Raw genomic sequence first — 57,671 nt, 5'->3', positions numbered from 1 at the left:
CAGCATCTTTTGTCCCGACATATTGTAAATCTCGTATTTCTCCAATCCTTCTTTCATCTTGATTGTTACAGAATTTGCGGTAGGATTTGGATATATTGTAACAAGAGTCGATGCCTCTTTAGAAACTTCAATGGTTGAAAGGCTCTCAGGCTGAATATTTAAAGTATAATCCTCTGCCTGACCGATAAACCAATCTGAAGGACACGGAAGATTCTTCAAAGCTCCCATCCATGAATTGGATTCATAGGCTTTTACCAGTCTGAAACGGGTTTCTCCCAACTGTGCTCCTGCCGGAATGGTGATATTACCTATTGTAACCCCGGATTGGTGACCGGAAACCGGATTGGAATTATCCAGATAGCCCAGATTAAATTGCTCATCAGCGTCAAACTGATTATTATGGTTAAAATCAATATAAGCATAAGCAGATACGGTAGTCTGCCCGTGTGTGCCTCCTGTTACACTTATTGGATAGCTATTTCCACGATTCACATTGAAAACGGTTGCTGTAAAGTTTTCAAGAACATCAGAATTCCCGTCAAGTGCACTGTTTCTAACAACTCCGGCAAATTCTACCGTACTGATCTCACTCACGGTTGAGCTTGTAATATTTTCAGTACCGCAATAAGGAGCCGGGAAACTCGCTGTATTTCCTATGATATTAACCGTGTAATCTTCCGTCTGCCCTGCTCTTAAACTGCTGTCACAAGCTGAACTTATAGAATTAGCAGCTGCCGGATTGGAATAGGCCTGAACATTGGTATTTTTAAGAACCCTCATTCTTGTGCTTCCACTGGCAGCATTGGCAGGAATCATGATGGTATTGTTGATGGTAAAAGCATTGGCAGGATTAGCCGCTTCAAGCCTTCCGATATAAAAACTTTCTCCTGCATCATCAAAATTACCATTCTGATTAAAGTCTATAAAAACGACTACATCACTTGGAAATGTGCTGGACGGGCCTTTCACCGAAATTGGGTAAGAACTTCCCGACTGCAGATCTGTAGATATTGTCGTAAAGTTCTCATAAATTTGTGCATTTGAGGACTGAACTGGTGATGAATTATTAATCGTTCCGAAAGTTACATGACTGATCATGTTGCTGTCGGCTCCATACTGAAAGGTTGGCATACAATATTGCAGCTGCGCATTCATCAGCGATGCAAGTACAATACCAGAAAGAGTAGTTATTTTTTTCATTTTCTTTGTTAAATTTCTTGAGACAAATTTATATTTATTTAGAATGAATAAAAATAACAATGCAATGATATTTGTCAGTTTAACAAAAATAGAGCATTTACCTTTCGTTTGTACTCATTGAATATTCTGTTTGATCAATGGATAATCAATCTGTTACCAACGCAAAAGATCTTTCTCAAATTTAACTTTAAGAAAGATCTTTTTTTATATAATAATTGAAATCTAAGGTAATTTATCCCTTTTAGCCTATATTTTCGATAAGAACTGCGGAAGCGCCTCCTCCTCCATTACAGATGGCAGCAATTCCATACTTCCCTTTTTCCTGGTGTAAAACATTCACTAAAGTGTTTATAATTCTTGCTCCCGAAGCACCGATCGGATGTCCTAATGCTACTGCTCCTCCATAAACATTTACTTTGCTGATATCATAATCCAGGATTTTCTTATTGGATAAGATGACTGAAGAATACGCTTCATTAATCTCGAAAAAGTCGATATCAGAAAGACTAAGACCGGTTTGTTTCAACAGTTTCTGAATTGCGATGGAAGGTGAAGTGGTAAACCATTCCGGTGCCTGAGCGGCATCTGCATAGGCAATTATTTTTGCCATTGGTTTTAAATTGTGCAGCTCTATCGCCTCAGAGGATGCTAATAATAAGGCAGCAGCACCATCATTCAGATTGCTGGAGTTGGCTGCTGTAAGTGTTCCGTCTGCTTCAAATGCAGGTTTCAACAGGGAAATTTTCTCCGGGATCAGTTTATCAATATCTTCGTCTTTACCAACGATTGTAGTTCCCTTTTTACTTTCAATCGATATTGGGACCAGTTCACTAACAAACTTACCATTTTGGGCTGCTTCCTGCGCCCTCTGATAGGAAAACAACGCATATTCATCAAGCTCCTGTCTGGTAAGTCCATATTTTTTCACACCCAATTCGGCTGCACTTCCCATGTGAAAATCATTGTAAACATCCCATAGTCCATCTTTGATCAATCCATCAGTAAGATTCATATCTCCCAGTTTTGTTCCCTGACGGATTTTAACATAATGCGGAACATTACTCATGCTTTCCATTCCTCCTGTCATAACAATATGATCTAATCCAAGCTGAATCTGCTGAGCCCCAATCATTGCCGCTTTCATTCCGGATGCACAGACTTTATTAACTGTTGTTGCATCCTTATCAACAGGAATTTTAGCAAAAATTGACGACTGCCTTGCAGGAGACTGTCCCAATCCGGCACTTAGTACATTTCCCATATACACACTATCAATGTGCTCAGGAGAAAGCCCAATACTTTCATAAGCATTCTGAATGGCAAGAGCTCCCAATTGAGGCGCTGTAAATCCGGACAGGCTTCCCATAAAACCTCCTACCGGAGTTCGTTTTGCTGCTACTATAAATACTTCTTTCATAGATTTTATTTTTGCAATATACCGATCAGTATATTTTTAATTAAAAAAATCCCTTTTTATATTGACAAAGGAATCTCACAAAGATAATCAAAATATACCAATCGGTATATTAATAAGATAAAAAAAATCTTACTGCTCTGGTAAGATTCTATTGTTTATGCTCTGCTTAGCTGATCAAGTTTTTTTAGCAGTGTGGGCATTCTGTAATCGCCATGCATCTGTTCTACTTTTAATTGAACTTCATCTACATCTATTCCTTTCGCTGTTACAAAAAGTGGCGTTTTACTTTCTCCACGGAAAACACTTCTTCGCTGGGAATCCGGTGTTGTAAATTCATTTTTTGCAATCCCAACAATAGGATACTTTTCTTCCAGTTCTTCGTAAAGGTGTCCGCCCAAACCAATTTTTCCATCATTATCCAAAGTGACATATCCATCGACAATGATAATGTCTTCTGGTCTTAATGTTATTTTCTTCAACAGACTCAAAATACAGGGCAATTCTCTTTTGTAAAAGGCTCCGCTTTCATATTCTGAACTTACGGGAATCTGTTCTATAAAGACTTCTACTTCTTTTTCAGAGGTCCAGTCTTCAAATGCAATACATACGGTATTGGCATAATCCTCATAATAATAGGTATCAAATGCGTAGATCATATTTCTCTCTTCCTTAAAAAAACTCACCGAAATGCCACAATATCCCAGACGGATCGTGAACAAAACATTCTTTACCCCAATCCATTGTTCTTACAGGAGTGAGTCTTACATTTTCATATTTGTTCGTAAGCCCCAAAGAAAGAAGTTCTTTCCAGAATTCATCTGTATTGGCAACTTCCATAAAGATCATGGTATTATCCACCCAATCTTTTGCGTAATAATCCTGAAGATAAAAACCAATTTCTTCACGTATAAAAAGTGATAATTGGGGCTCCAGAACCACTTCTTCAAAACCCAGATCTTTGTAAAAATTTCTGCTGATCTCAAAGCTTTGTGCTCCGATAAAAGGTCTGATGGATTTTAGTTTTGGGGTCATAGTTTTTCTATTTTTCCAGTTTTCATAAGTCATTTCAAACCTGATTTCCCCGTTTCCATGAGTTCCAGCTTCCTTCCAGCCAGATTTTCTGTAGAAGATCTCAGCTCTTGTTCCTGATGAAGTCCCAAGCCATACGGAATCTTTGTTTTGTTCAAAATACCAGTTGAGCATGATATCATGAAGTTTTCTACCCACTCTCTGGTTTTCAAAATCCGGATGTACAAAAAGTGCCCAGATATTGTTCTCTTTCAGATCTGCAATGGAAAAACCAACGATCTGATCTTCCACCTCACAAACCCAACCTTTTCCTCTTTGGAACAGAAACTCTTCACAGTCTTTATCTGTAACCAATCCAGGATCTGACAGCATGTTTTCTTTCACAAAGTTTCTCACAATCTGTATGTGTGGAATATCTTCTGGCTTTGCTTCCCGGATTATGGTTTTCATGGTAATGTTTTTGTTGGCAAGTTTATGGGAATGATTTTTTTTTAACCCTTGTCAAGGTTTTAAACCTTGACAAGGGTTAGAATCAATCCGAATTAAAATTGGTGATTATTTTCTGTCAACGACAATTCTTTCTTCTCTGTTGGCAATATCCCAGGCTGTGGTAAAAATAAGCTGAGTTCTTTTTTCCAACAACTGATAATCAATTTTTTCAGGATCATCACCCGGCTTGTGATAATCTTCATGAATACCATCAAAGAAAAATGCGACAGGAATATTATGTTTGGCAAAATTATAGTGGTCTGAACGGTAATACAATTGTTCAGGATCATTCAAGTCATCATATTTGTAATTCAGTTCCAGGTTATTGGTTCTTTTGTTCGCCGCTTCGTTGATTACTTTAAGCTGAGAACTTAACATTTCAGAGCCAATCACATAGACATATTGTTTTCCTCTGTTGGCAGGATCATCACGTCCGATCATATCAATATTAAGATCAACAACAGTATTGGCTAAAGGGAAAACCGGATTCTCTGAATAATATTCTGAACCAAACAGCCCATGTTCCTCTCCTGTAACATGAAGAAACAGAATGGATCTTTTAGGTCCTTTACCTGCTTTTTTAGCCTGCTGGAATGCTTTAGCAATTTCCATTACGGCTACAGTTCCACTTCCGTCATCGTCTGCTCCATTGTATACCACTCCATTTTTGGTTCCTACGTGATCATAATGAGCAGAAACAACTACAATTTCCTCCGGCTTTTCACTTCCTTCAATAAAAGCTAAAATATTTTCAGAATCAGGAAGGTTTCCCCCTCCTCTTTTTTTCATGAATTCAGAAGGTACTTTCTGATAGTAAGAGCCTAATGCTTTAGGAGCTGAAATACCTAGATTCTTATAATAATTAATCATATACTCACCCGCTTTTTTCTGTCCTTTGCTTCCGGTGTCACGCCCTTCCATATCGTCTGCTGCAATGACGTACAGGTTTTTCTTTAAATCCTCTGCATTAATCTCTTTATAGGCATTGTTAAATGCTTTGTTATGTTTTGTTGAAACAGGATGTGAAGCATTCCCGTCAGATATTTTTGCCGTTCCACAACTGGTCACTACAGCCATTGCCAATAACGGAATAAGTATTTTTCTCATAAAAGATAAATTTCTTAAAAATAATAATTTTTATTGAATCCCGGCATCAATAATCACCAGGACAAAATAATATGCAATTCATTACAAATCTACTAACATATGGAGTTTAAGTATAATTTTGATATTAAAATTTTATTATATTTGATTAAAATACAAAATAGGTGGATAAAATTTACGGATTTACTCATTATTCCTTTTTTACGGAAATGTCCGAGCTGGCAACCAGGCACGGAAGCTTTGATCTTTCTCTGGGACTTCCCGATTTTGATATTGATGAACGCCTGAAAATATTTTTAAAAGAAGCTGCTGAACACAATACGCATCACTATGAACCTCTTGCCGGCAATCCTCTTCTGATAGAAAGCATTATTCGTTTCAATGCAAAAAGAACGCATAAAATCTCTGTTACAAACAAAGAAGTCACCATTATTCCGTGTGCAACCTTTGCTTTATATACTTCTCTTAAATCTATTCTGAATCAAGGTGATGAAGTCATCATTATTCAACCTTCATACTACACTTATGGACCAGCTGTTGTTATGAATGGAGGAATTCCTGTTTATTATGATCTTGATGGAGATTTTACCATCAATTGGAATTTGTTTAAGGATTGTATTACTGAAAAGACAAAAGCAGTCATTGTCAACTCTCCCCAGAATCCCACCGGAAAAGTATGGAAAAAAGAAGACTGGCATCAGCTCTATGAACTGATTAAAGACCGTGATATTTATTTAATTTCAGAAGAAATATATGATACTTACTGTTATGATGAAACCGAACATTATAGCTCTTTCATCCATCCTGGACTCAGGGAAAAGACTTTCTGCATTTTTTCTTTTGGTAAAATGTTTCATACTTCGGGATGGAAAGTGAGTTATATGCTCGCTTCAGAAGCTTTAACAGCAAGATTCCAGTGCCACCAGCAGTATATTTCTTACAGTGCGAATGCTCCCGCACAATATGCTATTGCAAAATATCTCGATGTATTTGATCCGGATATCAATAAAAAACTTATGCAGAAGAAAAGAGATATTTTTAATGAAATGATGAAGGAAACACCATTTCAGATTGAAAAACAAGCGGAAGGAAGTGTTTTTCAAGTAGTTAACTTCAGGACTATTTCTAAAAGCATGACGGATGTGGAATTTTCCAAGTGGCTAACGATTGAGAAGAAGGTTTCCTGCCTTCCACTTTCTGCTTTCTATAATTCAAGACAAAATTCTGATTATATAAGGTTTAGTTTTGCTAAAAAAGATGAATTGATCATTCAGGCTCTGGAGCATTTGAAAAGGAATCTTTGATGTTGCTGCAGTTGTTTTTCCGACAGATCGCACAGATGCTTTTTTTAACCACGGATTGCGCAGATTTTCACAGATGATTGTAGATATTTATTTGTGTGAGTTTTCGTTTTATAATCTAAAAAAGCACCGCCATTGCGATGCTTTTGTACTATTTCTACATTGATTTTAAAGAGCCAATACTCTTACATCAATTCTTCTGTTTTTTGCTTTGCATTCATCAGTATCATTAGCTTCACATACAGGATGTTGTGATCCATAGCCTTCTGCTTCTATTCTGTCTGCTGAAATACCTAACTCAAGCAGTTTAAGTTTGGCTGTCTGTGCTCTCAGATTGGATAGCTTAAGATTACTATCCTCATTACCGCTATTGTCTGTATATCCGCCCAGTTTTATTTTCAGATCCGGATAAGCATTTAAAATTTCTGACAAAGTAATTAATTGAAGTGCGGATTCTGCTTTCAGATCACTTGAACCTGTTTCAAAATAAAGATTTTCAATCGTGTACCACTTATTTGGATCTAAAGCTGATTTATCTTTTTGTTTCACCACATTATAAAGTTGGTAAAGCTGGCTTCCATCACCCAGGGCAATTGTTTTCCCTCCATCCAGTTTTATTTTCTGAATATTTCCTGTTTCATATACAAAGTCTCCGTTTTCATTAAGGTGCCCTTTAATTTCTCCCGGAATGACCGTAATGATTTTAGAATCTCCATTTACAGTAGGTGCAGAACTGGAAATTCCTGTAAGACTTTCAATTTTTGCTTTTCTGTTGGCTTCAATTTTATCTTTATGCAAAACAGCCAAAGTAGGTGCAATTACCAAAGAAACGATTGACATTAATTTAATCAGGATGTTCATCGAAGGTCCTGATGTATCTTTAAACGGATCTCCCACTGTATCACCTGTTACAGATGCTTTGTGCGGTTCTGAACCTTTATAATACGTCTGCCCATTGATATCAACTCCTTTTTCGAAGGATTTTTTTGCATTGTCCCAGGCACCTCCAGCGTTGTTCTGAAACATTCCCATTAAGACACCACACACTGTAGCACCAGCCAGAAATCCTCCCAATACCTCAGGACCAAAAATAAATCCTATTAACAAAGGAGAAACGATGGCGATCGCACCAGGAAGCATCATTTTTCTGATGGATGCATCTGTAGAAATGGCAACGCATTTTTCATATTCCGGCTGCGCTTTCCCTTCCAGAATTCCCGGAATTTCACGGAACTGTCTTCTTACTTCCTCTACCATGGCCATCGCTGCCTGTCCTACTGCGGTAATCGCCAATGAGGAGAAGATAAACGGAATCATCCCTCCCACAAAAAGTCCGGCAAGAACATCTGCCCTATAAATATCAATACCGTCAATTCCTGCAATACCTACAAAAGCAGCAAATAAAGCCAGTGCTGTCAAAGCTGCTGAAGCAATGGCAAATCCTTTTCCTGTAGCAGCGGTTGTATTTCCTACGGCATCAAGAATATCTGTTTTCTCTCTTACTTCTTTCGGCAGTTCACTCATCTCAGCAATACCTCCGGCATTATCTGCGATAGGTCCAAAAGCGTCAATAGCAAGCTGCATGGCTGTTGTAGCCATCATTCCAGCTGCAGCAATGGCCACTCCGTAAAGTCCGGCACACAGATAAGAACCATAAATTCCTCCTGCCAGTACAATAATCGGAAGTAAAGTGGATTCCATTCCAACGGAAAGCCCGCCGATAATATTGGTTGCATGCCCTGTAGAAGACTGTCTCACAATACTGGAAACCGGTCTTTTACCCATAGCAGTATAATATTCTGTAATAATACTCATTAAAGTTCCTACGACCAGACCTACCATGATAGCTCCAAAAACGCCCATTTTCGTAAACTCATGACCTCTGAGAACCATTTTTTCAGGAAGGATATAGGTTACTAGAAAATAAGAAGCAATGGCGGTAATCACAATACTTCCCCAGTTTCCAAGGTTTAATGCATTCTGTACACTGGAAGTAGACGAACCGTCATTATCATTGATTTTTACAAATAAAGTTCCGATCATTGAAAATATAATTCCTGTTCCTGCAATCAGCATCGGCAAAAGAATCGGGGCAAAACCTCCGAAAGCATCATCAGAAACAGTTTCTCTACCTAATACCATCGTGGCAAGAACTGTCGCCACATACGATCCGAAAAGGTCTGCTCCCATTCCGGCAACGTCTCCTACGTTATCTCCTACGTTATCTGCAATAGTCGCTGGATTTCGGGGATCATCTTCAGGAATTCCGGCTTCTACTTTTCCTACAAGGTCTGCACCTACGTCTGCAGCTTTTGTATAAATACCACCTCCTACTCTTGCAAAAAGGGCAATAGATTCAGCGCCAAGAGAAAATCCTGTAAGAATTTCAATAGTTTTTTCCATTTCATGAGAGTCTACTGTGGCTTCAGGGGCAAAAATCTGTTTAATAATCAGAAATAACGCTCCCAGGCCTAGAACAGCCAGTCCGGCAACTCCCATTCCCATTACAGAGCCTCCTGTAAAAGATACTTTAAGGGCTTTTGACAGTGAAGTTCTTGCAGCTTCTGCCGTTCTCACATTCGCTTTGGTAGCGATTTTCATTCCTATAAACCCTGCTGAAGCGGAGAATACAGCTCCTACGGCAAAAGCAATTCCGATACTCCAGTGTGAATTGGCATTACTGGACCCCATTACTGCCAATAGAATGGCAACTACTACAACAAAGTACGTTAAGATTTTGTATTCAGCCTTTAGAAAAGCCATTGCACCGTCTGCAATATGGCCGCTGATTGTTTTCATTTTTTCATTTCCTGCATTCTGTTTATTGACCCAGTTGCTCTGAAGAAATGTATAAAGCAAAGCTATGACACCAAAAATTGGCACTAACACAAATAGATCCATAGTTTATTATTTTATATTAAAAAATTGAGATTAGTCTTATAAATATAATGAAATTATAAACACATAATAAAATTCACTAATAATTATCTATTATTTCGTAAATTTGTTTCTCACCGTGATTTGAATTAATTATTTATGAAAAGGATATTATACACTATTTTTTTATCTGCAGGTATAAGCAGCTGTCAAAATAAGATTCCACAGGAAAAAGCCGAGATACTTTACTTCGGAGGTCCTATTATCACAATGGAGGATTCTTCTCCACAAGTTGAAGCTGTAGCAATAAAAAACGGGAAAATACTTTTTGCGGGAACAAAATCGGATGCAGAACGTTTTTCAGAGCCAGCGACTAAAATGATTAATCTTAATGGAAACACTCTTCTTCCCGGGTTTATAGATGTTCATGGACATCTTACTTCAAGAGCCGGTATGATGGATGTTGTAGATTTATCTCCTGAACCTTATGGCACTGTAAATTCAATTAAAGATTTACAGACTACAATTAAAAACTATATCAAAGACAAAAAAATTACAGGTCAACAACCCATTATCGGAAATGGTTATGATGATGCAATTATGACAGAACACCGTCATCCTACAAAAGCTGAACTGGATGTCATTAGTACAACCAATCCTATTATTGTTATTCATGCCTCAGGTCATGCCAGCGTAGCAAACAGTGCCATGTTAGAACTTCTGGGAATAACAGAATCCTCAAAAGATCCCGAAGGAGGTCACCTAGGAAGAGACAAAAAAACAGGAAAACTGAATGGAAAATTAGAAGAGAATGCAAGTTTCACCGCTTTATTGACATTAACAGAAAAAATGAATAAGGGAAAAGATACCCAGGCTCATACCATGGAAAATCTGATGAAAGCCCAGAATGAATGGCTCAGCTATGGACAGACTACTATTTGTGACGGGAGAACAATGGGAGAAAGTGTTGCTCTGTTAGAAAAGGCGGCGTCTCAAAACCTTTTTAAGGCTGATATTGTTTACTTCCCTGATTATGAATATTTCAAAAAGGATTTCAACAGTTTCAAACCAAAGTATATGAAATATGAAAATCATCTGAAATTAGCCGGATTCAAATTTTCTGATGACGGTTCTCCACAAGGTAAAACGGCCTGGCTCACTCAGCCTTATTTAGTTCCTCCAGAAGGTCAGTCTAAGGATTATAAAGGATTTCCTATTTTTACGGATGAAACCTTATATAACGACCTAAAAGTCCTTTTCCAAAATCACATTACTGCCCAGCTTCATGTAAACGGAGATGCCGCAATTGATCAGGCCATCCGTGTTATTCAAAGGTTGAAAGATGAAAACATTTACAAACCGGAATTGCGGGCAACATTAATTCATGTACAGAACAGCCGCCCCGATCATATTCAAAAAATAAAAGAATTAGGGGTTATCCCTTCTTATTTTTCTACGCATGCTTATTTATGGGGAGATTGGCATTATTCGAGTGTTTTCGGCCCTGAAAGAGCTGCTTTTATCAGTCCGGCCAATTCAGCATTAAAAGCAGGAATTATTTTTACCATTCATCATGATGCTCCGGTTACACCACCCGATCTGATTACAGCCGTATACGCAGCAGTGAATAGAAAAACGCGATCTGGAATGATTTTAGGTCCTGATGAAAGAATCTCTCCACTTGAAGCGTTAAAAGCGATTACCATTAACGGAGCTTATCAATTGCAGGAAGAAAACAGAAAAGGGTCTATTAAAGCTGGTAAAATAGCTGACTTTGTTATTCTTGATCAGAATCCTTTAACCATAGCTCCTGAAAACCTCAGAAACATTAAAGTTCTGGAAACGATAAAAGAGGGAAAATCAGTGTATAAAAGAAATTAACCTGCTGATACAGAATAAAATATTCACAAAAAAAGCAGATGAAAAATCATCTGCTTTTTTATTATTCTAGGGAAGGACATCTTATCCTCCGAATTTATCTGCATAGTCTGTTTGAGAAGCTTTGATCACTTTTCTTGCGTGTTCAGCTCCGTAAACTTCCTGGATTCTGCATTTTGCAGGCTCATCCGGTAAGTTTTTATATGTCAGGAAGTAGTGCATCAATCTTTTTACTTCTGCTTCCGGTAATTCAGAAATATCTCTGAAGTGTCCGAAAGCGTGGTCATTGATCATTACGGCAACAATTTTATCATCTGCTTCACCTCCGTCGATCATTTTGAAACCTCCGATTGGAATAGCTTCCATCAACAAACCTCCCGCATGGATATTGTGAGAACTTAAAACACAGATATCAAGTGGGTCATGATCACCCATAGTAACGTCAGTAGCACCTGATTCTACAGCAAGTCTCATCACTTCCTTATCACAGTATGTTCTTGGAACAAAACCATATAAAGCCGGGATAATGTTAGAGAATTTCTGTGGCCTGTCTACCTTTAAGTATCCTGTTTCTTTATCTACTTCATATTTAATAGTATCTGAAGGAACAATTTCCACAAATACGTTGACAACATTTGGCGCATCTTCTCCTGCAGAAATTCCGTGCCATGGATGTGCTTTAAAATTTGGAATCATTATTTATCTGTTATTTTTTAAGTTATTATTAAAATTTCTTTTCTTAAATCTTCTATGGTTTCAGCAATATAGTCGTTGCTTTCCATATAATTCATGATGAAAATCGTTTTGAATTCATCCAGCTGAACTTCTCCTTTTAATCCATCATAGGTTTTGTGAAGCAGTTCTATAATTGCATTCTTTGAGTCTACGATATTCTTCCATGAATTTTTTGCGATATATAACTGTTGTGAAGAGTTATACTCAAATTCTTCATTGATTGCCTTTTCAGTCAGGAAAATAAATTCATGAACCGCCAGTCCCCTGTCGAACCTCTGGATAAGATTGGAGGGTTTCATTCTGTCCAGAAACAAGGTCATTCTTTCATAAGAATGTGCTTTATTCTCTGAATTTGATTTCACGGTAAGCAGTTTGATTTCCTGGTTCTTAAGCGTAATGTATGAGTGTACAAATTGTCTGAGCAAAACCAGAAAAGGAATTGCAATAATCAATGCAAATGCATAGGGTAAATATCCTGATAGACTCGTCATAATTTTAGACTGCAAAATTACTAATTATTTTCCGTCTTCTAAAGAGTTTTTAAAGATATCCACTTTAGAAATTTGTATATAGACCAATGCAAGCATGATTATCAGATAAAAGCCAAGCATCATCCTGTTTACGAGAGACGGAAAAACCAAAAATCTCAACAAAACAGTTCCATAAATAATTGCAAAAAACAAGGCCTGGGACTGGTTCTTTTTATTATGAAATGAAAAACGATTCGCCAGAATGACTACAATAAAAATCAACAGGCCTGGAAAATAGGAAGTATTGAACTCCAGCATGATATTACTTTTAATAAAACGAAAATAATCTGCAAAGGAAAATGGATCAGGCTGCGATACAGGATAAATCTGAACTTTCGTAAACTGATTCATAAAAAGCGTAGACCACGAAACCTGATTGAAAGCCTGTATCAAAAAGAAGGATAGAAATATATACCCGTATGATATCAATAATGAACCTGTTTTAACATGAAGGCTATCTCTATAAAAATAAATAACGGCGTACAGGAATGAATAAAAAATAAAATACTCAGGTCTTGTAAGCACACAAAGCATAGCCAATATGCCTGCGAAGAAGAAATTTTTTCTCAGTAAAAACACATAAAAGCTCAAAAGAAGCAGTAAACATGATAACGAATCTGCTGAAACGTGCCGGGCCGCCTCTGGTAAAGGTTTAAATAGTGAAATTAAAATTGTAAGGACAAAGGCAAGAGGATAATTTCTCAGAATTTTTATCAAAAAGCTGAAAATCAGGATAAGAATTAGTGCGTAAGAAATAGCTGAAATCAAAGAGATGGAAGCAGAAGCACTGAAACCAAGCTTAAACAATGACCAGCCGATAAAATTATAAAAAGGTTTTACCACAAAAAGTTGTAGCTCTTCTTCGTAGGCTTTGGGATTTTGTGAGATGATTTTATAATAAGTACTCTCCCCTTTTGCTACTTCCTCAACCATAGGATCAACGGGGCCAAGGCCTGCAAAATCGGGATTCTTTTCCCTCAGTTCGTCATATACCTTCTGATGAATTTCTTCAATTTTCATTTCAGGATATTCCGTTTTATAAATCAGCCCCATATACGCTTCCATATCAGTGTTGTAATAATGATGGGTATACAGGTAGTATGACATCATGCATACATAGATTGAAAATATAAAAACAAGAATATTCTTCTTTTTTTCCATACACTGATATTATAAGAATACAAATGTAAAAAAACTATCTTTTTAAATCTGTATTTCTATAAAAAGCTTTACGAAGGGGAATCTTTTGTCTTAAAGTTCAAACAGTGCCGGCCTCTGGGTTACTTCATGGTAGCATACACTGTTTTCATCGAAGAAATGGTAAACAAGACTTTTTCTCGTTCTGTTTTTATCCGTGTGAGGTTCTCCGCCGTGCAGAATATTGGCATGCCAGATTAATAGATCACCTTTTTTGGCTTTAAAGATTTCTTTCTTCAAGCCTAATTCTTTTACTTTATCCTCCAGGAAAGTTTCATAAGCTCTGTAGCTTTTCTTACCAATTTTCAAAGCTGTCCCTTCATTATCATAATCAGAATTCAGGAAATAAGGCAGTTTATGGCTTTTAGGAATATAATGAAGTGCTCCGTTATTCTCATCTACATCTTCCAGGGCAATCCATACACCTAATAAACCGCCTAATGGATAGGTGGTCATGTGAATACTGTCAGAATGGGTTTTCTGCTGGCTGCCATTGATAAAATTGATGCTTTGGAAAAGTTTGGATTTTCCATCCAGCAGAACAGATAAAAAGTCTAACAGTTCCGGATCACTCCCAATATTTTTAATGATTTCTGAATGATGGATTGCAAACATCAGCTTTCCTCCGTATATGAACTTCAAAGTCCCATCTTTCATCAGTTTATCAATTTCAGTATTGATTTGATCCGCTGTTTCCGGAGTTATGAAATTTCTCAGAATCATATAGCCATTCTCATCATACTGAAGAGCACTTTCTTTATTTTCGTCAGAAAGCTTCTTAAAAAAAGGACTTTCCCTAAGTTTTGTATCATCCAGTATTCTTTCGCTAGCCGGAAGGTGTGCAAAATCTTTACTTGAAATACTTGAAAAATAGTTCTTATTGATTCCGTATTTTTTATATAAAGGAATATTATGCTTTAATTTATTCTTTTTAAACAAGTTATAAAGCATGTATGATAATTTGTACTGACGAATCTGTTGTAACATAACTGTTTTACTAAGGATTTTATAAAGTTACGGAATATTACTTAATTAGAACCGGTCTAAACAATGCTTTTCATCATAAAAAAGACTTTCCTCTTAATACAAGATATCCTAACTTTTTGAAAAGGTTCTTTTTTGAATTTTCAATAATTCCATAGGGTCTCAGCTCTGGACGAAATCCCCTGAAAAATTCTTCAATATTAGGTAATTCTCCTCCTTCAAAATCAAAAATATGAGTTTCTATATTTTCTTTAATAAGATGATCAATCAATACGGATGCTCCTGATAATCTGACATAATCTTTATCATTAAAATTTCCTAAAAGCGCTATCATATTACCATCAGAATACGTAGCAATCACATTAACAATATTTTGCTGATAATAAAAAGCTGTGAATTTCAGATATCCGGACTTATAAAAACTTTCAAAAATTCTCATGAATTCAAACAGATCATGGTCTTTATTCAATCCTATTGTATTGGATTCAATGAAAGCTTTCGCTTTCTCATAAGGGATTACTTTGATTTCTGATTCTTTTAAAACAGCTTCATCTAACCGAAGTTTTCTTTTTCTTTTAGGTGAATATTTCGAATAGACTTTCTCATAAACCTCAGGATATAATAAAAAGTTCTTTTTGATTCTGATCTTTGTACGAAGCTGATTGACATCATTGAAAGGATATGCCCTGATCATATAATTTTTTTCCAGATATTCTAAAAATGCCTCATTAAGATCAACATCATCTTTGCCGGAAAAAACACCAAGCTGCTGACAAAGCTTAGGATTATGTACAATTTTCATCCCGTATTTTCTTACGAAAGGAACAGGCATTACTGCTTCGTAATCTTTGTAAACAAGAATTTCCCAGGGCATTGTAGAAGTTGTGTCTAAAAAATGTTTTGCAGCAGAATATTTTCTTTGTTCGGAATTTTCTAAACATTGAGCATATTTTACAAAATCAATTTCATGGTATTTCAATCTTCTAATCATAATAATCCTGCGTCTGAAAAACTAAAATACGAATCCTGCGTGACAATAATATGGTCCAAAACCTGAATACTTAATGTATTTCCCGCTTCTTTTATTTTCTGTGTGATATTGATATCTTCCCGACTTGGTTTTAAACTTCCGGAAGGGTGATTGTGGGCTATAATAATGCCAGTTGAAAAATGATCCAATGCTGCCTTATAGAGCGTTCTCACATCTACAATAGACTGACTGATCCCTCCCTGCGTGAGTTGAGAAACATGAATCACTTTATTGCTATTATTAAGGAAAATTGCCCAGAATTCTTCTGTTCTGAGATCAGAGAGCTGGTTTCTGAGAATCGCATAAGCGTCGTGACTGTTTCCAATAATTGTTTTTTCAGGAATTTCCTGTACCGCTCTCCTTTTTCCGATTTCTAAAGCTGAAATAATGGAAATGGCCTTTGATTCTCCAATACCTTTGAATTTCATCAGATCTTTGGCGGAAAGCAAGCTCAAGTCATGCCAGTTGTTATTCACAGAGGCTAAAATTTTTCTTGCTAATTCCAACGCATCTTCTTCTCTATTTCCACTTCCCATAATAATTGCCAGAAGTTCGGAATCAGAAAGTGAGCTTTTGCCTTTCTGCAAAAACTTTTCTCTGGGTCTGTCATCTTCGGCAAGGAGTTTTATGGCCATGGAAAAAAATTATAGATGAATATGATCAATTAATAGAAAGCATATAAAATGACAGGTTTTGTAGACTTATCAATATATTTTGCTGTTTCTTTTAGTGCATTGACGGAAAGCATAGGGCATCCTAAGCTCAGACATGCAGGAGATTTTGATTCTGCATCAGGAATACATCCATAAGAATGAAGAACTATTGCTCTTTGCATGGCATTGCTATTGGTTGCATCCAGTCCTGCAAGGCGGTACGCTTTACCAAACTTCCCTATATAACTTTCTCCAATAATATATTTTCCAAGTGATGACTGATAAGATCCTTCAATATTACTGAATTTCAAAGCATCCGATTTTGGAATCACAGAACCTGAACCATGAGAAACTACAGCCTGCTGAAGAATTGTATTATTTTTCAGGTTATAAATAAAATAACGATACTTCCCGGAATGAATTTTAAAGTTGATGAAAACAGCCAGTTCCTGATTGTACTCTTTTCCTTTAATATAATTTTTAATCTCCGAAATTCTTGTCTGAGGAATAGCCAATGAGCTCAACTGCTGGGATTCAGCTTTTGAACATGAGATTACAATTAAAAAAAGAAAAATAAAGTGTTTCATCATCCGGTTTTCTATACTACTCTATGATCATTCCGTCTTTCATAACGAGCTTTCGGTCTGTAATTTCGGCCAGATTCGGGTTATGCGTTACAATCACAAAAGTTTGGTTGTATTTATCTCTAAGATCAAAAAACAAGCGGTGAAGATCATCCGCATTCTTAGAATCCAAATTCCCTGTAGGCTCATCTGCAAAAATGATTTTCGGAGAATTGATTAAAGCTCTTGCTACAGCTACCCTTTGTGCTTCTCCACCTGAAAGCTGGTTGGGTTTATGATTCAGTCTCTGTTCGATCTTCAGATCCTCAAATAAAGCATAAGCCTTTTCAAGAGCTTCTCTTTCGTTGGCTCCTGCTATTTTTGTCGGAAGCAAGACATTTTCCAGCGCTGTAAACTCCGGAAGAAGCTGATGAAACTGAAATACAAAACCTATATTCTGATTTCTGAATTTTGACAGCTGCTTATCATTCATATTAATAAATGATTCTCCTGCAATTTCAATTTCAGTATCATATTTATTAGATTGACTAGGGTGATCCAAGGTTCCCAGAATCTGCAGCAATGTAGATTTACCAGCTCCTGATTCTCCTACAATAGAAACCACTTCTCCCGTTTTGATTTGAATATCAACTCCTTTCAGTACTTCTAAATTCCCATAAGATTTATGGATATTTCTTGCTTTAATCATGACTCAAAAGTAGTGAATTGCCTGCAAATAAAAAACCGCTTTTTGAAGCGGTTTATATTTTATTTTAGATTTATCTGAATTAGATTTCTCTGATCTATTCATATAGGTCTTTTCCATTAATTTTTTTAATTATTACTGTCTTATTTTTTTGTAAAAATTTTTGTAATATACACTTTTTTCTAAACCTATAAGGTTTTTGAAACCTTATAGGTTTTGTTAGCTATCTCCATTTCCATTTCAATTTCCATTTACTGAAGAAACAAAAAAACCTCCCGATTTGGGAGGTTTCCATATTTTCAATTCAGAAAATTACAGTAACAAAGTTAATGGACTTTCTAAATAAGTTCTTAATGTCTGTAGGAACTGAGCCCCTGTAGCACCGTCTACCACTCTGTGGTCACAAGCCAATGAAAGTTTCATCGTGTTTCCAACTACAATCTGACCATCTTTAACGATTGGTTTCTCGATAATGGCTCCTACTGAAAGGATTGCAGAGTTTGGCTGGTTAATGATACTTGTAAATGTTTCGATTCCGAACATTCCTAAGTTTGAAATAGAGAATGTAGATCCTTCCATTTCATTAGCTTTAAGACCTTTACTCTTAGCTCTTGAAGCCATATCTTTTACAGATGCAGAAATCTGAGTATACGTCATCTGATCTGTATTTTTCAATACCGGAACTACCAGTCCGTCTGGAATAGCTACTGCCACACCAATATTGATATTTCCTCTGTGGATGATCTTATCACCTGCCCAGCTTGAATTTACCTGAGGGTGTTTTCTTAAAGCAATTGCAGTCGCTTTAATAATCATATCATTGAAAGAGATCTTAGTATCAGGTAAAGAATTGATTTCTTTTCTAGCCTCAATCGCTTTATCCATATTGATCTCCACCATCAGATAATAGTGAGGTGCAGAGAATTTACTTTCAGAAAGACGTTTTGCAATAATATTTCTTACCTGAGAGTTTGGAGTCTCTGTATCTTCACCCTGTACGAAGCTTACTGCAACAGGAGCAGCGCTTGCTGCAGGAGCTGAAGCAGCTGGTTTTGCAGATGGCTGATAATTTTCAATATCTTTTTTAACGATTCTTCCGTTTTCACCAGAACCCTGAACACTGTTGATATCCACCCCTTTATCCTGAGCCATTTTCTTAGCCAACGGAGAGATTGCTACTCTGTCAGAAGATGAAGAGCTCGCAACCGGAGCAGCTTTTTCTTCTGTTTTAGCTTCTGCTTTTTGTTCAGCTGGTTTTTCAGTTGACTGACCGGCAGCTTTTGGAGCTCCTACAGCGGAAACATCTGTTCCTGCAGGGCCAATGATTGCCAATACGGAATCAACCGGAGCAGCACCTCCTTCTTCTACACCTTGCTTCAATAATACACCATTGAATTCAGATTCGAAATCCTGTACCGCTTTATCTGTTTCGATCTCAGCAAGGAGATCTCCTTCTTTTACTGTATCGCCTACGTTTTTGTGCCATTTAGCAACCTTACCTTCTGTCATTGTATCAGAAAGTCTTGGCATTGTAATAATTTCTACTCCTGCCGGAACTTCTGCAGCAGCTGGCGCAGCAGTTTCTGCTTTAGGCTGATCTTCTGATTTTTTTTCTTCAGTTGCCGCAGCGGGAGCAGCCGCTCCACCTGTTAATCCTGAAATATCTTCTCCTTCATTCCCGATAATAGCTAAAACAGAGTCTACAGCAGCAGCACTTCCTTCTTCTACACCTACGTATAAAAGGGTACCTTCTATTTCAGATTCGAAATCCTGAACTGCTTTATCAGTTTCAATTTCAGCTAAAATATCTCCTTCTTTTACTTTATCACCTACTTTTTTATGCCATTTTGCCACCTTACCTTCCGTCATTGTGTCGGACAGGCGGGGCATCGTAATTACTTCTGCCATAATCTATATTGATTTGAGATTCGAGATTTGAGATTTGAGATTTCAGAAATTTCAAACTTCAAATTTCAAATAAATTTTTATTTTTTAGTTTTCTAATTTGTCTAGGAATGGATAATCTTCCTGAGCATATACATACTCATAGATTTTTTCTGCATCCGGATACGGAGAGTTTTCCATAAATTCGATACACTCTTCAACAAAGTCTCTGGATTTGTTATCCATAGCTTCCAATTCTGCTTCTGTAGCCCATCCGTTTTCTAAAATTCTGTGTTTTATCAATTCGATTGGGTCATCATTTTTATGAAGCGCTACTTCTTCTTTAGATCTGTATGGCTCAGCATCAGACATAGAGTGTCCTCTGTAGCGGTAAGTTCTTGCTTCAATGAACGTAGGTCCGTCTCCTCTTCTTGCTCTTTCAATAGCTTCGTAAGCAGCTTCTGCTACTTTTTCAGGATCCATGGCATCTACAGCAAGGCAAGGCATTTCGTATCCTAATCCTAATTTATAGATATCTTCGTGGTTGGCAGTTCTTTTTACAGAAGTTCCCATTGCATATTGGTTGTTTTCTACAACAAATACTACAGGAAGTTTCCAGTTCATTGCCATGTTGAAGGTCTCATGTAAAGAACCTTGTCTTGCAGCTCCGTCACCAAAGAAACAGATGTTTACTGCTTTTCTGTCGAAATATTTATCTGCAAAAGCAATACCTGCACCTAATGGAATTTGTCCTCCAACGATACCATGTCCTCCGTAAAAACGGTGTTCTTTACTGAAAATGTGCATAGATCCACCCATACCTCCGGATGTTCCGGTAGCTTTACCACAAAGTTCCGCCATGATTCTTTTAGGATCTACTCCCATCGCCATTGGATGGATGTGACATCTGTAAGCAGTAATCATACTGTCCTTTGTAAGATCCATTGCATGTGTAAACCCGGCAGGGATAGCTTCCTGACCGTTATACAAATGTAAAAATCCTCTGATCTTTTGTTTTAGGTAAAGAGAACGGCATTTGTCTTCAAACCTTCTCCACATTGTCATATCTTCATACCACTTCAGGTATACCTCTTTAGAAAATTCTTTCATGTGTTAGCTCTTGCTTTTTTATGATGAAATAGTTGAGCAAAATTATGAAAAAAACTTTGTTTTTATTCTATACATAGATAACTTTTCGATTTTTCTGCAAAATCTATTTGCGGGCTGTATGGATTATTCTTAATTTCCGACCCCTTGGAAGAAGGATACAACTACGTTTTATCCGTTACATTCTTTCTATCAGATTTCAGAAATCGTCCTATCCATAGGGATTTTCCGAAACGACACATGATTCGGAGATATCAGGATTCTTTACATTTTGTTCCCTATTTTATTCCTCTTTAATTATTGTTAATATATATTTTGGTTATTTCAACAGCTTCTTTTCCGGTGAAAAATCTGTAAGTTTCGGGATTCTGGCTTCAGTTTCATTAACGAAATTACCGTATTGCTTTGCGGTTCTGGCTTTAATTTCCTTCCAACTCTTTATCTGTCACTAGCAGGTAAACAAATTCTGTTTTTTCTCTGAATTCCGATTCCCAGCTCGACACCATGGTAAATCCCTATTTCATGATTCTCAATGCATGATCTAGGAAGCGGTCAAGAAAAACCCGTTTATTTTCCTTTCGAATTTCATAGATCCTTAATTGATGGACAGGTTGTGGTGTAACACTATTTTCCCGGGAAACCTTTTGACCAAAGGCTAAATAACTTAACAATATAAATAATAAGAATAGATGCTTCATGATACTGATGATTAAAACTGATCAATTAAAATTAAACATTTCATTTTATCAAAAACAACTGGTAATCAAACAACTTATCCATTGATTCAACGATTCCATCTCATGGTTTTCATTTGATTTTTAAGGTTATAATAGTATATTTGGTTTTTAAACTTGATTATGGAAGAAAAACAATCTTCATTATTACACAAAATTTCAAAAGTCATCTCTGATTTTTTTAATCCTTTGGTCTCTCTGATCATTTTCTTTATCTACATGAGCATCAGAGAATATTCCCTTAAAGATTCTATGTTGTATTTTCTTCCTGTATTATTGATGATCATTATTCCGGTGGTGATATGGCTGGTGTGGAATGTAAAGACCGGAAGATATACCAATATGGATGTTTCCAACCGTGTCCAAAGGAAAACCTTATATATATTTATTGCAGTATGTGTAATCGCTTATCTTCTTTTTAATTATATCAGAAACGGATATATTGATCTTGTCATGCTATTTATTCTGGTGCTTCTTTTCGCTCTTCAGATCAGCAATCTTTTTATCAAAAGCTCGATGCATACGGCGTTCAATGTATTTGTAGCTGCGCTCTTTTTCTCACTGGACTGGAAAATGGGTCTTGCATGGCTGGGAATCGCTATTTTGGTCGGAATCACCCGTATTATTTTAAAAAGACATACCGTAAAAGAAGTATTTATGGGGGCTGGAATAGCTTTTCTGGTATCTTTTATCTATCTTTATTGCAATATTCAATTTCAACATTAGAATACTCTATGAAAATAAATCATCTTACTGCCGCAGAAGAAAACTTTATGAAGCTGTTTTGGAAAATGGAATCTTTCTATCTGAAGGACGTTATGGAGCAGCATCCGGAACCGAAACCACACCAGAATACGGTTTCCACTTATTTGAAAATATTAGTTGAAAAAGGCTATCTATCCACTGTAAAAGAAGGAAGAATCTTCAAATACAGCGTGCTTGTTCCTTTAGAAGAGTATAAAAAATTCCTATTAAAAGAGCTTTCACATAATTTTTTTAATAATTCAGGGAAGGAAATCCTGGAGCTTTTATTAAGTGAAAAATTAATTTCCAAGGAAGATATGAAGGGCTATTTTGATCTAAAAATCGAAATAAAGCCAGCCAAAGTGGAAGAACCTAAGTTCGAAGTTGCTGAAGAAATCCTGAATCCTAAAAAAGAAAAGAAAACCAAGGGAAAAGAGAAAGAAAAAGACAAGGACAAAAAGAAAAAAAAGAAAAAAGATTAATCTAAACCTTAAAAACACCAAATCATGAAAACAAAATTCCAGGAGACTCTAAGCCGGGCCAATGAAGTCATTTTCCGATATCCAATGATTTTGGTCATGGCTTTATTAGCTTCTATTGGGACCATATGTATTGTGGAAACAGAGCGCAGTGAAATTACTTCTTATATAAAGTTCACCATTTGTACATGTCTCGGAATTTCTCTGATGTTTGCATTAAAAATGTTGTCACAGAGGATCGGGAAAGAGATATTACTACAGGCATCCGGTATTATTTTTCTTATAGGTTTTTATTTTATTCTGCCTGATAAGAAGAATGGGTTTACAGAAGTTTATGGATATATCATTGCTGTTACTGCTCTTCTTTCCCACTTACTGGTATCATTTGTTCCATTTCTGGAGAAAGACAGAGAGCTCAGATTCTGGCAGTATAACAAAAATCTTTTTATCAATATCTTTCTCACTGCCGTATTTACAGGAGTTCTGACAGGCGGTGTGGAATTAGCCATCTTAGCGGTTGATAAACTTTTCGACTTTAATTTTCATGACAGAATTTACAGAGATACATTCTTTGTTCTCGCTATTTTTGGAAGCAGTTTTATTTTCCTTTTATTTAATGATAAAGGCTTAAATAATCTTGAAAAAGATGGTACCTATCCTGTTGTTTTGAAATTTTTCACTCAGTTTATTTTAATTCCGTTACTCCTTATCTATGTAACAATTCTTTATTTTTATTCTGTTAAAATAGTAATCAACTGGCAGCTTCCAAGAGGCTGGGTTTCTTACCTTGTTTTAGCCTATAGCATTGTTGGCATCCTTGCATTACTTCTGGTTCATCCGTTGAAAGAAGAAAACGCAAAATCCTGGGTCAGAATATTTTCAAAAGCATTCTATTATACCATTGTTCCTTTGATCATTCTGCTTTTCACTGCTATTTTTACTAGAATTTTAGAATATGGTTATACAGAACCAAGGTATTTCGTTCTCCTGCTTGCCCTATGGCTGTTAGGCACTGTTGTCTACTTTATTTTCAACAAAAAAACTACGATAAAGTTCATTCCTGTCAGCTTATTTTTATTTGGTGCTTTTGCATTGGTTTTCCCATACCTTAATGCATTCAGTGTGGCTAAAAGAAGTCAGAAAGCAGAATTGATGAATATTTTAAACCAGCATCAGCTAATGAGTGCCAGCAAGATTAATTTTCAGAAAAAAGTTACAGATACTGTTCGCAATGAAATTGCTGATAAATTTGAATTTCTGGCTGAGAGAAAGCAAAGTGAATTTCTATCAACGCTGCTGAACGAAAAAGATCAGGCTGAATTAGCCGACAATATTAAAAATGGAACATTTTATAGCATCAATTACGATATTCAGAATAAGTTCTCAGATGTGAATGTCACCGTAAAAAACAGAGCATATGAAATGAAAAGACTCGTTCTTATTCGTAAAGAACAGGCTGTAGAAATCGGAAATTATCAATATTTAATTTCTTTCCATCGGTATAGCAGGGATCCCCAACAACTGAATAATGACCAGTTTGAGCTGACAGATGACCTGACAGAAAAATCCTCATTAAAACTCAGTTTAAATGATCAGGAAGAAATAGATTTCGGACCACAGATCATTAAACTATTTGAGGAAAATAAAAACAAGAAAGGAAATGTAGTAATTCCTGAAATTGCAATGGAATCTGATTTAGGTAAATATCACGTTAAACTTATTTTCAGTGAAATTACAAGAGAAAAGTACTCTGAAGATGACAATGCCAGTATTTATTACGAAAACGTTTACATCCTTATAAAATTAAAATAAGCATAAAAAAGAGACTATCTTGTGGATAGTCTCTTTTTTTTTTCGTGTTGTATGATTTATCTGTTGGTTCCGGAGCTCCAAAGCGGAGAATTTCTTCCGTAGATCACAAGATTTCCATCATTTTGTACTGTAAGTTTTACAGCACCTCTGTTTTCTGTATTTGAACTCCACACGGCTCTATTATAAGAATCATATACTACAAGGTTTCCGTCACCCTGAAATTCAGCTTTGCTTCCTCTATTATCTGTTCCTGTAGCCCAAATAGCATTTCCGTTTCTATTAGCTAAAACAAGATTACCATCATCCTGGAAAACCAGATAGTAACGTCCGTCTGAAGAATACAATTTTGCATCTTTGCGGAATCTGTAGCCTGTTGAAACATAATCATTGCTTCCGTAACGGTTACGGTTTCCCCAGCCATTATTATTTCTGATACCGCCTTTAGATGCCCATAAAGGACTGGAACCATTATAGATAACAAGATTACCGTCATCCTGAACGGATAACTTGTCAGCACCTTTACCATCAGTATTGGAACTGAAAGCAACGCCATTTCCACGGGTATACACTACAAGATTACCATCTTCCTGAAAAATTGCTCTTACTCCTCTGTTGGTGGTCTTTGATTCCCATGCAGGTGCACCGGATCTGTTATAAAAAACCAGATTTCCATCATTCTGAAAGATCAGGTAATATTCATTATTATCTGCCCAGTATTTTCTGTCCTGTCTTATGGTCTGTCCTGCATAAATGCTTTGTGCGTTGACCAGCAACCCACCAAACACCATCATTAATGCTAATAAATGTTTTTTCATTATAATTATTTTTTGATTGATTGATAATTTCTAAAATTATGCCAAAACATCATCATTTTCCAACCCAAGTTATAATCAAATGATTCACTGGAAATTAAATTCCATAAAAAAAGCGGCTAAAAAGCCGCTTCATATTTTTACCAACGATTTCCGCCTCCGCCACGGTTGTTACCATAGCCTCCGCCTCTATTGTTGTTGTTACCATAACCTCCACCTCTGTTGTTATCGAAGCTTCTTCTTGGCTTCTCTTCTCTTGGCTTAGCTTCAGATACGTTTAGAGTTTTTCCGTTAAATTCTTTTTGGTTAAGAGCTTCAATAGCTTGCTTTCCTTCTTCATCACCCATTTCTACGAAACCGAAACCTCTGGAACGACCAGTTTCTCTGTCTGTAACGATTTTAGCTGATGATACATCCCCAAATTCTGCGAATAGATCGTGCAACTCATACTCTTTAGTTGCGTAATTGATGTTTGAAACAAAAATGTTCATTTTAAATAAATTAAAAAATTAATAAAAATTTGGTATATAAAAGAAAAACAACATAAATTAATGAACAAATATTGATTCCAAATATAAACGTATGCAAGATACAATTAAAAATTTCAAATCAAAGCTTTTTTTAAATATTTCTCACATTATGTTGAATCTACAAATAAAAAAATTGCATAAAACTATTTTAATAAATTGAATACCAAGCAATTACACAACAATACATTTTATTATAAAATTAGTTAAATATTTAAAGCAAATGCCAACGCTGAGTCCTCAAAATCAAGTCAATATGACAGACTATAGTCTATTGATCAACTTCCTTACTTCCCTGTTATTCTTAAAATTTTAAATACTGAAACCAAATATGAAATCTTACACCACAAATTATACCAATACATTCATTGAAGCAGCCGAAGACTGTCCTGTTTTCCGTGCACAGATTCCTCCCGAAAAGAAGGACAAAACACTCGCCAATCTCCAGTATGAGAAACTTATAAAAAGTCCTTACCAATATTCCTCTGATGATCTCATTTTTGAATGCTATGCCATTAAAAATGAAATTCAGGAAAATGAACAGGAGTTTGAAAGAGAAAAGTTCTTTTCCAAAGGCCAGCCCTGCCTCCGATGTTCTCCCTTAGCGAAAAAATATGGATTTGGATTCCATCATAATATAGAAGGAAAGGTCGCGCTCATTGCCATAGAAAGTGAAGAGTATCAAACATTGCTGAATGACCCTTCCATAGCAAAAACGAAAGCCATGCGTTCCAAAAGAAAATGATTGAGAAAATGAATGATTCTTTTCAGATCAATAAATACTATTCTTTTGAAAAGATCAGCTTTTAACACTAAATTTGTACTGCAAATTATTAAAAGATATGAACTACCATACCAGAAAATGGGTGAAACCCGAAGATTTAAACCCCAATCATTCACTTTTCGGAGGAAGACTTCTTCAATGGATTGATGAAGAAGCTGCGCTTTATGCTATTATTCAGTTGGAAAACACAAAAGTAGTCACAAAATTTATTTCTGAAATCAACTTTGTCAGCTCAGCCAAACAAGGCGATATTATAGAAATAGGAATTGAAGCTACTCATTTCGGCTCTTCTTCCATTACTTTAAGATGTGATGTACGAAACAAAATGACTCATCAAACCATCATTACCGTAGAAAGAATTGTCATGGTAAATCTTAACGATGAAGGCAATCCTGCTCCTCATGGGAAAACCCAGATAGAATTCGTAAAAGACAGGTTAAACAACAGCCTATGAAGATTTTCATAAAGAATATGGTCTGCAACAGATGCATTGCGGCAGTAGAAAATATTTTCCGTAATGCAGATGTAAAGATCACAAATATCTTACTGGGAGAAGTAGAAACGGAAGCTGATGTTTCTCCTGAAAAAATGCAACTCATAGAAAAAGGACTGCTTGATACAGGTTTTGAAAGGATTATGGATTCTGCGCATCAGACTGTAGAAAAAATCAAAAACCTGATCATTGTAAAAATAAGCGACCTTGATATCCCGGAAGACTTTCTGCTTTCCGAATTTCTAAGTTCAAAACTTCACAAGGATTACAGTGCTCTCTCCAAGACATTTTCTCAAAACGAAAATATCACATTAGAGCAATTCTTTATTCTTCAGAAAATAGAAAAGGTAAAAGAACTTCTTTTATACAACGAATTCAACCTTACTGAAATTGCAGGAAAGCTTGGTTATAAAAGTGTACAGCATCTTTCTTCCCAGTTCCGCAATGTGACCGGATTCACTCCCACTGAATTCAAAAAACTCAAAGAACACAATCGCAAAGCGCTTGATAATCTTTAATACGTTTGAGTGTTTGAGCGTTTAGGGGTATAGGAGTTAAATATTCCTATCACATGTACAAACACTCAAACACTCAAACACTCACACCCTACAACACTCAAACTCTTATACTCTCAAACTCTCCCACTCACCTAATTTTATAACTATTATCCTTAAATTTATAACAACCTTAGGTTTCCATTTTGGAAATTTGTAGTATAAATTTAAGAATCATGGAACAACAGTATAAAATACTCGGAATGACCTGTTCCGGCTGCCAGAAAAAAATTTCAAATCAACTGAACAGTGTTGATGGTGTTAAAGCCGATGTAAATCTGGAAACCCATACCGCCACCATTACTTCTGATCATGAAGTGAAACTTTCAGTATTAAATGATGCTCTGGCTGAGATAGGAAAATACAGACTTGAAGATCCCGGTCATCCTGAAACAGCCTTTGTAAAACCTCAGGACCGTGTATCTCCATCTTCGGTATACTATTGTCCAATGGAATGTGAAGGAGATAAAGTATATTTCAAACAGGGCGAAAGATGTCCTGTATGCAAAATGTATCTGGTTCCTATTGAAGAAAAGCTGGCTAAAGATCCTAATCACAAACCAACCTATTCATCAACCAATCTTCCAGAAAACTTTAAAGATAGTATCGGAAAGCATTATTGTCCGATGTTTTGCGAAGGGGATAAAGTATACGATGAGAAAGGCAGCTGCCCTGTCTGTCATATGGATTTAGAGCCAATTACTGAAGAACTCGCTCAAAAAGCAACCTCACATCAGCATCACGCTCATTCCCATTCTCATTCTCACCATCATCACGACCATAGCCATCATCATGAAACTCCTAAAGTAACTGATGAAATGGCAGGCAGGTATTACTGTCCAATGTACTGTGAAGGCGATAAAACCTACGACTCCAATGTAGGATGTCCGGTTTGCGGAATGGATCTTGTAAAATATCCCGAAAAGAAAACCGCAAAATACACATGTCCTATGCACCCGGAAATCATCCGTGACGAACCGGGAGACTGTCCGATATGTGGAATGGATCTCGTAAGAATGCCTGACAGCGGTGATGATGACGAAGATGAAACCTATACGATATTAAAAAGAAAGTTCATTCTTTCACTTGTTTTTACCATTCCGGTTTTCATTCTTTCAATGGGAGGAATGTTGATCAACTTCCCTTTCTCTCATCAGATCCAGGGATTTATTGAACTTGCTTTAACAATTCCGGTGATGTTTTATTCAGGATGGTTTCTGTTGAAAAGAGGATGGGTTTCCTTCAAAACATGGAACCTGAATATGTTCAGTCTTATTGCTCTGGGAGTTGCTGCAGCATTTATTTTCAGTATTGTTGCTCTGATATTTCCAGACATTATTCCACATGAAATTCGTGGGCACAATCATGAAATCCCGTTGTATTTTGAGGCAGTCTGCGTGATTCTAACCCTTGTCATTTTAGGCCAGCTGATGGAAGCAGCAGCTCATAAAAAAACAGGAAATGCCATCAAAGAATTAATGAACCTTTCACCTGATGAAGCCAACCTGATGGTAAACGGTGAAGAAAAGAAAGTGCTGCTTTCTCAGGTAAAAATAGGCGACTTATTAAAAGTAAAACCAGGCGAAAAAATTCCTGTGGACGGAAAAATTACCGAGGGAAATTCTATTGTAGATGAAAGTATGATTACCGGAGAACCTGTTCCTGTTGAAAAAAATGTTGACGATAAAGTATCTTCAGGAACCATAAATGGCAATCAGGTATTCATTATGAAGGCAGAAAAGGTAGGTGATGAAACCCTTCTTTCCCAAATCATTAAAATGGTGAATGAAGCCAGCCGCAGCAAAGCTCCTATCCAGAAACTTACAGATAAGGTTTCAAAAGTATTTGTCCCTGTAGTCATTCTTATTGCAGTTCTTACGTTCATCCTGTGGCAGTTTTTCGGTCCGGAAGGAAAAAGAACCTTATTTGCTTTTGTAAATGCTGTTGCAGTTTTAATTGTGGCTTGTCCCTGTGCCCTTGGACTGGCCACTCCAATGTCTTTAATGGTTGGAATCGGGAAAGGTGCTAAAAACGGAATCCTGATCAAAAATGCAGAAGCTCTTGAGCAGATGAATAAAGTAAATGTTCTGATTACCGATAAAACAGGAACTTTAACAGAAGGGAAACCTTCAGTAGAACATATTGAAACCATAAACGGGGATCAGCATCAGATTTTAAAACTGGCTTTTTCTTTGAATCAAAATTCTGAACATCCACTTTCCAATGCCGTAATAAAAAGAGCAAAAGAAGAGAATCTGACGGCTGAAAAAGTAGAACAGTTTGAGAATATCTCCGGAAAAGGAGTGAAAGGAAATATCAACGGTAAGATTGCTTATCTTGGAAATGAAAGTCTCCTGACCTCCCATCAGATTATGATTCCTGACAGCTTAAAACAGAAAGCAGTAGAAGTTCAGTCTAAAGCCCACACGATATCCTATATCGCACAGGATCAGCAGGTACTGGGATTCGTAAGCTTTACAGATAAAATCAAAGAAAGCTCGAAAAAAGCTGTTAAGCAGTTGCTGAGTGAAGGAATAGACGTTATCATGATGACAGGAGATAATGAACATACCGCAAAAGCTGTTGCTGATGAATTAGGAATCAAACATTTCAAAGCCAACTGTCTTCCTGAAGATAAGCTGAATGAGGTAAAGAAACTCCAACAGCAGGGTAAAATCGTAGCGATGACCGGAGACGGAATCAATGACTCTCCTGCCCTTGCCCAATCTGATGTGGGAATTGCCATGGGAACAGGAACAGATGTTGCGATTGAAAGTGCTGAAATTACTTTACTGAAAGGAGATATCTTAGGCGTTGCAAAAGCTAAATTGCTTAGTGAAAAACTTCTCAAAAACATTAAAGAGAATCTGTTCTTCGCATTCATCTATAATGTACTGGGCGTTCCGGTTGCGGCAGGATTATTGTATCCATTCTTTGGAATTCTTTTATCACCAATGATTGCAGCTGCAGCCATGAGCTTCAGTTCCCTGTCTGTGATACTGAATTCATTGAGATTAAACTCCGTGGATCTGGATATAAAATAATAACATGACAAAAGAAAATCTTTACATAGGATGTTCGGGATTTTACAATAACGACTGGAAAGGGTCTTTATATCCTGAAAATGCCCAAAGTAAAGATTTTCTTTCTTTATACTCAACCACATTCAATGCCGTAGAAATCAATTCTACTTTTTATAGAAAACCAACTTCAAAAACACTGACGAAGTGGCATGATGAAACACCTGACGATTTCAGATTTTTCATTAAAATTCCAAAGGCTATTACGCATCAAAACCGGCTTGAAAATTCCAAAGATGAGATTGCTCTCTTCTGCAACCACATTCAGGACAGTCTGAAAGATAAGCTTTCCGGATTTCTGTACCAACTTCCTCCTTCCTTTAAAAACACAGCAGAAAATACAGAGCGGATCATTGATAATATTGATCACAGATTTCTTAACGTCATTGAATTCCGCCACAACTCATGGTGGCAAAAGGAAATTTTTGATCTTTTAAAAAAGCACAATATTATTTTCTCAGGGGTCAGTTTTCCCGGCAATCTTCCCGAAGATCTTATTATTAATCATCCGGAAATACTCTATTACAGGCTTCATGGAAAACCTGTTCTTTACAAATCAGAATATAGTAAAGATTTCATGGATGCATTAGCCGAAAAGATTAAAAATACCACGCAAACCTCATTTATTTTCTTCAATAATACCTGGGGAACAGCAGCTATCAAAAATTCCCTGTACTTAAAAAGCATTCTAACATAATAGACGGGCTGTAATGATTTGATTTTGTTAAAATAAAATAATTCCCCGTCAATTGAAGAATATTAAAATCTTAACAGACATAGAAAAATACTATCGTTTTCACATTTATAAATGTTAAATTTTAAAGAAAAGAAAATCATAAATTTACAATTCGTCAGGTAATGGAAATCTCCCTTAAAATAAAGTTCTTAAAATAAACTTAAAAAGAAAAAACACTGCACAGCTTGGCATATAATTTGTTAATTTTCAACTGTTATTTTTAACGATTTTTAACAATTTAAATTCCATTATCTTTATGAGAAAAATTTTTGCGGGAAAGTCAAGAAATATGACTTTTCTCGGGATGGTTGCATTGATGAGTGCAACTTCAGCATTACTGAACAGCTGTAATTTCAAAAATGAAGTGAATACTGACCCCGTCGTCAGTTCACAGGAACATCCTTCCGCAGAAATAGTCCCCGATAATAAGGAAGAAGAAAGTGTAGACCCGGATAAAAGAGTAATTTATCTTACTTTCGATGACGGCCCCAATCAGGGGACAGAAAACCTTTTAAAAATCCTGGACAAGAGAAATGTTTGTGCCACTGCCTTTCTGGTAGGAAAACATGCTTATGGAAGTAAAAGACAAAAAGACGATCTTCTGCTTTTGAAGCAGAACCCTCTTGTAGAACTTGCCAATCACAGTTTCACGCATGCCCATAACAAATACACTGATTTTTATAAAAATGCACAGGCTGTAGTTCACGATTTTGATATCGCCAAAGACAGTCTGAAGCTTACCGATAAAATAGCAAGAACTCCGGGAAGAAATATCTGGAGACTCAACAATATTAACGTAACAGATATCAAAAGCTCAACAGCTGCAGCAGATGGTCTTAAAAAAGCAGGTTACAAAGTAATTGGCTGGGATCTTGAATGGAGACCTTCTCAAAAAATGACTTTAAAAGGAAGTCATGAAGCCATGATCAAGAAAGTAGACAGTATTTTCCTGAACGACCTGGAAAAGACTTCAAGACACCTGGTATTCCTTACCCATGACCAGTATCTGAGAGATGCAGACTCTATCAATGAACTGGATATGTTTATTGAAAAATTGCAGAAGAGCAACAAGTTTGTCTTCAGAAAAATCTCTCAGTATCCCAAGATCAATGAGGTTTTGAATTAATAACCACTTCAGACCTGATATCACTACACTTTGAACATTCGGAGAATTTTCGGACATTTGTATTATGAGTATTAAAGAGAACTACAACGCTATAAAAAACCAGCTGCCATCCAATGTGCAGCTGGTTGCTGTTTCTAAAACCCATCCGGTTTCTGCAGTACAGGAAGTATATGATCTTGGGCAAAAGGTTTTTGGAGAAAATAAAGTACAGGAGCTGATGGAAAAAGCCCCTCTCCTTCCTCAGGATATCCAATGGCATGTGATTGGTCATTTACAGACCAACAAAGTGAAGTACATTGCTCCTTTTATAGATACCATACAAAGTGTGGATTCTGAAAAATTATTGACAGAAATCAATAAAGAAGCAGGAAAACACAACAGGAAAATTAAAGTTCTCCTACAGGTAAAAATTGCGGCAGAAGAAAGCAAGTTCGGACTTGAAATTTCTGAGGCAAAAGATCTCTTCCAACAATGTATTGCAGGTAATTTTCCCAATGTGGAAATGACTGGTTTAATGGGAATGGCAACATTCACCGATGACCAGCAGCAGGTTAGAAATGAGTTTTCAACCCTTAAGAAGCTTTTTGATGAATTAAATCAACTAAAAACACTAAATACCTTATCAATGGGAATGAGTGACGATTTCCCGATAGCGATCGAGTGTGGAGCTAACTCCGTGAGGGTTGGATCTGCCATTTTTGGGAGAAGAGACTACTCCAAATAGAATATTTAGGTACAGTTTTTGCTAATAATTGAAACAAAAAATTTAAATTTGCAACTATGCAAAAAATCCTTATAGTAGAAGACGAAAAAGCAATCTCGGGAGTACTTCACAGTATTCTTTCGGATGAACTCACCGATTATGAATTTGTTATTGCCGAAGATGGCCTTGAAGGTTACAAACAGGTAGAAAAAGAAGATTTCGCATTGGTGATTTCTGATATTAAAATGCCAAAGCTTTCAGGAACCGAGCTTTTGAAACAAAGTCTTGCCTTAAAACCAGAAACTACTTTTATCATGATCTCAGGACACGCAGACATCGATTCCGCTGTTTCCTGTTTGAAAGAGGGTGCATATGATTTTATTTCCAAACCCATTGATATCAACAGACTTATTACAAGTGTAAAAAATGCATTGGTGAAAGAAACCCTGAAGAAAGAAAATAAGAATCTTCAGACGGAAAATAAAACCTTAAAGAGAAAAGTAAGTAAGAAATACCAGATGATTGGTACTTCTCCTGCTCTGCAAAAGATTCAGGATATGATTGAAAAGGTAGCAGCTTCTGATGCGAGAGTTCTGATTACAGGACCCAACGGTGCGGGAAAAGAGCTGGTAGCTCATGAAATCCATAATCAGAGTGACCGTGCAAGAGGTCCTATGGTGGAGGTCAACTGTGCTGCTATTCCTTCTGAACTTATTGAATCTGAACTTTTCGGACACGTAAAAGGATCTTTTACCGGGGCTATTAAAGATAAACAGGGAAAATTTGAGCAGGCTAATGGTGGTACGATCTTCCTGGATGAGATTGGAGATATGAGCCTTATTGCTCAGGCTAAGGTATTGAGAGCACTTCAGGAAAGCAAAGTTTCTCCTGTGGGAAGTGATAAAGAAATTAAAGTTGACGTAAGAGTAATTGCGGCAACCAATAAAAATATGCAGAAAGAAATTGAGGAAGGAAAATTCAGAGAAGACCTTTACCACAGACTTTCTGTTATTGAAATCTATGTTCCACCGTTGGATGAAAGAAAAGAAGATATCAAATTATTGGTTGAGCATTTTTCGGGTATGATTGCTGATGAGCATGGTACTGCTGCGAAAAAGTTTGACGATAAAGCTATTGATGCTTTAAAAGCACTTTCGTGGACTGGAAATATCAGGGAGTTAAGGAATGTTGTCGAGAGGCTGATTATTCTTGGTGGAAACACTGTTTCCGAAGGTGACGTTGCAAGTTTTGTAAGGAAATAATACCTTATTATTTACCATATTATAAAAATTTGCAGTGTTACCACTGCAAATTTTTTTTTTGACCTTATTTGAATAATAAACTATATGAATCTTAAAATATTATGAACTTTTTAAACAAAAATTATACAAAAGAATGCCTGACTTTGGCTCTGCCTGTAATGCTTACTCAGGTGGGGCAAGTTTCAGTAAACTTATTTGATAATATTATTGTCGGTAAATTGTTGGGTGCTGATGCCCTGGCATCAGTTTCATTGGGAAACGCTGTGTTTTTCTCCATATTTGTATTAGCACTGGGCTTTTCATTTGCGATCCCGCCATTGGTTTCGGAAGCGCATTCAAAACAGGATCACGCTACAATCAATTCTGTGTTCAGCCACGGTTTTATTATCAATATGTCGGTTGGGATTATCCTGATGGTCATTCTCCTTTTAGGAATGCCGCTGCTCTATCATTCCGGACAACCCGCTAAGATTATTCCTGATACGGTAAGCTTTTTAAGCATCATGGTGATCAGTATGATTCCATTCATGGCATTTCAGACGCTTCGTGAAGTTTCTGAAGGTTTATCCTATACCATTGGAGTGACCAAAGCAACCATTATTGCCAATATCATCAATATTGCCTTAAACTATGTCTTCATCAAAGGACTTTGGGGAATTCCGGCAATGGGGGTAAAAGGATCTGCACTGGCTACTCTGATTTCCAGAATTTTCATGGTGGTTTTTCTTTATTTTGTTTTGGTGAAAGAAGAAAGAACAAGACGTTATATCAAAGATTTCTCTTTAAAAATTCAGGATTTCTCAAAGCAGATGTTTGATAAAATGGTGAGACTCGGATTACCTACAGCTTTACAGATGTTTTTTGAAGTAACCGCGTTTGCCGGAGCAGCATTTATCTGTGGACTGATTTCTGCTCACGATATTGCTTCTCACCAGATTGCTTTAAGCATGGCTTCATTTACCTTCAATTTATGTGTAGGATTCAGTGTTGCCTCTACGGTCATGATTGGTAGAAAACTGGGTGAACAGAATTTTGTGGAACTGAGAAAGGTAGGAATCAACAACCTGAAAATTGCCTTTATTTTTATGTGTATCTGCGGATTGGTATTTATTTTAGGCAGAAATATTCTTCCTACCTTCTTCACCAAAAAAGAAGAAGTAGAAGTTATTACCCTGGCTGCAAAACTGATGATCATCGCTGCATTATTCCAACTTTCTGATGGAATTCAGGTAACCGCTTTGGGAATGCTGAGAGGGTTACAGGATGTTAAAATTCCTTCTATTTATACCTTCATTGCCTATTGGGTAATCACTATTCCTTTAGGATACTTCTTCTGTGTTACTTTGGAAATGGGTGCATTCGGAATGTGGATCGCACTGGGACTGGGATTAACGGTTTCCGCTGTTTTCCTGGTGAAACGATTCCTGAATATGTCTGCAAAAAGAATTAAGCAGAATTCATAAAAGCAAAAAAGCTGTTTCAATTTGAGACAGCTTTTTTTATTCTTCTTAAAACAGAACGTTGAATTATGTCCTTTCTTACATCTACAGGATTATGTGTATTTTCTAAACACCAATAGCACAAATTAATTCACAAATAGACACAAGGTATTTATTTTCATGTTCTATTTAATCTATCCTCTTCCCTAAAATCTTCAGACTTCTTTCCACACCATCCAGAATCGCTACATTAGGAAGACTTCCCCAATCTTCAAATCCAAAATGCCTGAATAGTTTTAAACTTGGCTCATTATGAAGGAAAATAAGCGCTACAAGGTTTTTTACTCCAAACTTTCCAGCGTTATCAATGCAATACTGAAGAATGGTTTTCCCATATCCTTTGCCTCTGGAGGTTTCATCCAGATAAATGCTCACTTCTACCGTACCACTGTAAGCTGCTCTTTCATGGAATGAACTGAAGCTTACCCAACCAACGGTTTGCTTCTGGTCATCTTCAACTATCCAAAGAGGTCTTGTCTGAGAATTATGTTCTTCAAACCACTTTAACTTGCTTTCTACAGAGACTTCTTCCATATCTGCAGTGACCATTCTTGAAGCAATGGTTGAGTTGTAGATGGCTACGATTTTATTTAAATCTGCCAACTCAGCATTTCTGAATTTTAATTTTTCCATGAATATTAGATTCAACTAATTCTAATACAAAAATACAAATTTTTAAAAACACCCTGTAGATTTCATGTATTTTATCCAAATTTTAATATTAAAACAGAAAAACCCCTTGAAATAACACCAACACCCACATCTCTTTTAATTTTTTTTGAAATAAGCAAGGCGCAATAAGATTGAAAGCTAGAATATTTTTAAGGCGCAACGATTTTACCTCGCATAAAATTAAATTCTGATCATTTTATTGCTCGAGGATTATGCTGATTAAGATCGCTAGTGAAAAATCTGCGCAATCTCCTCAATCTGTGGGAAAAATTACCGTAATTCCATTAGCATATTCAACAAAATTATTTCAAATCTTTTAAAATTCTATTTAAACTTCTTACTGCAATTCCGAGATAGGCAGCCATATCTTCTTTGGAAATTTGAATATTTTGCTTAGACTGCATTTGAAGCAACTGTTTCAAAGTATGTTCTACCGTATAGAGTTGCTGATAGGATGCTCTGCTGGATGTATTAATAATCCGTTCTGCGAAAGACTCTAAAAGAAGATGGTTCAGCACAAGATCATTTTTAATCAAAGATTTAAAAGCAGGAATCTTTACAGCATATACGGTAACTTCCGAGAGCGCTTCAATGCTGCATAAGCAATTGATATTCTTGATAAGCTCTACTTCTCCTATTACCTCACCGCTTCCCAGAAATTCTACAATGTATTCTTTTCCATTCTCTTCCACGAAATAACATTTGACAATGCCTTCTTTGATCAGCATGACATGAGAAAGCTGATGATCCTGTACCAGTATTCTATCCCCTGCAGAGAAAGGTTTTACTATAATATCATCACTATCATTCTGCTTTTTATACAGTTCATCCAGATAGTTTAAAAATGTCTGATTCGTTCTTAGCATATTCACCCGGGACAAATGTCCTTTTCTTATTGACTTTTTATATTGAATTTTGCGGACAGAAAATTACAAAACAAAAATGAATAATCATATTACTACGATTGCCTTTGATGCAGATGACACGCTTTGGATCAACGAACCTTATTTTCAGGAAGCAGAAAAAGAATTCTGTATACTCCTTGAGAATTATCTTCCACAACATTCGGTATCACAGGAATTGTTTACAACAGAAATGCAGAATCTCCATTTGTATGGCTATGGCGTAAAAGGATTTATGCTGTGTATGATTGAAACCATCACTAGAGTTTCTAATAATACAGCGTCATTGGAGTTGGTTAACAAAGCTATTCATCTGGGTCAGGAGCTTCTTCAGAAACCAATAGAATTATTGGATGGTGTTACTGAAACCCTTGAAAGCTTAAAGGGAAAATATAGACTGGTTGTTGCCACAAAAGGCGATTTGCTGGATCAGGAACGTAAACTGAAAAATTCAGGATTACAGGATTATTTTCATCATATTGAAATCATGAGTGACAAAAAAGAACACGACTACAAAAAGCTTTTGAAACATCTCGACTGCCAACCTGAAAACTTTCTGATGCTTGGAAATTCTATCAAATCAGATGTTCTGCCGGTATTAGAAATCGGTGGTTATGCTGCTCATATTCCTTATCATGTCACCTGGAGTCATGAACAGCATGATGTAAACCTGGAACATCCTAATTTTATAGAGCTTACAAGTATTAATGAAATTCTGAAGCATCTTTAATTTTTAAAACCATTAAGTTTTATTAAGAGGATAAGATCATTAAGATGAGCTTCACTTTAAGTTTTAATACAACTTCCTTATTATATTTTTTAATCAAAAAAAGAGACTGTTTATAGCAAACAGTCTCTTTTGTCATTTATTTCTTCAAACACTTTTCAAGGAACTGATCCTGTTCCCATAAAACGTGTAAGATATTTTCTTTCGCCTGGTAACTGTGGGCTTCTTTAGGAAGAAGAACCATTTTCACCGGAGCTCCAAGATTTTTCAGTGCCTGGAAGTATCTTTCCGTCTGCAATGTAAATGTTCCCGGATTATTATCTGCATCCCCATGAATCAGAAGAAGCGGTGTCTTCATTTTGTCTGCATGCATGAACGGAGACATTGTGTTGTAAATTTCCGGAACATCCCAATAATTTCTCTGCTCACTCTGGAATCCGAATGGTGTCAGCGTTCTGTTATAAGCACCACTTCTTGCAATTCCACAGGCAAAAAGGTTAGAATGGGTCAGAAGGTTTGCCGTCATAAATGCACCGTAGGAATGTCCTCCTACAGCCACTTTCTTTTTGTCGATATATCCTAAATGGTCTACCGCATCAATGGCGGCCGCTGCATTGGCTACGAGCTGAGGAATAAATGTATCATTAGGTTCTGTTTTTCCTTCTCCGATAATCGGGAAAGCAGCATCATCAAGAACAGCGTACCCTTTCGTCGTCCAGTATACAAAAGATCCGTAGTAAGGAAATGTAAAATCGTTAGGGTTTTGGGTATTCTGCCCTGCCGTATTTTTATCTTTATATTCTGTAGGGTAAGCCCAAATTAACAGAGGAAGTTTCTCTTTTTTTGCTTTTCTGTCATAATTGGCAGGAAGATAAAGAGTTCCCGTTAACGTAACACCATCATTTCTTTTGTAAGTAATCACTTCTTTGTAAACATCTTTGATGCTTTCAAAAGGATTGGCAAAGTTGGTGACAGCTTCTGCTTTGCTGGATTTAATATTCTTTTTAAAGTAATTAGGGTACAGGCTTGGTGACTGCTGAGTTGTAAGAATTTCACCTTTTGATGCATTAAGAATATCAATGATTTCTTCTTTACCATTTTTTACATTCGAAGTGTAAAGTCTTTTCTTTTTCAGGGATTTTACATCCATTTCATCAATAAAAGGATGCTGTCCGTCTTTGGTAAACCCATCTCCTATCAGATAAGCTTTTCCACCTTTCATATCAATCACATATCTTCCGTACTGATTCTTCGTAGTGTTAAAGTTTCCGGGGTCACTATAAACATCCTGGTAATTCCGGTCATCGAAAACTTTAGATTCTCCGTTGTTGAGATCCAGCAAATATGATTTTGTATTTCTTGTGTCATACCAGCCTTCAGAAACAATGGCATAATGATCATTAGTCCAGACTACGTCTCTATATCTTTGTTTTGTTTTGAAAAAGGATTTAGGAGATGCTGTAAACGGAGCTTCCCAGGTAAATATCTCATCTCTGAAATCTGCGCTTTTAGACTGATCTCCTCCATCCAAAGCTTCAGCAAAGGTAAGAGTGGCAGGAGCATCACTTCTCCATGCCATACTTCTTTTTCCGGTTCTTACAGAGGAGAATCCTTTTGGCATGATTTCATTCAAAGGAACATCATTTACTGTTTTTACAGTATTTCCTTTCATATCATAGACCAATGTTGCTGATGGAAATCTGCTGAGCGGCACTATGTAGGAGAATGGTTTTTTAATCACGGTAGCCAACAGGTAATTTCCGTCCGGAGAAAAACTTAAGCCGGCATACATATCCTGATCTTTCAGTTTCTTAAGATTTCCTGTAAGATCTACATTATAAATTTCAGAAGCAGTAAGGGTTTCAAAATTCTTTTCATCCTGAGGGTTCTTCAAAAGATCCTGATAGGTTCTGTTTTGAGAGACTTTACCATCAGCTGTAGAAACAATCGGACCTGTCGGAAGATCTTTGTCTGCATCTATAAGAGCGGCTCTGTTTTGTGGAAGAGTTCTGATCAGAAAGTTTTGAGAGTCATTATACCAAATATAAGGCATTCCTAAGTTGGCGTTCAGATTATCGGCTGTAATTTTTTTGGCAGCTGCAGTTTCCATATCCACAATCCAAAGCTCCACTCCTTTAGCTGTTGTATTGGTAAATGCCAGTTTCTTTTCGTCTGGTGAAAAGGAGACGTAAGCAATTTTTGGATTGGAAGGCAGGTTTTTTACCTGAATCTCATTTTTATCATCGATCTTTCTGATCTTCAGATTATTTGAGTAGGTCATACTGCTTGAAATATTGGTTACCGGATTGATTCTCAGTCCGCCAAGCTTCATTTCATTCTGACTGAGATCTTCCAATGTTTTATATGTAGGGCGATAAGTAAACACTATCCAGTCTTTTTTGCTGTTCATCAGAACACTTGGAGGTCTTTCATAATCTGCCAGTTTTAAAATCTCAGCAGAAGGTTTCTGATACGTAATATTTTCCTGTGCATCGTAAAAATTGAGAAATGCCAGAAGGCAAATAGTCAGTTTTATCTTCATATAAAATTCATTTTCTACGAATGTAGTGAATTTTAAAAGAATTTTAACATTAAAAATAAGACTCCTTTTGGTGTCATATTTATTTTTTGTTACATTGATCTTACAAATTAAAATAATATGAAAATTATCAAAGGTAAATTTAAAAAAGATCAACGGAGGAAGTGCTCCATTATGCGATTCAGGCTTTATGGCCTGCAGAGTAAGAGATGAAAACGGAGCCCTGATCTGGGAATGTTTGCCTAACTGTAATTATTGATAAGAGAAAAGGCACTTCATTTCTTGAAGTGCCTTCCTTATTTTGTATTGTTGTAAGATTACCAGTCTGAAGCTCTTTTTCTTCTTTCAATCATATGATCTACTGAAGCTTTTCCAGCTCCGATTACCATAAGCAAAAGATAAACGGAAAGATAGATAAGGCTCATTTCTCTTTTTTCGAATGGATCTGCTCCATGCACTACAAAACCTGCAATAATCATTGTAAAGATTAAAAATCCCAGAGCAACTCTTGTAAAAAGCCCCAATATGAGGAGTATTGAACAAACAAATTCAGCAAAAACCGTAAGGATCAATGACACCTGCGGTCCCAATCCCAGAAAATCAAAAAACTCGATTTTACCACCTGCCAGCAGCATCTGAAGTTTTGGAAAGCCATGAGAAAGCATGGCAAAACCTACAAACACTCTCACCACTAATAAAACAATATCTTTAGGTATTGAGCTTGAATTTGAATTATTATAGTTCATGTACTAAAAAATTTATACTAAGGTAGTAAAAAATCTTTTAATACAACGGGATTACAAGCTATTTTAGTCTATCTGTAACCGAAATTTTTAAGATCTCTGTCGTTCTTTCGCCAGTCTTTTTTCACCTTTACAAAAAGGTTTAAATGAATTTTTTTGGTGAAAAACTTCTCAAGGTCTAATCTGGCTTCAGTTCCAACTTTTTTAATCGCTTCTCCTTTGTGCCCGATAATAATTCCTTTTTGGGTATCTCTTTCTACATAAATAATAGAGTCTATAAAGATAATTCCTTCTTTCTCCTTGAACTGTTCAGTCACAACTTCTACAGAGTAAGGAATCTCTTTATCATAGTTCAAAAGAATTTTCTCACGGATGGCCTCATTAACGAAAAATCTTTCAGGTTTATCTGTGTACTGGTCTTTATCGTAGTAAGGTGGATTCTCAGGAAGCAGAGATTTTATTTTAGGTAAAATAACTTCTGTATTGAAGGCATTCAATGCAGAGATAGGTAAAATTTCAGCCTTTGGAATTCTGGCATGCCAGTCTTCTACCAACTTTTCAAGACCTGCCTGGTCCGTCTGATCTACCTTATTTAGGAGAAGAAGTACAGGAACAGGGATTTTATTCAATTTATCAATTAAAAATTCTGATGGTTCTGCTTTATCGGTAACATCTACAATAAACAGGAAAACGTCAGCATCCTGCAAAGAGTCCTTTACAAAATCCATCATTTTCTCCTGCAGTCCGTATTTTGGATCCAATACTCCCGGAGTATCAGAAAATACAATCTGAAGATCATCTTCATTATAAATACCAAAAATTCTGTGGCGGGTTGTCTGAGCTTTCTGCGTTACAATCGCCAACTTCTCTCCCATCAATTGGTTAAGCAAGGTCGATTTTCCCGCATTGGGCTTTCCAACTATATTTACAAATCCAGCTTTGTGCATAAAAATAATATTACGAACTGCAAAGTTAGTAAAACAAAATTGGTCTTTACAGTTAATCTTGATTTTTAAAGAAAAAAGAGAGTTATATTGTGAAATACAGGATTGTAAAAGCTTAAACCACCCCGTCAAAAATTCTTTGAATTTTCGCCACCCCTCCAGAGGAGGGGAATTTTGCTCTTTCCTTTGTAATTTTGACGATAAATAAGTTGAATTCGGAATAATTTTATTACAATATTTCTAATAAAAAATATCCAATAATTTTGTATTGCATTGTCTAAAACTGATATTTTTGACTATTAGAATTCATCTTTATGAATATAGACCAGATTCTTGATAAGGTTTACCTTCTTCCTGAGACCTCAAAAAACAGTTTAAAAGGGCATATCACCGAAGTTTCCCATCCTAAAGGCTTTTGTCTGATGGAAGCTGATAAAGTGATTCCTTATCTCTATTTTATAAGAAAAGGGATCGCACGCGCTTATTCTTCAACAGCTGACAATGATATTACTTTCTGGTTCGGAAGTGAGGGACAATGTATTCTCTCGATGAAAAGCTATGTAGAGGACAAACCTGGCTATGAAAGTATTGAGTTACTTGAAGACTGTGATCTGTACAGAATGGAAACAGAAAACCTAAGAAAACTGTTCAATGAAGATATTCATATTGCCAACTGGGGACGAAAGCTGGCAGAAGCAGAAATGATAAAATCTGAAGAACTGATTATTTCCAGGCAGTTCAAAACTTCTCTGGAACGTTATAAAGATATTATTAATTATCAGCCGGACTTACTTAAAAGAGTTCAGCTGGGTTATATTGCTTCTTATCTTGGAATTACGCAGGTGAGTTTGAGTAGAATACGGGCCGAAATCAAGTAGATTAAAAAATTCTTTGATCCTTAATTTATGTTTGGGCTAAAGCCAACGGAATGATCTTTTATATTATAAGCGGACTAAAGTCCGCTCCTATTGATCTGATGGCAGCCTTCTATTCAAATCCTCCAGCTTCCATCTTCCTTCCTCACAACTATTCTCAATTTCATTTTTTAACAATTGTAAAATTTTTTCTCCTGTCAAATTCTGAAATTTGCAGTAGTAAAATTTTAAAAAATGAATTGGTTAATATTAGTTATCGCAGGATTATTTGAAGTTGCCTTCGCATCATGTCTGGGAAAGGCAAAAGAAACATCCGGAACTGAAATGTACCTTTGGTATGCAGGATTTCTGATCACAATGACAATCAGTATGCTTTTACTGATCAAAGCTACTCAAACTTTGCCTATTGGTACTGCTTATGCTGTATGGACGGGAATCGGAGCTGTGGGAACTGCCTTAATGGGAATTATATTCTTTAAAGATCCTGTAAGTTTCTGGAGAGTATTTTTTATTGTAACGCTTATTGGCTCTGTGGTAGGATTAAAGGCTGTTTCTTCCTCACATTAAAAAGCGCATAAATTTCTATCTATATTTAAAAATGGGAACCGTCTTCGTACTGAAGGCGGTTTTTTTAATCATTTTCAGGTTTTGATTTATTTGACAAGAAAAAGAAATTCTTTTATATCTTTACCGGAAACTTTTAACCTATGAAAAAAATTCTATTCCTTTTAGCAGGTGGTTTACTGACTGCCCAGCAAACCTCCGAATTGCTTTCCAACAACTGGTATATTTCCAAAATGGTCACAAGCAGCGGGCAGACTACCAATACACCTTTAATAGATAACGGAGTTCCCGCGACTACATTTAATTCGGCGGGAGGAACGAGCTATGTTATTAATTCCAGATATTACAACACTTCTATGATGGGTTTCGGGATTATGCCCGGAAGCAACAATCTGATCCAAACGTCAAGCGCATGTACTCTTTTGTTCTATAACGGAGGAAATGCAGCACCTGTGCGTGCCTATGATCAGAAAAACTGTGACATTTATGGCTTAGGAGCTTACGCCTCAATATACAGTTATCAGATCACAACCAACGGAAGTGTAAAGACTTTGGTGATTACAGATCCTTCGGGAAATAAAATCTACTATAACAATACTGACCAATTGAGCACTAAAGAAGCTGCTGCAGTAACGAAAAATTTCAAAGCATACCCTAACCCTGTAAAAGAAGTTTTGCATCTTGAAAATATTGAGAAAAACCTTCCTCTTAAGATCTACGATTTGTCAGGAAAACTAGTGTTTGAAACCACAACTAACGGCAACAAAACATCACTTGATACAAGCAGTTTACAGAAAGGGCAATATATTGTAACGATAGAAAATTATAAGACCTACCCTTTTGTTAAAGAATAAAAACAGAACATTTCATGTATATAAAAAACCGTTTCAGTTATTGAAACGGTTTTTATCTTATTTTTTATAAACTACAGGTAAGATTTCATTATGTCTTAGCCCGAATTTTTTTATTTCTTCTTCAGAGAATTTCTGTGAATAGAAGTTGGGGTCTATTTCGAAGCCTGCTTTTCTTAAGCGGTCAAAATAATCCATTCCATACCAACGAACATGATCGTACTGTCCGAAATGTTTCTGACGTTCTTTTGGGTCTTTTATCGTGAAGTCTTCGTAGGTTTTCTCCAACGAATTTTTCATCGGAACCTGAAGAATTCCCCATCCGCCAGGTTTCATTACCCTGTACAGCTCGCTCATTGCTTTGGCATCGTCTTCAATATGTTCCAGCACATGATTACAGAAAATGATATCAAAACTGTCATTTTCGAAAGGTAAATCCAGAATATCAGCTTTCACATCTACAATGGGAGAATAGAGGTCTGCTGAAATATAATTCAGGTTGCTCATTCTCTTGAACTTTCTCAAAAATTCCTGTTCGGGAGCAATATGCAGCACTTTATAATTTTTAATAAAAAAATCGGTTTCGTTCTGAAGATACAGCCACATCTGGCGGTGTCTTTCCAAACTCAACGTTCCGGGAGAAAGTGCATTTTCTCTTTGTTTTCCATATCCGTAGGGAAGGAATTTTCTGTAAGATCTTCCATCAATAGGATCAAAGAATTTGTCACCTTTGAAAAACTGATAAATAAGCGGTCTTGCCCAGATGCTCATTTTAATAAGCATAGGGCGTGGAATTTTATTCAGTAAAAGCTTCGTTACCTTTTTCATTAAAAATCCAGTTGGAACTGCTTTTCTTCATCACTTACAATCCCTAAAGCTTCGTATACATAATCAAATGTAGAAAGCAATACGGGCTTACCGTTGATCACAGCTACATCATGCTCGAAGTGAGCAGATGGCATATTATCTAAAGTCGTTACTGTCCAACCGTCATTATGGAACTTTACTTTTTCAGTTCCCATGTTAACCATCGGCTCGATTGCAATGGCTAAACCATCTTTAATTACTTTTCCGCTTCCTTGTCTTCCATAGTTAGGAACTTGTGGATCTTCGTGCATTTTTCTACCCAATCCGTGTCCTACAAGCTCTCTTACTACTCCATATCCTTCTTTTTCACAATGTGTCTGGATGGCATGGGAGATATCTCCAATTCTTTTTCCTCTGACAACCTGCTCAATTCCTTTGTATAAAGATTCCTTGGTAACCTGCAATAATTTTTTAACCTCAGGTTTTACTTCCCCGATTTCAAAAGTATAGGCATGATCTCCTACGAAACCGTTAAGAATAACTCCACAGTCTACAGAAAGAACATCTCCTTCTTTCACTACATCTTTGTTTGGGAAACCATGAACTACCTGCTCATTCGGAGAGATACAAAGAGAGTTTGGAAATCCTCCGTATCCTAAGAATGCGGGTTCAGCACCATGATCTTTAATAAAATCATGAGCCAGTTTATCTAAATATAAGGTAGTAATCCCCGGTTTAATTTCTTTTGCCAACATTCCCAATGTTTTAGAAACCAGTCGGGCACTCTCCTTCATCAGACGTAATTCGTCTATCGTTTTTAATTGAATCATTGTTGTATAGATGTTAGATATTAGATGTCAGAAGCCAGCGTTATGCTTATTTTTACTTCCCACTATCTAATGAACTTTCTCCTATAAATTATAAAAGACCAAAAGCACTTGATATTAAAAACTAACCTCTAATATCAGGCTTCTAATTTCTATATTTTACCAAAAAAGTCCTTTTTTCTTTTCTTTTTTAAGTTTTGAATAAGCAAGAACTTCTTTTCCTTCTACTCGGAATTCTATTCTTTCCTGAATGATGTTGTAAATTTCGCCCCATCCCGGAAATCCTCCTAAGTTTCTGTCATCAATAAACCAGTCTGCATCTAATTTTCTGGACTGATTTTCAGGATCAAAAACTTCTCCTTCAAAGCTTGAGTTCACAGAATAGAATTCTATTCCGTTTTTTTTACAAAATTCTACTGCTTCATCTAACGTTTTTCCGTGTCTGTAAGTCCAAAGTATCAATCTGAATCCTTCAGACTGAAGTCTTTTCAAAGTTTCGAATGCAAAAGTTTTCGGTTTTCCAATGGCCGGGTAAGCGTCATCAACAATAGTCCCGTCAAAGTCAACAGCAATCTTTTTATTATTTAACATTTTGTTCTTTTTTTAGCTTTGCAAAGATAAGAAATAAAAAGAGTGCCAAAAAGAAAGGCACTCAATACTTTTATATTTTAAATAATAATAAAGATCTTATTAGCTTTTTACCCAGCTAAACTGGAACTGAAGATCCGGAGTAGAAACTCTGTCTGTGATCTTCTGCAGCCTTGCAGGAAGCTTCATCAGGTATTCCTGAGCTTTTTCTGCTTTTTCTGTAAGTCCTTTTACGTGCTCAATTTTCCATTCATCTAAAAGGTCTTTCATAATATTGATATAATCCTGACCTGTGTAGACCATACATCTTTGTGCGGCATCTGAGAAATGTCCCCAAAGCTCACCCGCTTTTTGTCCGGATTGTCTCATTAAGTGAGCAGGCATTACAATTTTCTTACGCATCATATCTTCAAAGGCAAGAATCATTTCTGAAGGGTCAACTTCAAGGATTTTTGCTACGAAATGTTTGTATGCTTTAGCGTGTCTTGCTTCGTCTGCAGCAATTACCCCGCACATTTTTGCTAATTTTCCGTTTCCGGATTGTTTTGCCAATGTTCCTACTCTTCTGTGAGAGATATTGGTAGCGGTTTCCTGGAAGCTTGTATAAATGAAGTTTCTGTAGGGGTCCATACTTGTTCCCAGATCGAATCCGTCATTGATCAGGTATTGAGTCGTGATTTCCACTTCTCTCATGTTTACTCTTCCACACAGATAAAGATATTTGTTTAATAAATCTCCGTGTCTGTTTTCCTCAGCAGTCCATGCTCTTACCCAGTTGGCCCAGCCTACTTTTTCTTCCTGATTGATTCCGTCAACACCCATTAACCAAGACTCATAAGAAGGAAGTGCTTCTTCTGTGATACAGTCACCGATTAATGTTACAAAGAGATCGTAAGGCATTTCACGGGCAAAAGTCTGAATTTCTTCTAAGTCGTGTTTAAACTCATCGCTTGAAGGATCTGGTAAATAATCGGAAGGCTGCCAGATTTTTTCAATTGGCGTTAAAAATTTATCAAGAAAAGAACCTACTTCCTTTTCCAATAATCCCATTACTTCTTTCCTAACAAGCTTTTGATACATTTTACTATTCAGTTTTAATTTACAAAGATATGATTTATTTATTATTTAACGCATAATAAAGTATGCAAGTCATACCTTATCTGACATAAATCATAAAAAAAATGCCGCTACAAAAGCATAACGGCATTTTTTTAACAATATTATTGAATATTAATTAACCAAAACTTCTCCAGTCATTGCATCTGGTATTTCAACACCCATTACTTTAAGGATTGTAGGGGCTACATCACCCAGTTTTCCTGGTTTTAAATTCCATGTGTGGTCTTTATCCATAACGATAAAAGGAACCAGATTTGTAGAGTGCTGAGTATTTGGAGTTCCGTCTGGATTGATCATTACATCCGAGTTTCCGTGATCGGCAAGAATGAAAACAGCATATCCGTTTTCATAGGCAGCTGTAGCTACTTTTTCAATGCACTGATCTACCACCTCAGCGGCTTTTACAGCGGCTTCAAAAACACCTGTGTGTCCAACCATATCTGTATTGGCGAAATTCAAACAAACAAAATCAGCCGTTCCCTGCTCCAGTTCCGGCACGATAGCATTAGTGATATCATAGGCTGACATTTCCGGCTTCAGGTCATAGGTAGGAACGTCTTTCGGACTTGGGCAAAGAAGCCTTCTTTCTCCTGCAAATTCCTCCTCTCTTCCTCCTGAGAAGAAGAAAGTAACGTGCGGATATTTCTCTGTTTCTGCAATTCTGATCTGGGTTTTTCCATTTTTTTCAAGAATTTCGCCCATGGTTTCCGTCAGTACATTTTCATCAAAAACAACCTGTACATTCTGAAATGTTTTATCATAGTTTGTTAATGTGATGTAATACAGGTTCAGTTTCTTCATTCCAAATTCCGGGAAATCTTTCTGGGAAAGAACTTCTGTAATTTCTCTTCCTCTGTCTGTACGGAAATTGAAGCAGATCACCACATCATCTTCAATGATTCTTGCTACCGGTACTACATTTCCTGTAGCGGTGGTATTCATGAGAATAATAGGCTTCAGGAACTCATCGGTTACATTATTATCATAATACATCTTGATTGTTGCCAAAGCATCCGTTGTCTGTTCTCCTATCCCTTCTACAAGGGCACCGTACGCTAATTTTACGCGTTCCCATCTTTTATCTCTGTCCATGGCATAGTATCTTCCTACCACTGTTGCCAGCTTTCCGGTAGTGGCTTCCATATGCTTCTGAAGCTCATCGATAAATCCTAACCCTGAATGCGGATCGCAGTCTCTACCGTCGGTAAATGCATGAACAAAAACATTCTCATTCAGTCCGAATTCTTTTGCAGCGGTCAGTAATCCTTTTAAGTGATTGATATGGGAATGTACACCTCCATTGGAAACCAATCCGATAAAGTGTATTTTTTTATTTTCTCTTTTAGCATATTCAAAAGCATCCTGGATCACTTTTTCCTGCCCTAATGTTCCGTTTTCAACAGCCATATTCAGTTTTACCAGGTTTTGGTAAACGACTCTTCCGGCTCCCAGGTTCATGTGTCCCACTTCAGAATTTCCCATCTGTCCTGCTGGTAAACCTACAGCCAATCCACTTGCTTCAAGCGTAGTATGGGGAAATCTTTGGTAACAGCTGTCTATGAATGGTGTATTTGCTTTATCTATTGCAGAAACGTTGGGGTTTGTTCCCAATCCCCATCCGTCAAGAATGGCCAATATTGCTTTTTTCGACATTTTGTAAAACTTTTGTTAGACAAATTTACCTAATTTCCTATGAATAGAAGAATTTGAAGACTCGAATTTTATGGATTACTGATGATCAATTGATTGCTTTTGAAATTTTAACCGTGTCAAGGTTTAAAACCTTGACACGCTTCATACAATAATTACCCGCAGTAATCCATTTTATTCTTTAAAAAAATCTTCGAATTTTATGTTTTTTTGCTTTGCATATTCTCTGATATACTGATCCAGAAAGCCACTCTCCTTAAGAAACAGAAGAGGATTCTGAATATGTAAGATGTCGTCAATAGCTTTATGCTTATCTGACTGTTTATTAAAATACGCCTCAGAAATCTTATATCCCATCCAATAGCCCAGATCGTTAGGCCTGTTATCTTTTTTACTGGTTCCGTACAGCCAGTCTGTAGGATCATTCTTCTTTAATACAGTTACAAATTCTTTATACAGTTTATCAGAATGGGCCTCTCCATATTGATAAAATGGGCTGTTATTGGTTTCTCCAGACACCAATTCACTAATAAAATCGGCACTTCCTTCGCTTAATGTGTATTTTAAAAGGTTATCAGTTCCTTTGATATCCTGTTGGAAATGAATCGTCTCATGGGAAACAAGTCCTGCAATGCCATCCAGATTCTGAAGAGTTTCTGTACCGATCATAATTCCGTCTTTAGAAAATGTTCCTCCTGTATTAAACCTTCCGTATACAAAATATATTGGTGGAAATTTTGCCTGTGGATACCAGTATTTCAATGCACTGTAAACAGCCCTAATTCTTTTTTCTTTCCGGTTGATTCCTGCCAGAACATGACGGCTTTTCAGATAGTCGTCTTTTCTCTTTTTTACCATGATATACAAAGAATCAGCATTGATTATGCGGTATTCCATAAAACCTTTTACGCCTTGAGATCCGTTGTTGATATAATCTCTAAAAGGGTTTTCTTTTGAGACATCCATTTTATCAAATGCTTTCCAGAACCGGTCTGTATCTTTAGTTTCGAAAACTGCATTCAGTGGATCGGTGGAGAAATTTGTCTGTGCTTTTATAATTCCGGAAGCTAGAAGAAGACATGTAAAGATGTATCTGGTTTTCATATTAGTTTTTAAAGATATCTTATCAAACGGTTAAAAATATAAAAACTTATACAGAATCGAAATTAACTTGTATCAAATTTTTTGTGACCTTGACAGGGTTAGAAAAATTAAAATTTCGTTGATTATTACCCTTCATTAATCAGTAAATCTTTTTAATTTTGCAGTATGGATTTACGAGATCAATTGAAGAATCTTTTTCCTGATCATGAAGAGCAGGATTTTGAGATGCCTGAAGAGCAATTCAAGCAGAAAGAGCCTTTGGTATGCAAATTTGAGAAAAAAGGAAGAAACGGTAAGCCTGTAACGATTGTTGAAGGCTGGGAAGGCAGTGAGGAAGACCTGAAAAAAATCTCAAAAAAAATAAAAACCACCTTGGGTATAGGCGGCTCTGAGAAGGATGGAACGATTATCATTCAAGGGGATAACCGTGATAAAATCATGAATATCCTTAAAGAAATGGGCTATAAAACCAAACGTGTTGGCGGATAGTTCTAGAAATAGATCTGGGTTCCCGACAGTAAGGTTTTTAAGTTTTCAATGGTAGATTTTTCTATAGGATTTCCTGTAAGAATCAATGTTTTCAGATTTTTAAGCTGTTTGATTTCTACAGGAATGTCTTTCAGATTATTGTTGGCCAGATTCATGCTGACAATATTTTTCAGCCCTTTTACTTTGGGCGATATTTCTGTGATATTATTTCCACTTACATTCAAAAATTCCAGATTCTTTGCTTTGAAAAGGTTTTCCGGAAGTTTCATAATAGCATTCTGTTGCAGTTCAAGATATTTTAAATTGTCAGGAAAAGACAAATTCCCAAGGTCATTGATCTGATTATCTGAAAGGTTGAGAAATTTCAGGTTTTTGATCTGATTAAGTCTGTCTGCAATAAAGCTGATCTGGTTTCCCTGAAGGTTTATTTCTTCCAGTGTGGGAATTTCCATAAGGGCTTCGGGAAAAGTGTTCAGATTATTGGCGTCAAAATGGACAACTTTTAGGTTCTGAAGTTTTGCGAGATTAGGATTAATACTTGTCAAACTGTTCAGATTCATTGAAAAAGTAGTCAGTTTCTTCAGATTGCTTACCTCATCCGGAATATATTTAATGCTGTTTTCATTCACATTTAAAATTTCCAGTTCTTTTAAGGTAAAGAGCTCATGATCCATTTTCTCAAGCTTATTGGCCATGATATTCAAAAAGAACAATGAATTCAGTTTTACGATCTGAGGAGGAATATTAAAAAGACCTTTCTCTCTGAAACTCATGCTGTAAACCGTTTTATCACTCCTTAAAGCCTCTTCAATATTGGTAAAAGTGGGATATTTCACCGGATCAATCTGTGCTTTGATCTGAGAAAGTGAGAGGATGGAAATCAATAAGAAAAGCTTTTTCATAAAAATAAAAGGTCTGCCAGCAACCCAAGCTGCCGACAGACAAGAATTATAAATAATTTATTTCTTTACAAGTTTAACTGTTTTCTGGAATCCTCCTTCAGCTTCAATATTTAAAACTAAAACTCGTGATCCTTCCAACTGCTGTGTGAAATCAAGGTCCAATACTTTGTTCGTTCCGTTGAATTTCTTTGTGTAAACGATTTTCCCATCCATGCTGTAAGCTGTTACAGAAATATCTTTCAATCCTTTTACAGAATTGATTTTTACGATTCCTGAAGTTGGGTTAGGTGCTACCGTTACTGTATTTTCTGCAGTTTTGGAATCAATAGTTCCTAAAGTACCTTCTGTTCCAAGGTTATTTTTAAGTGCAATGACAATCGTTGCTGATTTTCCTCTGTAATCAATTGTATTCCCTGTTGCATCTACATCTGTAGAGATTGTAGAATCCGGGTGTTGAATAGAGAAGAAACCAAATTTATGATCTGGTGTGAAAGTAAGACCTGTAGGCTCTGAACCTGCCGGCATAGAAGCAAACAATCTTACTTTAGGGTTGGCTTGTGTATGATCAGGAGCAATTACCCAGATATAGTTTTTTCCTCCGTCCTGAAGTACCCAAAGGTTTCCAAGTTCATCGAAAGTAAGGTTGTCATTTCCGTCTCCCCATGCTTCAGACTTCATTCCCTGAGCGGTATTGAAAGAATATACCGAAGAACCTCCTCCTACAAATGTTTCTACCTGAGAAGCCGTCGTTCCGTTATCCTGCAGACGATATACCCTGTCTAATCCTTTGGCTGTAAAATAGATTTTACCATCCAGCGGGCTGATATCAACATCCTCTACTCCATTAAATTTTGTTCCTCCCAAAGTCAGAGCATTGGTATTGGTATTATTCTGATCTGCTTTTTCTTTATTCGGAACCTGAATCCATGTTGCTGTAGTTCCTACCGGATCTCCTGCAGCCGTTAACCCCTGATCCAGTTTTAATACATAAAGGTTTCCTGAAGATAGATCATTAGGAGTATCCATTACATATTTGTACACCAGGTGAGTTCCACCGTCTTCTCCATAATAAGCTATAGTTCCTGCATTATTAATCACTACATTCTCATGATTCATGATGCCCATCTGCCATAGTTTTCCTTTGGTACCGTCAGCATTTTTAGAAATAACCTGTGCTGTAGCAGGATCAATTTCTACCAACCAACCGTAATCTTTGTGACCGTCATTGTTCACATCATTAGAAGTAACAGATTCTTCTGCCGTTACCACTGTTCCCCAAGGCGTAATTCCTCCTGAACAGTTTCTGATGGTTTGCACCAAACTTGGATCTGAGAAACTTACGGCTCTTGATTTTGTCAGCTGCCAAAGTTTTGAAGTCGCATTATAGTTAATTTCAGCCATGGTAACTCCTCCAGGATTCGTCTCATGGTTTACAGATAGATATCCATTGGTACTGCTTCCTGTTTTTGGAACATAAGCGGTAAAGTCATTCTGACCACCAACCAATCCTCCGCCTTCAGTATAGTTGTCTCCTTCTTTTAAAATCAGCTGGTATTTGTGTTCAGCAGGGAGAATTAATTTATTAGTCTGTGCTGTAGGAACAATGGAAGTAAAGCAGCTGATGTGTGTTCCGTTACAAGCTACAGGAATAGTTGTATTGGTGGTTGTTTTCAGATAAGCATCAATTCTTAAATCTGAACTGGTGGTACTTCTGTTGTGTAATTCAATAGAAAATCTGTTAACACCATTTACAAACTTGGATTTTGGAATAGAGAAAATGTTATAAACACTCTCTGCTGCCCCATCAATAGTAGTACTGGAGAAAGTATTGAATGTAACTGCACCTGCAGGCATATTATCTCTTACAACTTCTTCTCCGTTAAGGTACACAATGATACCATCGTCTCTCATTACTCCAAGTTCCATCGTATCGGAAAGTGTTGAAAGATCTACTGTAAAATCTTTAGCAAAATAAGCTGTCGTAAGCCCTGAATTGATGGTAGTAGTTACAGGATCTCCATATCCTAGCGGACCGTTTCCTACTGCCCATGTTGAAATGTCATACGTCTGAGCATTCCAACCGGCTGGCTGCGCCTGGTTGTTATCTTTATAGCTCCATGACGCATTCTTATTGAATATCAAGGTCTGCGCCTGAAGACCAGAACTGGCCAGTATAGCCAAAGCTCCCACTGTTAGTAGTTTTTTCTTCATTTTTTATTTGATTTATTAGACCTTGCAAAACTATTTTTTTAGAGCTTTTTCTCTGTTAATAGGATTTTAAATCTAAATCACCCAATATTAACTTATCAAAAACCTAATGTTAAGGGGATTAATTTTGTGTTAAGCGGTGAGGAGTTCGAGGGTTGGAGTGTGGGAGGGTTTTAGAGTGAGAGTGTTGAAGTTGCGGGATACAAATTGTGAGATGTGAAGTTTGGAATACGAGGTGCGAGGTTTTGGGTTTGATGCATACATAATTTGGAATGAAGTGTAATTATTTTATTTATAGATTGATGGCAAGCACAATATATTCGACATAACAAATCTGTAAGAGAAAGGAAATTTTATTCAAAAACATGAGTATTTTAGAAGATAATTTATTTTAAAAACGAGCTTTATTCTTATCTCTTAAAACTTTATATTTGTTATTATGATTGACACAGCTATGCAAAACAAAAAAATACATCAGGGCAGAAATATTAAACGTTTCCGTGAAATGCTTGGTATCAAGCAGGAAGCTTTAGCTTTTGAATTAGGTGACGACTGGAATCAGAAGAAAATCTCTCTTTTGGAACAAAAAGAAGTTGTAGAGTCTGATGTTTTGGCGCAGGTAGCTCAAATTTTGAAGGTTCCGACAGAAGCTATTGAGAATTTTGATGAAGAACAAGCGATAAATATTATTTCTAATACAGCCTCTTTTGATAATTGTCAACAACCAGCCTTTTTTAATAACCAACCCACTTTCAATCCTCTTGACAAAATGGTTGAACTGTATGAGCGTATGCTAAAACAACAGCAGGAAATGATTGATAAGCTGGAAAAGCTGATCCAAAACAAATAAACAGACAGGTTGATCCAATCTGTACAACTTTAGGCTAAATTCTGAAACCTTCGTAGATCACATTTACACAAGTTTCAAAATTTAGCCTATTTTTATTAAAACCCTATCATTCCTACCGAATCTCGGTTCTCACAAACCCGAAATCATGAATCTCTACACTCTCACTCTCAAACTCTCCCACGCTCCAACCCTCAAACCCCGTAACCCGCCTATTTCGCTTTACTCACATCCGTAAGAGCATTCAGAAAGGCGATGATCTGCTTTATTTCTGTTTCGGTAAGGTTTAATTTATCCGGTGCCAGCGTCTGGTTTTTCATTTTTAATCCCAATCCTTCTCCCCCGCCTTCATTATAAAAATCCAGAACTTCTTCTAAGGTATTGAAAGCTCCGTTATGGAAATACGGTTTGGTAAGGGCAATATTTCTCACCGTTACGGTTTTAAAAGAATAATCATAAATCCATGATTTTTCCTTTTTTACAGGGCTGTTTCCTCTTCCTAAATCCTGATCAAGCTCTACAGGAAGCTGTTTGATTGGCCTTGTAGTTATTCCTAGGACTTCAGATTCATTTTCATTAAAAAATGGAGGTACCAATCCGGAAAATGTGGGTGCAAAATGACAGGTTGCACAATTGGCTTTTCCCATAAACAGGTTGAATCCTTTTTTCACATCATCGGAAACATTTTTTTCATTCCTCATAAAACGATCAAAATCGCTGTCAAACGAGTACAGGGAAGCCACATAAGAACTTAATGCTTTCGAGAAATTTTCTTTGCTGATTTTTCCATCCTTGAAGGCATTTCGGAATGCTTTTTTATACTCAGTTTTTGTTTTTAATTTCTGGATAATGCTTTCATAGCTGGTATTAAATTCCTGTTCATTATAAATAACATGCTCCGCCTGTTGTTCTAAATAGAAAGCACGAAGATCATAGAAAAACCTCTTGGCAAAAACAGCATTATATAAAGAGGGCGAATTTCTCAACACTGTTTTCCCTTCAACATTACTTTGTGATTTTGCTTTCAGATCTGTAAAGGCATTTTCCTGAAGGTGGCAGGTTGCACAGCTCATTTTCCCGTTACCACTTAAGTTCTGATCGTAGAAAATGGATTTTCCAAGGTTTCGGAGTTCAGGATTATCTTCAGAAGATTTCAATAAGGTATAAAAATAAGGATCCAAAAAATCACTGCTGAAAAAGTTTTTGTTTCCCACATTCCATCCTGAGAATTCTTTAAGGTCATCTGGTCTGCCATCCCATTTCCCGAACTCTTCGTATAAAGGCTGTACATATTTCTTATAAAACTCAATTCTGTCGAAAGTTTCAAAATCGGTATTCTTTGAAAGATAGCTGATAGCTTCTGTTAAAATCTGGTCAGCCTTTTCAGTATTATAATTTTTAAAATAAAGATCATCATTAATGTATTTCTGTATTCCTGCAAGAGCATGGCTTGTTTCCTCAGAAATATTCAGAGAGCCTGGAGTATCAAAACCAGAAACCCCAAGGGAATAGATTCTGATCAGCTCTATACGCAAGGGCAATGTTTTGTTGTTGCCCTTGCTCAACCCATTTTTTAAAGCACTTAAATAAAAACCTGAATAGCTGTTATATAAAAAGGTGGTAATGGTTTTGATCTTTTCTTTCTCATTTTCTGCTTCCTCTGAAAATATAAGTTCATCAAGCACCTGCAATCCTTCCGGGGGAAGTGTATATGAAGATGTTCCAGCCGCCTCAATGTGAAACAAAGGTGCTGCGTTAAGATGGGTTTTGGTAAATTCAGGATAATGATAAGCGATATAGAATTCAACTTCTTTGAATGAATTTCTTGTACTGCTCAATGATTTTTGCAGTTCTTCCAGGGAAATACGGTCTTCGGAAAACTTATCAACATCTGATTTCAGCTGTTCAAGCTTGGTTTTAAAGTCGGACAACCCTTTATTGACAAATGTATTTTCACTTTCTTTTCCTTTATCAACAGGATTAAAAGACATTACTGCAAATCCTATCAGAAGGACGATTACAAGCAGTGGATAAGATCTCATGAATTTTTAGCGGCAAAAGTATTCATCTGATGTTATCTCAGTTTTAATAACAGATTAAATAATGTTTATATTTCTGGTACAATATTTTTCACTAATTTTAAACCCCGAAATCAAATTCATTATTCTAAAGAGAACGGTTCTTCGAAATACCGGAAAATAATGGCTGGAGATTATTGGGAGAGGATTTTTTAAAATTAAATTCAACACATCAAAAAAACTAAATAGGAGTATGAAAACAAAAC

General features: G+C 36.5%; 52 protein-coding genes (1 of these 52 cut by a window edge). 20 read left to right on the top strand and 32 right to left on the bottom strand.

Features of this window, described 5'->3' with window-relative positions:
* The 5 genes from RAH34_RS11855 to RAH34_RS11835 form a co-directional block, all read right to left on the bottom strand.
* Positions 1-1,200: the 5' portion of a T9SS type A sorting domain-containing protein gene (locus RAH34_RS11855; RefSeq protein ID WP_306596278.1), read on the bottom strand. It extends 111 nt beyond the left edge of the window; only the first 1,200 of its 1,311 coding nucleotides appear in the window; its start codon is at positions 1,198-1,200; its stop codon lies off the left edge, out of view.
* Positions 1,201-1,441: 241 nt separating this feature from the next.
* On the bottom strand, positions 1,442-2,617 hold the full coding sequence (locus RAH34_RS11850) for an acetyl-CoA C-acyltransferase (RefSeq protein WP_306596277.1): 1,176 nt from the start codon (positions 2,615-2,617) through the stop codon (positions 1,442-1,444).
* A gap of 155 nt (positions 2,618-2,772) precedes the next feature.
* Positions 2,773-3,300 carry an endonuclease V gene (locus tag RAH34_RS11845; RefSeq protein WP_306596276.1) on the bottom strand — a complete coding sequence of 176 codons (528 nt, stop codon included), beginning with the start codon at positions 3,298-3,300 and terminating at the stop codon, positions 2,773-2,775.
* Complete coding sequence (locus RAH34_RS11840) at positions 3,287-4,096, bottom strand: GNAT family N-acetyltransferase (RefSeq protein ID WP_306596275.1); 810 nt, start codon at positions 4,094-4,096, stop codon at positions 3,287-3,289. The genes RAH34_RS11845 and RAH34_RS11840 overlap by 14 nt, the downstream gene beginning before the upstream one ends.
* A gap of 105 nt (positions 4,097-4,201) precedes the next feature.
* Positions 4,202-5,242: a M28 family metallopeptidase gene (locus RAH34_RS11835; RefSeq protein ID WP_114821863.1), complete on the bottom strand. Its 1,041-nt coding sequence runs from the start codon at positions 5,240-5,242 to the stop codon at positions 4,202-4,204.
* Between the two features lie 161 nt (positions 5,243-5,403).
* On the opposite strand from RAH34_RS11835, the gene RAH34_RS11830 reads away from it, so the two are divergent.
* Positions 5,404-6,543 carry an aminotransferase class I/II-fold pyridoxal phosphate-dependent enzyme gene (locus RAH34_RS11830; protein WP_114821864.1) on the top strand — a complete coding sequence of 380 codons (1,140 nt, stop codon included), beginning with the start codon at positions 5,404-5,406 and terminating at the stop codon, positions 6,541-6,543.
* Between the two features lie 165 nt (positions 6,544-6,708).
* Here RAH34_RS11830 and RAH34_RS11825 read toward each other — a convergent pair whose 3' ends face one another.
* Positions 6,709-9,441, bottom strand: coding sequence for a sodium-translocating pyrophosphatase (locus tag RAH34_RS11825; protein ID WP_306596274.1), 2,733 nt, complete (start codon positions 9,439-9,441; stop codon positions 6,709-6,711).
* A 135-nt stretch (positions 9,442-9,576) separates the two neighbouring features.
* On the opposite strand from RAH34_RS11825, the gene RAH34_RS11820 reads away from it, so the two are divergent.
* Positions 9,577-11,298, top strand: coding sequence for an amidohydrolase (locus RAH34_RS11820; protein ID WP_306596273.1), 1,722 nt, complete (start codon positions 9,577-9,579; stop codon positions 11,296-11,298).
* Positions 11,299-11,379: 81 nt separating this feature from the next.
* On the opposite strand, the gene RAH34_RS11815 is transcribed toward RAH34_RS11820, so the two are convergent.
* The 10 genes from RAH34_RS11815 to pdhA all read right to left on the bottom strand — a co-directional run bounded on the left by RAH34_RS11815 (position 11,380) and on the right by pdhA (position 20,687).
* Positions 11,380-11,991, bottom strand: a complete 612-nt coding sequence (locus tag RAH34_RS11815; protein ID WP_047375226.1) for an inorganic pyrophosphatase — start codon at positions 11,989-11,991, stop codon at positions 11,380-11,382.
* A 17-nt stretch (positions 11,992-12,008) separates the two neighbouring features.
* The gene (locus RAH34_RS11810) at positions 12,009-12,521 is read right to left on the bottom strand and encodes a hypothetical protein (protein WP_114821868.1); all 513 of its coding nucleotides are present in this window, start codon (positions 12,519-12,521) and stop codon (positions 12,009-12,011) included.
* 24 nt (positions 12,522-12,545) lie between these two features.
* Entirely contained in the window at positions 12,546-13,721 is a 1,176-nt protein-coding gene (locus RAH34_RS11805) for a hypothetical protein (protein WP_306596272.1), read from the bottom strand.
* A gap of 90 nt (positions 13,722-13,811) precedes the next feature.
* Positions 13,812-14,744 (bottom strand): phytanoyl-CoA dioxygenase family protein, encoded by a 933-nt coding sequence (locus RAH34_RS11800; RefSeq protein ID WP_306596271.1) that lies wholly within the window; start codon positions 14,742-14,744, stop codon positions 13,812-13,814.
* A 73-nt stretch (positions 14,745-14,817) separates the two neighbouring features.
* On the bottom strand, positions 14,818-15,732 hold the full coding sequence (locus tag RAH34_RS11795; protein ID WP_306596270.1) for a hypothetical protein: 915 nt from the start codon (positions 15,730-15,732) through the stop codon (positions 14,818-14,820).
* The gene (gene radC / locus RAH34_RS11790) at positions 15,729-16,406 is read right to left on the bottom strand and encodes a DNA repair protein RadC (RefSeq protein ID WP_114821872.1); all 678 of its coding nucleotides are present in this window, start codon (positions 16,404-16,406) and stop codon (positions 15,729-15,731) included. Before radC ends, RAH34_RS11795 begins: the two co-directional genes overlap by 4 nt.
* A 29-nt stretch (positions 16,407-16,435) precedes the next feature.
* The gene (locus tag RAH34_RS11785; RefSeq protein WP_114821873.1) at positions 16,436-17,014 is read right to left on the bottom strand and encodes a murein L,D-transpeptidase catalytic domain-containing protein; all 579 of its coding nucleotides are present in this window, start codon (positions 17,012-17,014) and stop codon (positions 16,436-16,438) included.
* A 13-nt stretch (positions 17,015-17,027) separates the two neighbouring features.
* Positions 17,028-17,696 (bottom strand): ABC transporter ATP-binding protein, encoded by a 669-nt coding sequence (locus RAH34_RS11780; protein ID WP_034696709.1) that lies wholly within the window; start codon positions 17,694-17,696, stop codon positions 17,028-17,030.
* A 309-nt stretch (positions 17,697-18,005) separates the two neighbouring features.
* Entirely contained in the window at positions 18,006-19,601 is a 1,596-nt protein-coding gene (locus RAH34_RS11775; RefSeq protein WP_114821874.1) for a 2-oxo acid dehydrogenase subunit E2, read from the bottom strand.
* 84 nt (positions 19,602-19,685) lie between these two features.
* Positions 19,686-20,687, bottom strand: coding sequence for a pyruvate dehydrogenase (acetyl-transferring) E1 component subunit alpha (gene pdhA, locus RAH34_RS11770; RefSeq protein WP_114821875.1), 1,002 nt, complete (start codon positions 20,685-20,687; stop codon positions 19,686-19,688).
* 854 nt (positions 20,688-21,541) lie between these two features.
* On the opposite strand from pdhA, the gene RAH34_RS11765 reads away from it, so the two are divergent.
* Genes RAH34_RS11765 through RAH34_RS11755 form a run of 3 tightly spaced genes read left to right on the top strand, consistent with a single transcriptional unit; the run spans position 21,542 to position 24,453 of the window.
* Positions 21,542-22,144: a phosphatase PAP2 family protein gene (locus RAH34_RS11765; protein ID WP_034696715.1), complete on the top strand. Its 603-nt coding sequence runs from the start codon at positions 21,542-21,544 to the stop codon at positions 22,142-22,144.
* Between the two features lie 8 nt (positions 22,145-22,152).
* The gene (locus tag RAH34_RS11760; RefSeq protein WP_306596269.1) at positions 22,153-22,644 is read left to right on the top strand and encodes a BlaI/MecI/CopY family transcriptional regulator; all 492 of its coding nucleotides are present in this window, start codon (positions 22,153-22,155) and stop codon (positions 22,642-22,644) included.
* A gap of 24 nt (positions 22,645-22,668) precedes the next feature.
* The gene (locus RAH34_RS11755; RefSeq protein ID WP_306596268.1) at positions 22,669-24,453 is read left to right on the top strand and encodes a DUF4153 domain-containing protein; all 1,785 of its coding nucleotides are present in this window, start codon (positions 22,669-22,671) and stop codon (positions 24,451-24,453) included.
* Between the two features lie 56 nt (positions 24,454-24,509).
* On the opposite strand, the gene RAH34_RS11750 is transcribed toward RAH34_RS11755, so the two are convergent.
* Both RAH34_RS11750 and RAH34_RS11745 read right to left on the bottom strand, forming a co-directional pair.
* Complete coding sequence (locus RAH34_RS11750; RefSeq protein WP_114821878.1) at positions 24,510-25,268, bottom strand: hypothetical protein; 759 nt, start codon at positions 25,266-25,268, stop codon at positions 24,510-24,512.
* Positions 25,269-25,405: 137 nt separating this feature from the next.
* The gene (locus RAH34_RS11745) at positions 25,406-25,756 is read right to left on the bottom strand and encodes an RNA-binding protein (protein ID WP_034696719.1); all 351 of its coding nucleotides are present in this window, start codon (positions 25,754-25,756) and stop codon (positions 25,406-25,408) included.
* Between the two features lie 367 nt (positions 25,757-26,123).
* Between RAH34_RS11745 and RAH34_RS11740 the strand changes: the two genes are divergently transcribed.
* The 9 genes from RAH34_RS11740 to RAH34_RS11700 all read left to right on the top strand — a co-directional run bounded on the left by RAH34_RS11740 (position 26,124) and on the right by RAH34_RS11700 (position 35,993).
* Positions 26,124-26,537 (top strand): DUF6157 family protein, encoded by a 414-nt coding sequence (locus RAH34_RS11740; protein ID WP_306596267.1) that lies wholly within the window; start codon positions 26,124-26,126, stop codon positions 26,535-26,537.
* A 97-nt stretch (positions 26,538-26,634) separates the two neighbouring features.
* Complete coding sequence (locus RAH34_RS11735; protein ID WP_306596266.1) at positions 26,635-27,030, top strand: acyl-CoA thioesterase; 396 nt, start codon at positions 26,635-26,637, stop codon at positions 27,028-27,030.
* Positions 27,027-27,587, top strand: coding sequence for an AraC family transcriptional regulator (locus RAH34_RS11730; RefSeq protein WP_114821880.1), 561 nt, complete (start codon positions 27,027-27,029; stop codon positions 27,585-27,587). Before RAH34_RS11735 ends, RAH34_RS11730 begins: the two co-directional genes overlap by 4 nt.
* A 212-nt stretch (positions 27,588-27,799) precedes the next feature.
* The gene (locus RAH34_RS11725) at positions 27,800-30,667 is read left to right on the top strand and encodes a heavy metal translocating P-type ATPase (protein WP_306596265.1); all 2,868 of its coding nucleotides are present in this window, start codon (positions 27,800-27,802) and stop codon (positions 30,665-30,667) included.
* 4 nt (positions 30,668-30,671) lie between these two features.
* The gene (locus tag RAH34_RS11720; protein ID WP_306596264.1) at positions 30,672-31,400 is read left to right on the top strand and encodes a DUF72 domain-containing protein; all 729 of its coding nucleotides are present in this window, start codon (positions 30,672-30,674) and stop codon (positions 31,398-31,400) included.
* A gap of 295 nt (positions 31,401-31,695) precedes the next feature.
* Positions 31,696-32,565 (top strand): polysaccharide deacetylase family protein, encoded by an 870-nt coding sequence (locus tag RAH34_RS11715; RefSeq protein WP_114821883.1) that lies wholly within the window; start codon positions 31,696-31,698, stop codon positions 32,563-32,565.
* Between the two features lie 64 nt (positions 32,566-32,629).
* Positions 32,630-33,289 (top strand): YggS family pyridoxal phosphate-dependent enzyme, encoded by a 660-nt coding sequence (locus RAH34_RS11710; RefSeq protein ID WP_306596263.1) that lies wholly within the window; start codon positions 32,630-32,632, stop codon positions 33,287-33,289.
* A gap of 56 nt (positions 33,290-33,345) precedes the next feature.
* Positions 33,346-34,530, top strand: a complete 1,185-nt coding sequence (locus RAH34_RS11705; RefSeq protein WP_306596262.1) for a sigma-54 dependent transcriptional regulator — start codon at positions 33,346-33,348, stop codon at positions 34,528-34,530.
* Positions 34,531-34,631: 101 nt separating this feature from the next.
* Positions 34,632-35,993 carry an MATE family efflux transporter gene (locus RAH34_RS11700; protein WP_114821886.1) on the top strand — a complete coding sequence of 454 codons (1,362 nt, stop codon included), beginning with the start codon at positions 34,632-34,634 and terminating at the stop codon, positions 35,991-35,993.
* Between the two features lie 165 nt (positions 35,994-36,158).
* Here RAH34_RS11700 and RAH34_RS11695 read toward each other — a convergent pair whose 3' ends face one another.
* Together RAH34_RS11695 and RAH34_RS11690 are read right to left on the bottom strand one after the other, a co-directional pair.
* Positions 36,159-36,662: a GNAT family N-acetyltransferase gene (locus RAH34_RS11695; RefSeq protein ID WP_306596261.1), complete on the bottom strand. Its 504-nt coding sequence runs from the start codon at positions 36,660-36,662 to the stop codon at positions 36,159-36,161.
* A 341-nt stretch (positions 36,663-37,003) separates the two neighbouring features.
* On the bottom strand, positions 37,004-37,567 hold the full coding sequence (locus tag RAH34_RS11690; RefSeq protein ID WP_306596260.1) for a Crp/Fnr family transcriptional regulator: 564 nt from the start codon (positions 37,565-37,567) through the stop codon (positions 37,004-37,006).
* A 76-nt stretch (positions 37,568-37,643) separates the two neighbouring features.
* Here RAH34_RS11690 and RAH34_RS11685 point away from each other — a divergent pair, with 76 nt between their 5' ends.
* The gene (locus RAH34_RS11685; protein WP_306596259.1) at positions 37,644-38,333 is read left to right on the top strand and encodes an HAD family hydrolase; all 690 of its coding nucleotides are present in this window, start codon (positions 37,644-37,646) and stop codon (positions 38,331-38,333) included.
* A gap of 136 nt (positions 38,334-38,469) precedes the next feature.
* Here the strand turns inward: RAH34_RS11685 and RAH34_RS11680 are convergent, their stop codons facing one another.
* From RAH34_RS11680 to era, 3 genes are all read right to left on the bottom strand, one after another.
* Positions 38,470-40,872: a prolyl oligopeptidase family serine peptidase gene (locus tag RAH34_RS11680; protein WP_306596258.1), complete on the bottom strand. Its 2,403-nt coding sequence runs from the start codon at positions 40,870-40,872 to the stop codon at positions 38,470-38,472.
* A 314-nt stretch (positions 40,873-41,186) separates the two neighbouring features.
* Positions 41,187-41,615 carry a DoxX family protein gene (locus RAH34_RS11675; RefSeq protein ID WP_114821891.1) on the bottom strand — a complete coding sequence of 143 codons (429 nt, stop codon included), beginning with the start codon at positions 41,613-41,615 and terminating at the stop codon, positions 41,187-41,189.
* Between the two features lie 68 nt (positions 41,616-41,683).
* Positions 41,684-42,559 (bottom strand): GTPase Era, encoded by an 876-nt coding sequence (era, locus tag RAH34_RS11670; RefSeq protein ID WP_062670247.1) that lies wholly within the window; start codon positions 42,557-42,559, stop codon positions 41,684-41,686.
* Between the two features lie 311 nt (positions 42,560-42,870).
* Between era and RAH34_RS11665 the strand changes: the two genes are divergently transcribed.
* From RAH34_RS11665 to RAH34_RS11655, 3 genes are all read left to right on the top strand, one after another.
* Entirely contained in the window at positions 42,871-43,434 is a 564-nt protein-coding gene (locus tag RAH34_RS11665) for a Crp/Fnr family transcriptional regulator (RefSeq protein ID WP_114821892.1), read from the top strand.
* A 231-nt stretch (positions 43,435-43,665) separates the two neighbouring features.
* A complete protein-coding gene (locus RAH34_RS11660; protein ID WP_089691156.1) occupies positions 43,666-43,998 on the top strand; it encodes a multidrug efflux SMR transporter in 333 nt (110 codons plus the stop codon).
* 140 nt (positions 43,999-44,138) lie between these two features.
* Positions 44,139-44,849 (top strand): T9SS type A sorting domain-containing protein, encoded by a 711-nt coding sequence (locus RAH34_RS11655; protein ID WP_306596257.1) that lies wholly within the window; start codon positions 44,139-44,141, stop codon positions 44,847-44,849.
* Between the two features lie 57 nt (positions 44,850-44,906).
* On the opposite strand, the gene RAH34_RS11650 is transcribed toward RAH34_RS11655, so the two are convergent.
* From RAH34_RS11650 to RAH34_RS11625, 6 genes are all read right to left on the bottom strand, one after another.
* Positions 44,907-45,674, bottom strand: a complete 768-nt coding sequence (locus RAH34_RS11650) for a class I SAM-dependent methyltransferase (protein ID WP_034696735.1) — start codon at positions 45,672-45,674, stop codon at positions 44,907-44,909.
* Positions 45,674-46,483, bottom strand: coding sequence for a type I methionyl aminopeptidase (map, locus tag RAH34_RS11645; protein WP_114821895.1), 810 nt, complete (start codon positions 46,481-46,483; stop codon positions 45,674-45,676). Before map ends, RAH34_RS11650 begins: the two co-directional genes overlap by 1 nt.
* 156 nt (positions 46,484-46,639) lie before the next feature.
* Positions 46,640-47,071, bottom strand: a complete 432-nt coding sequence (locus tag RAH34_RS11640) for a BT0820 family HAD-type phosphatase (protein ID WP_034696738.1) — start codon at positions 47,069-47,071, stop codon at positions 46,640-46,642.
* Between the two features lie 99 nt (positions 47,072-47,170).
* Positions 47,171-48,148 carry an acyl-ACP desaturase gene (locus RAH34_RS11635; RefSeq protein WP_034696739.1) on the bottom strand — a complete coding sequence of 326 codons (978 nt, stop codon included), beginning with the start codon at positions 48,146-48,148 and terminating at the stop codon, positions 47,171-47,173.
* 150 nt (positions 48,149-48,298) lie between these two features.
* Complete coding sequence (gpmI, locus tag RAH34_RS11630) at positions 48,299-49,840, bottom strand: 2,3-bisphosphoglycerate-independent phosphoglycerate mutase (protein WP_306596256.1); 1,542 nt, start codon at positions 49,838-49,840, stop codon at positions 48,299-48,301.
* Positions 49,841-50,011: 171 nt separating this feature from the next.
* A complete protein-coding gene (locus RAH34_RS11625) occupies positions 50,012-50,941 on the bottom strand; it encodes a DUF2268 domain-containing putative Zn-dependent protease (protein ID WP_306596255.1) in 930 nt (309 codons plus the stop codon).
* Positions 50,942-51,106: 165 nt separating this feature from the next.
* Here RAH34_RS11625 and RAH34_RS11620 point away from each other — a divergent pair, with 165 nt between their 5' ends.
* Entirely contained in the window at positions 51,107-51,430 is a 324-nt protein-coding gene (locus RAH34_RS11620; protein ID WP_034696743.1) for a translation initiation factor, read from the top strand.
* Between the two features lie 2 nt (positions 51,431-51,432).
* Here the strand turns inward: RAH34_RS11620 and RAH34_RS11615 are convergent, their stop codons facing one another.
* Both RAH34_RS11615 and RAH34_RS11610 read right to left on the bottom strand, forming a co-directional pair.
* Positions 51,433-52,332 (bottom strand): leucine-rich repeat domain-containing protein, encoded by a 900-nt coding sequence (locus RAH34_RS11615; protein WP_114821898.1) that lies wholly within the window; start codon positions 52,330-52,332, stop codon positions 51,433-51,435.
* Positions 52,333-52,389: 57 nt separating this feature from the next.
* Positions 52,390-54,543: an alkaline phosphatase PhoX gene (locus RAH34_RS11610; RefSeq protein WP_114821899.1), complete on the bottom strand. Its 2,154-nt coding sequence runs from the start codon at positions 54,541-54,543 to the stop codon at positions 52,390-52,392.
* 436 nt (positions 54,544-54,979) lie between these two features.
* Here RAH34_RS11610 and RAH34_RS11605 point away from each other — a divergent pair, with 436 nt between their 5' ends.
* Positions 54,980-55,390: a helix-turn-helix transcriptional regulator gene (locus RAH34_RS11605; protein WP_114821900.1), complete on the top strand. Its 411-nt coding sequence runs from the start codon at positions 54,980-54,982 to the stop codon at positions 55,388-55,390.
* 209 nt (positions 55,391-55,599) lie between these two features.
* On the opposite strand, the gene RAH34_RS11600 is transcribed toward RAH34_RS11605, so the two are convergent.
* Positions 55,600-57,429, bottom strand: a complete 1,830-nt coding sequence (locus RAH34_RS11600) for a cytochrome-c peroxidase (RefSeq protein ID WP_306596254.1) — start codon at positions 57,427-57,429, stop codon at positions 55,600-55,602.
* Between the last annotated feature and the right edge of the window lie 242 nt (positions 57,430-57,671).

Origin of the sequence: Chryseobacterium sp. WLY505 (assembly GCF_030846215.1) — a bacterium.
Classification (GTDB): Bacteria; Bacteroidota; Bacteroidia; order Flavobacteriales; family Weeksellaceae; genus Chryseobacterium.
This window is presented reverse-complemented; position numbering and strand designations above follow the sequence as displayed.

Coding starts and splice junctions, on each gene's coding strand:
- RAH34_RS11850 (WP_306596277.1), bottom strand. CDS start 2,617: ATGAAAGAAGTATTTATAGTAGCAGCAAAACGAACTCCGGTAGGAGGT.
- RAH34_RS11840 (WP_306596275.1), bottom strand. CDS start 4,096: ATGAAAACCATAATCCGGGAAGCAAAGCCAGAAGATATTCCACACATA.
- RAH34_RS11835 (WP_114821863.1), bottom strand. CDS start 5,242: ATGAGAAAAATACTTATTCCGTTATTGGCAATGGCTGTAGTGACCAGT.
- RAH34_RS11825 (WP_306596274.1), bottom strand. CDS start 9,441: ATGGATCTATTTGTGTTAGTGCCAATTTTTGGTGTCATAGCTTTGCTT.
- RAH34_RS11820 (WP_306596273.1), top strand. CDS start 9,577: ATGAAAAGGATATTATACACTATTTTTTTATCTGCAGGTATAAGCAGC.
- RAH34_RS11815 (WP_047375226.1), bottom strand. CDS start 11,991: ATGATTCCAAATTTTAAAGCACATCCATGGCACGGAATTTCTGCAGGA.
- RAH34_RS11810 (WP_114821868.1), bottom strand. CDS start 12,521: ATGACGAGTCTATCAGGATATTTACCCTATGCATTTGCATTGATTATT.
- RAH34_RS11805 (WP_306596272.1), bottom strand. CDS start 13,721: ATGGAAAAAAAGAAGAATATTCTTGTTTTTATATTTTCAATCTATGTA.
- RAH34_RS11800 (WP_306596271.1), bottom strand. CDS start 14,744: ATGTTACAACAGATTCGTCAGTACAAATTATCATACATGCTTTATAAC.
- RAH34_RS11795 (WP_306596270.1), bottom strand. CDS start 15,732: ATGATTAGAAGATTGAAATACCATGAAATTGATTTTGTAAAATATGCT.
- radC (WP_114821872.1), bottom strand. CDS start 16,406: ATGGCCATAAAACTCCTTGCCGAAGATGACAGACCCAGAGAAAAGTTT.
- RAH34_RS11785 (WP_114821873.1), bottom strand. CDS start 17,014: ATGATGAAACACTTTATTTTTCTTTTTTTAATTGTAATCTCATGTTCA.
- RAH34_RS11780 (WP_034696709.1), bottom strand. CDS start 17,696: ATGATTAAAGCAAGAAATATCCATAAATCTTATGGGAATTTAGAAGTA.
- RAH34_RS11775 (WP_114821874.1), bottom strand. CDS start 19,601: ATGGCAGAAGTAATTACGATGCCCCGCCTGTCCGACACAATGACGGAA.
- pdhA (WP_114821875.1), bottom strand. CDS start 20,687: ATGAAAGAATTTTCTAAAGAGGTATACCTGAAGTGGTATGAAGATATG.
- RAH34_RS11765 (WP_034696715.1), top strand. CDS start 21,542: ATGGAAGAAAAACAATCTTCATTATTACACAAAATTTCAAAAGTCATC.
- RAH34_RS11760 (WP_306596269.1), top strand. CDS start 22,153: ATGAAAATAAATCATCTTACTGCCGCAGAAGAAAACTTTATGAAGCTG.
- RAH34_RS11755 (WP_306596268.1), top strand. CDS start 22,669: ATGAAAACAAAATTCCAGGAGACTCTAAGCCGGGCCAATGAAGTCATT.
- RAH34_RS11750 (WP_114821878.1), bottom strand. CDS start 25,268: ATGAAAAAACATTTATTAGCATTAATGATGGTGTTTGGTGGGTTGCTG.
- RAH34_RS11745 (WP_034696719.1), bottom strand. CDS start 25,756: ATGAACATTTTTGTTTCAAACATCAATTACGCAACTAAAGAGTATGAG.
- RAH34_RS11740 (WP_306596267.1), top strand. CDS start 26,124: ATGAAATCTTACACCACAAATTATACCAATACATTCATTGAAGCAGCC.
- RAH34_RS11735 (WP_306596266.1), top strand. CDS start 26,635: ATGAACTACCATACCAGAAAATGGGTGAAACCCGAAGATTTAAACCCC.
- RAH34_RS11730 (WP_114821880.1), top strand. CDS start 27,027: ATGAAGATTTTCATAAAGAATATGGTCTGCAACAGATGCATTGCGGCA.
- RAH34_RS11725 (WP_306596265.1), top strand. CDS start 27,800: ATGGAACAACAGTATAAAATACTCGGAATGACCTGTTCCGGCTGCCAG.
- RAH34_RS11720 (WP_306596264.1), top strand. CDS start 30,672: ATGACAAAAGAAAATCTTTACATAGGATGTTCGGGATTTTACAATAAC.
- RAH34_RS11715 (WP_114821883.1), top strand. CDS start 31,696: ATGAGAAAAATTTTTGCGGGAAAGTCAAGAAATATGACTTTTCTCGGG.
- RAH34_RS11710 (WP_306596263.1), top strand. CDS start 32,630: ATGAGTATTAAAGAGAACTACAACGCTATAAAAAACCAGCTGCCATCC.
- RAH34_RS11705 (WP_306596262.1), top strand. CDS start 33,346: ATGCAAAAAATCCTTATAGTAGAAGACGAAAAAGCAATCTCGGGAGTA.
- RAH34_RS11700 (WP_114821886.1), top strand. CDS start 34,632: ATGAACTTTTTAAACAAAAATTATACAAAAGAATGCCTGACTTTGGCT.
- RAH34_RS11695 (WP_306596261.1), bottom strand. CDS start 36,662: ATGGAAAAATTAAAATTCAGAAATGCTGAGTTGGCAGATTTAAATAAA.
- RAH34_RS11690 (WP_306596260.1), bottom strand. CDS start 37,567: ATGCTAAGAACGAATCAGACATTTTTAAACTATCTGGATGAACTGTAT.
- RAH34_RS11685 (WP_306596259.1), top strand. CDS start 37,644: ATGAATAATCATATTACTACGATTGCCTTTGATGCAGATGACACGCTT.
- RAH34_RS11680 (WP_306596258.1), bottom strand. CDS start 40,872: ATGAAGATAAAACTGACTATTTGCCTTCTGGCATTTCTCAATTTTTAC.
- RAH34_RS11675 (WP_114821891.1), bottom strand. CDS start 41,615: ATGAACTATAATAATTCAAATTCAAGCTCAATACCTAAAGATATTGTT.
- era (WP_062670247.1), bottom strand. CDS start 42,559: ATGCACAAAGCTGGATTTGTAAATATAGTTGGAAAGCCCAATGCGGGA.
- RAH34_RS11665 (WP_114821892.1), top strand. CDS start 42,871: ATGAATATAGACCAGATTCTTGATAAGGTTTACCTTCTTCCTGAGACC.
- RAH34_RS11660 (WP_089691156.1), top strand. CDS start 43,666: ATGAATTGGTTAATATTAGTTATCGCAGGATTATTTGAAGTTGCCTTC.
- RAH34_RS11655 (WP_306596257.1), top strand. CDS start 44,139: ATGAAAAAAATTCTATTCCTTTTAGCAGGTGGTTTACTGACTGCCCAG.
- RAH34_RS11650 (WP_034696735.1), bottom strand. CDS start 45,674: ATGAAAAAGGTAACGAAGCTTTTACTGAATAAAATTCCACGCCCTATG.
- map (WP_114821895.1), bottom strand. CDS start 46,483: ATGATTCAATTAAAAACGATAGACGAATTACGTCTGATGAAGGAGAGT.
- RAH34_RS11640 (WP_034696738.1), bottom strand. CDS start 47,071: ATGTTAAATAATAAAAAGATTGCTGTTGACTTTGACGGGACTATTGTT.
- RAH34_RS11635 (WP_034696739.1), bottom strand. CDS start 48,148: ATGTATCAAAAGCTTGTTAGGAAAGAAGTAATGGGATTATTGGAAAAG.
- gpmI (WP_306596256.1), bottom strand. CDS start 49,840: ATGTCGAAAAAAGCAATATTGGCCATTCTTGACGGATGGGGATTGGGA.
- RAH34_RS11625 (WP_306596255.1), bottom strand. CDS start 50,941: ATGAAAACCAGATACATCTTTACATGTCTTCTTCTAGCTTCCGGAATT.
- RAH34_RS11620 (WP_034696743.1), top strand. CDS start 51,107: ATGGATTTACGAGATCAATTGAAGAATCTTTTTCCTGATCATGAAGAG.
- RAH34_RS11615 (WP_114821898.1), bottom strand. CDS start 52,332: ATGAAAAAGCTTTTCTTATTGATTTCCATCCTCTCACTTTCTCAGATC.
- RAH34_RS11610 (WP_114821899.1), bottom strand. CDS start 54,543: ATGAAGAAAAAACTACTAACAGTGGGAGCTTTGGCTATACTGGCCAGT.
- RAH34_RS11605 (WP_114821900.1), top strand. CDS start 54,980: ATGATTGACACAGCTATGCAAAACAAAAAAATACATCAGGGCAGAAAT.
- RAH34_RS11600 (WP_306596254.1), bottom strand. CDS start 57,429: ATGAGATCTTATCCACTGCTTGTAATCGTCCTTCTGATAGGATTTGCA.